The organism is Microbispora siamensis, from assembly GCF_016863095.1.
Classification (GTDB): Bacteria; Actinomycetota; Actinomycetes; order Streptosporangiales; family Streptosporangiaceae; genus Microbispora; species Microbispora siamensis.
The window spans coordinates 1-56411 of record NZ_BOOF01000058.1; the positions used below are offsets into that span (position 1 = coordinate 1).

The 56411-nt window shown below is 70.2% G+C and carries 54 protein-coding genes and 5 tRNA genes (1 of these 59 running past the window's edge); 34 read left to right on the forward strand and 25 right to left on the reverse strand.

The window, feature by feature from the left end:
* Window positions 1-443, reverse strand: a 443-nt coding sequence (locus tag Msi02_RS37205) for a flavoprotein (protein WP_308441850.1), incomplete at its 3' end; no start/stop codon positions are given.
* A gap of 373 nt (window positions 444-816) precedes the next feature.
* Here Msi02_RS37205 and Msi02_RS37210 point away from each other — a divergent pair.
* Window positions 817-1491, forward strand: coding sequence for a hypothetical protein (locus tag Msi02_RS37210; protein WP_239109106.1), 675 nt, complete (start codon window positions 817-819; stop codon window positions 1489-1491).
* On the opposite strand, the gene Msi02_RS37215 is transcribed toward Msi02_RS37210, so the two are convergent.
* Window positions 1479-1730, reverse strand: coding sequence for a GntR family transcriptional regulator (locus Msi02_RS37215; protein WP_204052488.1), 252 nt, complete (start codon window positions 1728-1730; stop codon window positions 1479-1481). The two genes, Msi02_RS37210 and Msi02_RS37215, sit on opposite strands and share 13 nt — an antisense overlap.
* Window positions 1731-1818: 88 nt before the next feature.
* Here Msi02_RS37215 and Msi02_RS37220 point away from each other — a divergent pair, with 88 nt between their 5' ends.
* From Msi02_RS37220 to Msi02_RS37230, 3 genes are all read left to right on the forward strand, one after another.
* Window positions 1819-2121: an HMG-box domain-containing protein gene (locus Msi02_RS37220; protein WP_204052489.1), complete on the forward strand. Its 303-nt coding sequence runs from the start codon at window positions 1819-1821 to the stop codon at window positions 2119-2121.
* Between the two features lie 733 nt (window positions 2122-2854).
* The gene (locus Msi02_RS37225) at window positions 2855-3109 is read left to right on the forward strand and encodes a hypothetical protein (protein WP_204052490.1); all 255 of its coding nucleotides are present in this window, start codon (window positions 2855-2857) and stop codon (window positions 3107-3109) included.
* Between the two features lie 340 nt (window positions 3110-3449).
* Window positions 3450-3869, forward strand: a complete 420-nt coding sequence (locus tag Msi02_RS37230) for a tyrosine-type recombinase/integrase (protein ID WP_239109107.1) — start codon at window positions 3450-3452, stop codon at window positions 3867-3869.
* Window positions 3870-3882: 13 nt separating this feature from the next.
* On the opposite strand, the gene Msi02_RS37235 is transcribed toward Msi02_RS37230, so the two are convergent.
* From Msi02_RS37235 to Msi02_RS37245, 3 genes are all read right to left on the reverse strand, one after another.
* Complete coding sequence (locus Msi02_RS37235) at window positions 3883-4287, reverse strand: DUF4265 domain-containing protein (protein ID WP_204052492.1); 405 nt, start codon at window positions 4285-4287, stop codon at window positions 3883-3885.
* 232 nt (window positions 4288-4519) lie between these two features.
* A tRNA-Lys gene (locus Msi02_RS37240) sits at window positions 4520-4594 on the reverse strand.
* Window positions 4595-4721: 127 nt separating this feature from the next.
* On the reverse strand, window positions 4722-5879 hold the full coding sequence (locus Msi02_RS37245) for an acyl-CoA dehydrogenase family protein (RefSeq protein ID WP_204052493.1): 1158 nt from the start codon (window positions 5877-5879) through the stop codon (window positions 4722-4724).
* 85 nt (window positions 5880-5964) lie between these two features.
* Here Msi02_RS37245 and Msi02_RS37250 point away from each other — a divergent pair, with 85 nt between their 5' ends.
* On the forward strand, window positions 5965-6384 hold the full coding sequence (locus tag Msi02_RS37250) for a PspC domain-containing protein (protein ID WP_193204299.1): 420 nt from the start codon (window positions 5965-5967) through the stop codon (window positions 6382-6384).
* Window position 6385: 1 nt separating this feature from the next.
* Here Msi02_RS37250 and Msi02_RS37255 read toward each other — a convergent pair whose 3' ends face one another.
* The 4 genes from Msi02_RS37255 to Msi02_RS37270 all read right to left on the reverse strand — a co-directional run bounded on the left by Msi02_RS37255 (window position 6386) and on the right by Msi02_RS37270 (window position 9995).
* Window positions 6386-7678 (reverse strand): MFS transporter, encoded by a 1293-nt coding sequence (locus tag Msi02_RS37255; RefSeq protein WP_204052494.1) that lies wholly within the window; start codon window positions 7676-7678, stop codon window positions 6386-6388.
* Between the two features lie 188 nt (window positions 7679-7866).
* Window positions 7867-8208: a metallopeptidase family protein gene (locus Msi02_RS37260; RefSeq protein WP_030512067.1), complete on the reverse strand. Its 342-nt coding sequence runs from the start codon at window positions 8206-8208 to the stop codon at window positions 7867-7869.
* A 12-nt stretch (window positions 8209-8220) separates the two neighbouring features.
* The gene (locus Msi02_RS37265) at window positions 8221-9051 is read right to left on the reverse strand and encodes an ABC transporter permease (RefSeq protein ID WP_239109108.1); all 831 of its coding nucleotides are present in this window, start codon (window positions 9049-9051) and stop codon (window positions 8221-8223) included.
* A complete protein-coding gene (locus tag Msi02_RS37270) occupies window positions 9048-9995 on the reverse strand; it encodes an ATP-binding cassette domain-containing protein (protein ID WP_204052495.1) in 948 nt (315 codons plus the stop codon). The genes Msi02_RS37265 and Msi02_RS37270 overlap by 4 nt, the downstream gene beginning before the upstream one ends.
* Window positions 9996-10063: 68 nt before the next feature.
* On the opposite strand from Msi02_RS37270, the gene Msi02_RS37275 reads away from it, so the two are divergent.
* From Msi02_RS37275 to Msi02_RS37295, 5 genes are all read left to right on the forward strand, one after another.
* Window positions 10064-10699 (forward strand): TetR/AcrR family transcriptional regulator C-terminal domain-containing protein, encoded by a 636-nt coding sequence (locus tag Msi02_RS37275; protein WP_204052496.1) that lies wholly within the window; start codon window positions 10064-10066, stop codon window positions 10697-10699.
* A 57-nt stretch (window positions 10700-10756) separates the two neighbouring features.
* Window positions 10757-12388, forward strand: coding sequence for a metallophosphoesterase family protein (locus Msi02_RS37280; protein WP_079315018.1), 1632 nt, complete (start codon window positions 10757-10759; stop codon window positions 12386-12388).
* Window positions 12389-12461, forward strand: a tRNA-Glu gene (locus tag Msi02_RS37285). It abuts the gene before it with no gap.
* Window positions 12462-12570: 109 nt separating this feature from the next.
* A tRNA-Asp gene (locus tag Msi02_RS37290) sits at window positions 12571-12645 on the forward strand.
* 20 nt (window positions 12646-12665) lie between these two features.
* A tRNA-Phe gene (locus Msi02_RS37295) sits at window positions 12666-12742 on the forward strand.
* Window positions 12743-13085: 343 nt separating this feature from the next.
* On the opposite strand, the gene Msi02_RS37300 is transcribed toward Msi02_RS37295, so the two are convergent.
* Entirely contained in the window at window positions 13086-13757 is a 672-nt protein-coding gene (locus tag Msi02_RS37300; RefSeq protein WP_204052497.1) for a hypothetical protein, read from the reverse strand.
* A gap of 160 nt (window positions 13758-13917) precedes the next feature.
* Here Msi02_RS37300 and Msi02_RS37305 point away from each other — a divergent pair, with 160 nt between their 5' ends.
* The 5 genes from Msi02_RS37305 to Msi02_RS37325 all read left to right on the forward strand — a co-directional run bounded on the left by Msi02_RS37305 (window position 13918) and on the right by Msi02_RS37325 (window position 20095).
* Window positions 13918-15117, forward strand: coding sequence for a sensor histidine kinase (locus Msi02_RS37305; protein ID WP_204052498.1), 1200 nt, complete (start codon window positions 13918-13920; stop codon window positions 15115-15117).
* Entirely contained in the window at window positions 15114-15776 is a 663-nt protein-coding gene (locus Msi02_RS37310; RefSeq protein ID WP_204052499.1) for a response regulator, read from the forward strand. Before Msi02_RS37305 ends, Msi02_RS37310 begins: the two co-directional genes overlap by 4 nt.
* Before the next feature lie 459 nt (window positions 15777-16235).
* The gene (locus Msi02_RS37315) at window positions 16236-17063 is read left to right on the forward strand and encodes a cyanophycinase (protein WP_204052500.1); all 828 of its coding nucleotides are present in this window, start codon (window positions 16236-16238) and stop codon (window positions 17061-17063) included.
* Between the two features lie 44 nt (window positions 17064-17107).
* A complete protein-coding gene (cphA, locus tag Msi02_RS37320; RefSeq protein WP_204052501.1) occupies window positions 17108-19840 on the forward strand; it encodes a cyanophycin synthetase in 2733 nt (910 codons plus the stop codon).
* A gap of 181 nt (window positions 19841-20021) precedes the next feature.
* A tRNA-Leu gene (locus Msi02_RS37325) sits at window positions 20022-20095 on the forward strand.
* 80 nt (window positions 20096-20175) lie between these two features.
* Here Msi02_RS37325 and Msi02_RS37330 read toward each other — a convergent pair.
* On the reverse strand, window positions 20176-20403 hold the full coding sequence (locus Msi02_RS37330; RefSeq protein ID WP_204052502.1) for a hypothetical protein: 228 nt from the start codon (window positions 20401-20403) through the stop codon (window positions 20176-20178).
* 74 nt (window positions 20404-20477) lie between these two features.
* Between Msi02_RS37330 and Msi02_RS37335 the strand changes: the two genes are divergently transcribed.
* Window positions 20478-21899 carry an MFS transporter gene (locus Msi02_RS37335; RefSeq protein WP_204052503.1) on the forward strand — a complete coding sequence of 474 codons (1422 nt, stop codon included), beginning with the start codon at window positions 20478-20480 and terminating at the stop codon, window positions 21897-21899.
* Between the two features lie 105 nt (window positions 21900-22004).
* Here the strand turns inward: Msi02_RS37335 and Msi02_RS37340 are convergent, their stop codons facing one another.
* Window positions 22005-23540: a S8 family peptidase gene (locus Msi02_RS37340; RefSeq protein ID WP_204052504.1), complete on the reverse strand. Its 1536-nt coding sequence runs from the start codon at window positions 23538-23540 to the stop codon at window positions 22005-22007.
* Window positions 23541-23824: 284 nt separating this feature from the next.
* On the opposite strand from Msi02_RS37340, the gene Msi02_RS37345 reads away from it, so the two are divergent.
* The gene (locus Msi02_RS37345) at window positions 23825-24613 is read left to right on the forward strand and encodes a hypothetical protein (protein WP_204052505.1); all 789 of its coding nucleotides are present in this window, start codon (window positions 23825-23827) and stop codon (window positions 24611-24613) included.
* Between the two features lie 58 nt (window positions 24614-24671).
* Here the strand turns inward: Msi02_RS37345 and Msi02_RS37350 are convergent, their stop codons facing one another.
* The 3 genes from Msi02_RS37350 to Msi02_RS37360 are packed head-to-tail and all read right to left on the reverse strand — an operon-like array spanning window position 24672 to window position 27390.
* Window positions 24672-25217, reverse strand: a complete 546-nt coding sequence (locus Msi02_RS37350) for a hypothetical protein (protein ID WP_204052506.1) — start codon at window positions 25215-25217, stop codon at window positions 24672-24674.
* Window positions 25214-26701 (reverse strand): ATP-binding protein, encoded by a 1488-nt coding sequence (locus tag Msi02_RS37355; RefSeq protein WP_204052507.1) that lies wholly within the window; start codon window positions 26699-26701, stop codon window positions 25214-25216. The genes Msi02_RS37350 and Msi02_RS37355 overlap by 4 nt, the downstream gene beginning before the upstream one ends.
* Window positions 26698-27390 (reverse strand): response regulator, encoded by a 693-nt coding sequence (locus tag Msi02_RS37360; protein WP_204052508.1) that lies wholly within the window; start codon window positions 27388-27390, stop codon window positions 26698-26700. The genes Msi02_RS37355 and Msi02_RS37360 overlap by 4 nt, the downstream gene beginning before the upstream one ends.
* Before the next feature lie 183 nt (window positions 27391-27573).
* Between Msi02_RS37360 and Msi02_RS37365 the strand changes: the two genes are divergently transcribed.
* Genes Msi02_RS37365 through Msi02_RS37375 form a run of 3 tightly spaced genes read left to right on the forward strand, consistent with a single transcriptional unit; the run spans window position 27574 to window position 29145 of the window.
* The gene (locus Msi02_RS37365) at window positions 27574-27927 is read left to right on the forward strand and encodes a hypothetical protein (RefSeq protein WP_143737278.1); all 354 of its coding nucleotides are present in this window, start codon (window positions 27574-27576) and stop codon (window positions 27925-27927) included.
* A gap of 1 nt (window position 27928) precedes the next feature.
* Window positions 27929-28573, forward strand: a complete 645-nt coding sequence (locus Msi02_RS37370; protein WP_204052509.1) for a class F sortase — start codon at window positions 27929-27931, stop codon at window positions 28571-28573.
* 38 nt (window positions 28574-28611) lie between these two features.
* A complete protein-coding gene (locus Msi02_RS37375; RefSeq protein ID WP_204052510.1) occupies window positions 28612-29145 on the forward strand; it encodes a GNAT family N-acetyltransferase in 534 nt (177 codons plus the stop codon).
* 45 nt (window positions 29146-29190) lie between these two features.
* Here Msi02_RS37375 and Msi02_RS37380 read toward each other — a convergent pair whose 3' ends face one another.
* The 4 genes from Msi02_RS37380 to Msi02_RS37395 all read right to left on the reverse strand — a co-directional run bounded on the left by Msi02_RS37380 (window position 29191) and on the right by Msi02_RS37395 (window position 33409).
* Window positions 29191-29394: a cold-shock protein gene (locus tag Msi02_RS37380; RefSeq protein WP_079315033.1), complete on the reverse strand. Its 204-nt coding sequence runs from the start codon at window positions 29392-29394 to the stop codon at window positions 29191-29193.
* Window positions 29395-30045: 651 nt separating this feature from the next.
* The gene (locus tag Msi02_RS37385) at window positions 30046-31404 is read right to left on the reverse strand and encodes a glutathionylspermidine synthase family protein (protein WP_204052511.1); all 1359 of its coding nucleotides are present in this window, start codon (window positions 31402-31404) and stop codon (window positions 30046-30048) included.
* Window positions 31401-32687, reverse strand: coding sequence for an ATP-grasp domain-containing protein (locus tag Msi02_RS37390; RefSeq protein ID WP_079315036.1), 1287 nt, complete (start codon window positions 32685-32687; stop codon window positions 31401-31403). The genes Msi02_RS37385 and Msi02_RS37390 overlap by 4 nt, the downstream gene beginning before the upstream one ends.
* Window positions 32684-33409: a class I SAM-dependent methyltransferase gene (locus Msi02_RS37395; protein WP_239109110.1), complete on the reverse strand. Its 726-nt coding sequence runs from the start codon at window positions 33407-33409 to the stop codon at window positions 32684-32686. The genes Msi02_RS37390 and Msi02_RS37395 overlap by 4 nt, the downstream gene beginning before the upstream one ends.
* A 128-nt stretch (window positions 33410-33537) precedes the next feature.
* Between Msi02_RS37395 and Msi02_RS37400 the strand changes: the two genes are divergently transcribed.
* Window positions 33538-34926: an MFS transporter gene (locus Msi02_RS37400; RefSeq protein WP_239109111.1), complete on the forward strand. Its 1389-nt coding sequence runs from the start codon at window positions 33538-33540 to the stop codon at window positions 34924-34926.
* Window positions 34927-34946: 20 nt separating this feature from the next.
* Here the strand turns inward: Msi02_RS37400 and Msi02_RS37405 are convergent, their stop codons facing one another.
* Window positions 34947-35906, reverse strand: coding sequence for a helix-turn-helix transcriptional regulator (locus Msi02_RS37405; protein ID WP_143737279.1), 960 nt, complete (start codon window positions 35904-35906; stop codon window positions 34947-34949).
* 481 nt (window positions 35907-36387) lie between these two features.
* On the opposite strand from Msi02_RS37405, the gene Msi02_RS37410 reads away from it, so the two are divergent.
* The 12 genes from Msi02_RS37410 (at window position 36388) to Msi02_RS37465 (ending at window position 50428) form a co-directional block, all read left to right on the forward strand.
* Entirely contained in the window at window positions 36388-37500 is a 1113-nt protein-coding gene (locus Msi02_RS37410) for an N-acetylneuraminate synthase family protein (RefSeq protein ID WP_204052512.1), read from the forward strand.
* Complete coding sequence (locus Msi02_RS37415) at window positions 37487-38287, forward strand: SDR family oxidoreductase (protein WP_204052513.1); 801 nt, start codon at window positions 37487-37489, stop codon at window positions 38285-38287. The genes Msi02_RS37410 and Msi02_RS37415 overlap by 14 nt, the downstream gene beginning before the upstream one ends.
* A 90-nt stretch (window positions 38288-38377) precedes the next feature.
* Window positions 38378-40339 carry a thiamine pyrophosphate-binding protein gene (locus Msi02_RS37420; protein WP_204052514.1) on the forward strand — a complete coding sequence of 654 codons (1962 nt, stop codon included), beginning with the start codon at window positions 38378-38380 and terminating at the stop codon, window positions 40337-40339.
* A 13-nt stretch (window positions 40340-40352) separates the two neighbouring features.
* On the forward strand, window positions 40353-41027 hold the full coding sequence (locus tag Msi02_RS37425; protein WP_079315041.1) for an RraA family protein: 675 nt from the start codon (window positions 40353-40355) through the stop codon (window positions 41025-41027).
* Window positions 41027-41959 carry a dTDP-4-dehydrorhamnose reductase gene (gene rfbD / locus Msi02_RS37430; protein WP_204052515.1) on the forward strand — a complete coding sequence of 311 codons (933 nt, stop codon included), beginning with the start codon at window positions 41027-41029 and terminating at the stop codon, window positions 41957-41959. Before Msi02_RS37425 ends, rfbD begins: the two co-directional genes overlap by 1 nt.
* On the forward strand, window positions 41956-43356 hold the full coding sequence (locus tag Msi02_RS37435; RefSeq protein WP_079315042.1) for a D-arabinono-1,4-lactone oxidase: 1401 nt from the start codon (window positions 41956-41958) through the stop codon (window positions 43354-43356). Before rfbD ends, Msi02_RS37435 begins: the two co-directional genes overlap by 4 nt.
* Complete coding sequence (locus Msi02_RS37440; RefSeq protein WP_204052516.1) at window positions 43353-44039, forward strand: HAD family hydrolase; 687 nt, start codon at window positions 43353-43355, stop codon at window positions 44037-44039. The genes Msi02_RS37435 and Msi02_RS37440 overlap by 4 nt, the downstream gene beginning before the upstream one ends.
* Entirely contained in the window at window positions 44036-45037 is a 1002-nt protein-coding gene (locus Msi02_RS37445; protein WP_204052517.1) for a branched-chain amino acid transaminase, read from the forward strand. The genes Msi02_RS37440 and Msi02_RS37445 overlap by 4 nt, the downstream gene beginning before the upstream one ends.
* 18 nt (window positions 45038-45055) lie before the next feature.
* Entirely contained in the window at window positions 45056-46039 is a 984-nt protein-coding gene (locus Msi02_RS37450; RefSeq protein ID WP_079315045.1) for a quinone oxidoreductase family protein, read from the forward strand.
* A 2-nt stretch (window positions 46040-46041) separates the two neighbouring features.
* Window positions 46042-46878, forward strand: coding sequence for an aldo/keto reductase (locus Msi02_RS37455; protein WP_275414212.1), 837 nt, complete (start codon window positions 46042-46044; stop codon window positions 46876-46878).
* A gap of 494 nt (window positions 46879-47372) precedes the next feature.
* Window positions 47373-49502, forward strand: a complete 2130-nt coding sequence (locus Msi02_RS37460) for a prolyl oligopeptidase family serine peptidase (RefSeq protein ID WP_204052518.1) — start codon at window positions 47373-47375, stop codon at window positions 49500-49502.
* Between the two features lie 41 nt (window positions 49503-49543).
* Window positions 49544-50428: a hypothetical protein gene (locus Msi02_RS37465; protein ID WP_204052519.1), complete on the forward strand. Its 885-nt coding sequence runs from the start codon at window positions 49544-49546 to the stop codon at window positions 50426-50428.
* Window positions 50429-50449: 21 nt separating this feature from the next.
* Here the strand turns inward: Msi02_RS37465 and Msi02_RS37470 are convergent, their stop codons facing one another.
* From Msi02_RS37470 to Msi02_RS37480, 3 genes are all read right to left on the reverse strand, one after another.
* Window positions 50450-51478, reverse strand: coding sequence for a WxL protein peptidoglycan domain-containing protein (locus Msi02_RS37470; RefSeq protein ID WP_204052520.1), 1029 nt, complete (start codon window positions 51476-51478; stop codon window positions 50450-50452).
* Window positions 51479-51628: 150 nt separating this feature from the next.
* Window positions 51629-53158, reverse strand: coding sequence for a purple acid phosphatase family protein (locus tag Msi02_RS37475; RefSeq protein ID WP_204052521.1), 1530 nt, complete (start codon window positions 53156-53158; stop codon window positions 51629-51631).
* A 131-nt stretch (window positions 53159-53289) separates the two neighbouring features.
* Complete coding sequence (locus Msi02_RS37480) at window positions 53290-54522, reverse strand: HupE/UreJ family protein (RefSeq protein ID WP_204052522.1); 1233 nt, start codon at window positions 54520-54522, stop codon at window positions 53290-53292.
* Window positions 54523-54697: 175 nt separating this feature from the next.
* Between Msi02_RS37480 and Msi02_RS37485 the strand changes: the two genes are divergently transcribed.
* Complete coding sequence (locus tag Msi02_RS37485; RefSeq protein ID WP_204052523.1) at window positions 54698-55369, forward strand: type 1 periplasmic-binding domain-containing protein; 672 nt, start codon at window positions 54698-54700, stop codon at window positions 55367-55369.
* A gap of 44 nt (window positions 55370-55413) precedes the next feature.
* Here Msi02_RS37485 and Msi02_RS37490 read toward each other — a convergent pair whose 3' ends face one another.
* Both Msi02_RS37490 and Msi02_RS37495 read right to left on the reverse strand, forming a co-directional pair.
* Window positions 55414-56040, reverse strand: a complete 627-nt coding sequence (locus Msi02_RS37490) for a class I SAM-dependent methyltransferase (RefSeq protein WP_204052524.1) — start codon at window positions 56038-56040, stop codon at window positions 55414-55416.
* A gap of 66 nt (window positions 56041-56106) precedes the next feature.
* Window positions 56107-56411 carry the final stretch of a hypothetical protein gene (locus tag Msi02_RS37495; protein WP_204052525.1) on the reverse strand. It continues 571 nt past the right edge of the window, so 305 of the gene's 876 nt are visible here — the last part of the coding sequence; the start codon falls outside the window, past its right edge; it ends in the stop codon at window positions 56107-56109.

The following is a 56411-nucleotide window of genomic DNA, read 5'->3' on the forward strand; positions in this document are numbered from 1 at the left end:
CTTTCGAGAGCAAGGGGCCAGGGGTAGCTATCGATGCTGTCGGCTCCAGTGCTTGGGGTGTGGGGTTCGAGATGGCCGGGGCCAAGGAGGACGGTTACGCCTTCGACGCGTAGACCTTCGACGGCCTGCCGAAATGGGGCTCGGGCGGCTAGCGCTGTGTCGACGAAGGGCAGGACGGCGACGGGGATGCCGAGGCCGGGGGGCTTCGGCGAGGAGGCCGAGGGCGTAGGTGTCGGCGATGCCTTGGGCGAACTTGTTGATGGTGTTGTAGGTCGCGGGGCGACGATGATGGCGTCGGCCCGTGGTGGCTTGGGGTCGCCGGGTTTGCGGTACTGGCTGCGGACAGGGCGGCCGGTCTGCTTCTCCAGTGCGGGGACGTCGATGAAGTCAAGCGCGTTCGGGGTGGCGACGATTTGGACGGTCCATCCGTCGTCCTGGGCCATGGTGAAGAGTTTGCCGACGTCGTCGGCGACGCCATGGCGCGGATGGGCCGGGCGCTGTGGGACGACTGAACCGGCGACTGCACGACTGCAACCAGAAATGCAACCGGGCAGGCTTCCGATCGACCATGATTCGGGAGTCTGCCCAGCTCACCGAGGGTGGGGCACCAGGGACTCGAACCCTGAACCGACGGATTAAAAGCTGATCGACGCCCTGGGCACATGGCCTCTGAACTGGGACCACGTGTCCAGGGGAGTCCAGCCGCGTCCGGAGGCGTCTGGCGACGTTGCCGTCAACGGTTGCCGTCAGTTGCCGCCCGGAGAGAGAAGATCGTAAGCGCCGCAAGATGTCAGAGCGATGGGCTTGGATGGGCCTGTGTCCGTCTTTGAGGTGATCCAACGACTGCCCAGTATCTCGATTGTGCGGGATCGCTGCCGCGCCATGGCCATGTTGGATGCGATCATGAGCCCTGAGTGGGCTTCACGGTATTACTCGTTCAACTGCCGTTGGTCGCCGAACGAGGAGATGGCCTCGATGCGCGACGGAAGCGGCAACGAATACTCGATCATTTTCTCCCAGGCCGGCGCGTATGCCCGGGGGTTCGATCACGAATCTCCCATGAGCCCGTATCGCGTCAACCCTCCGATGCCATGGCCGGGCCTGTTCGACACTGTGCCCGAGGTGTTTCATTCCCAGGTCACCGAGCCCGCGTTCTGCGACGAGGCGGGGATACCGCTGGCTACGGTGTGCTTCTGGCGGGAGTACGGCGACGTTGAATGGAGAGCGGGGACGATCAAGAGCATGCCGGAAGCCGCAAAGGACGACGGCAGCGTCGAGTGGCTGTTCGACGTTCTACTCGACGGCAGGCCGGAGGCGTATCAGGAGTTCGCGGAGGAGTACTACGAGGTTGCGGTGAACCTCGAGGCGGTTCGGTCTGTCTATGCGCTGCAGCCGCTGACGCAAAGCATCGTGTCGGTGTTGAATCCAGAGTTCGATCTAGCCAGTCTTGAGGAGGATCTGGCTGAGATCGGTTATGCCTACTCGGGCTGATCTCGTTCTTCGAGGGCGGTTACGAAGCTGCCCATGCCGGGCTCGGTGTGGATCAGGCCGTCTGCCCTGAGCGCTCGCATGACCTTCTGGCCGGTGGCGTTTGCGATGCCGAACTCTTCGATCAGGGCGACGAGTGATGGGATGCGCTCGCCAGGCTTGTACTCGCCCGAGGCGATACGAGTCTTGATGATCTCGTAGACCTGCCGCCACCTGGGCTGATTGGCCTTGAACTCCACCACGCGAGCAACGGTAGGAAGCCATTGCACGCCGTGGCGATGGACAGCACGCTATAGCGTGCCATAGCTTTCTTTGCCTACGATGCAGCTCATGGGCCTGTGGGAGGAGAGCGAAGTGAGCGGCGAGAAGGCGGCGAGTGTCCCTGTCCTGACCGTGAGCAGCTTGCGGGAGGCGTTTCCCGGCTGGAGCATCTGGCGAAGCTCGGCGGGACGGCTGTGGGCTACGCGGAACGGGCGTCTTACGAACGAGGACTACAACCGCGGCCTATGTCAGACCATCGACGGCGATGATGCCGCCCAACTGGCTGAGGAGCTTCGCCGGCAAGCCGCGCTGGCTGGCGCTCTGCTCGACTGGGAAGCGCAGTGCCCTGCCGCTTGGGACACCTCGCACTGAGCGGCGCGAGATGAACGCGAAGCTGCGGGGCCTCGTCCAGGTTCCGGCGGACTGTTGGAGGAGCCGGATTGTCCAGGTCTTTCGCCACACCTCCGCACTGCTGTACCTGAGCCGGAGAAGCTGCTCTGGGTCTCACAGCCTCGCGGGCCGTACCGAGTCGTGGACTACACCTGCGATTGCGAGGCCGTGTTCTATGAGCTGATCTCCTGCGGCGGCATCTACCAGATTCACAAGGTTGTGCAGTCGGAACCGCCCAAGCATTCCTACGCGGGCGGCTGGCGGTCCGGTGAGGCTCGTCTCTGGTGGCATTCGGTCCTGCTAGGGCGAGTTCGCTAACAGATGGAGGCCCTGCCCCTGCTTCTGCCTTTATGGTCGGCTACTTGTTTATAACGATGGTGACGACGATTTAAATCAGGCGATGGAGAAGACACTAGCATGGCTTGAGAAGCGTAGGTTCAGAGCTGAAATGCCGACACTCGGGATAAGCTCAGTGCCACCGAGTCCTTGTGCAGAAGTTCAAGGGCCATCATAGGTGATGATGATGACTAGTAATTACTGGCATAGCGAGGTGTATTCCACGCCTCCGCTGCGGGGCCTGGACCGTAGCGATGAGTCGGCAGTCGTTGGCTGGCTTAACAGGTACTTCCCGTTCTCTGGGGCCAAAATTGATTGGCATCGAGCCCCGGGGAATCATAGGCACTGGCAGGTCAATGATGACGTTCAGCTGACGTCCATGGCATCCAGGGAGGTATGTCAGCACATTCATCCCGGTTCGGTGGTTGAACACGTTGGCGATGGGCTGTCACCTTACGGCGTGCGCTTCACTAGCGATAACGCGCATTCGGTTGTGGCTGCATTGCTTGAGATACCAGAACACCACTATTTTGTCGCCGAGGACCGATCGTGGATCGTAGTGGTCACTATGGAAGGAGACCTGGATGTCGTGGATCAACTACCTTTTGACAGGCGCGACCGTAACGGCAATTGACTGAGAGCGCCCACTTGAGAGTGGGTCATAACCCACATGAGTCGTCCTGCCTGATCACCTCGTACGCCGTCGTCCCACCGCGAAGCGGCAGCGGGCCGGGGACGGAGGAGCAAGCCCAGCCTCGAGTGTACCTGCCTCCCGGTGACCTTCCGTGTCCGCTGGTTGTCCTGCCCGCACCGGCCGGGCTTGTGCCGTAGGAGCCGGTCTGCTGGGCTCTGCCTGGGGCGACGGCGGGCGAGGTGATCAGCCCCCGCCACCTACGGCCCGCGCTCGTGCTCGGCGATCACTGCTCCGCGTCCGGCAGGCACTCCAGCGGCAGAAGGGCGAGGGGCTCAAGCTCGTGCCGCTCAAGACGCAGCGCTCTCGCCGTACGATCCGGCTTCCGGAGAACCTGGTGAAGGTCCTCAAGGAGCACAGGGCCGAGCAAGCCGCGGAGCGTCTGGCGGCCGGATCGGCGTGGAACAACCCCCACGGCCTGGTCTTCACGACGCACATCGGGACCGCCATCGAGCCGGAGAACCTCTACCGGCACTTCCGGGCCGTGTGCGAAGCGGCGGGCATCCGGCGCGTACGACTGCACGACCTCCGGCACACCTGCGCCACGATCCTGCTCGCTCAGGGAGTGGACACCCGGACCATCATGGAGATCCTCGGCCACAGCACGATCGTGCTGACCATGAACACCTACGCTCACGTGCTACCCGAGCACCAAGCGACAGCGCTCGACAAGCTCGAAAAGGCGCTCGGAGGTCTTGCCTAAGACCCCTAAGCCGTCAGGAGTCGATCTCCCAGGAGAGTGCTTCTGTTCCTTCTAGACCTTGGAGAACCTGAACGAGGGAATGCGGGTCAGCGCCGGGAGGTAGGTCGATGGCTAGGTAGGTGCCCTGCAGCCACTCGTGGGCAAGGCCGGTCCCAACGACTTTCTCGTGCAGCAGCTCATGGAGTTGACCGCATTGAGAGTGCTGCTGTTCCAGGGCGACGCGCAAGGTGCGGTGGCCGGACTTCCGAACCACAGCGGATACGAGGTGTTGATCGTCGATCGTCACGATGTCGCGGTAGCAGATGCCATAGGTGAAGAAGGGAAGGCAGGCGATCTCAAAAGTGTCCGGCGACACCTGGTGCGTCCACAACTGTTCGCGCCAGCCGTTCTCCCGCTCGGAGAGGTCGGCGTGGATCATGTAGTTAGTGGAGCTACGACCTATCGGGTTGTCGTGCGTGATGATCGCGATGGCTGGCCTCCTGGGCGACTGGCTTGCCTGTCCGTGCGGGGGATGCCGTGAAGGCAATCGCATCTTCTGCCGCTGCCGTCAACGGCAGCGACGCTCAGTTTGTAACGAGCTCTCCAGGACGTTGCCGTCAACCGTAGCCGTCAACAGCCCCTAACGATCAAGTTTGTAGGGCTGTTTTCGCTGGTGGGGCGCCAGGGACTCGAACCCTGAACCGACGGATTAAAAGTCCGCAGCTCTGCCATTGAGCTAGCACCCCTTGGTCGTGCCCCTCGGATCCCGCCCGCGTCGCGGTGTGATCCGCAGAACACTCCCCAAGATGCAGGGTACAGAGAGTACCGCGTCTTCGGCGACGCGATTGTCCCCGATCGCGGTGAACAGGGGCGTCAGCGGAAGGCGTCGAGGCCCGTGAGCGCCTTGCCCAGCGTCAGCAGGTGCACTTCCTGGGTGCCCTCGTACGTGAGCACGGACTCCAGGTTGGTCATGTGCCTGATGACCGGATACTCCAGCGTGACCCCGTTGGCCCCGAGCACCGTACGCGCCTCGCGGGCGATGTCCAGCGCGGCCCGGACGTTGGCCAGCTTGCCGAAGCTGACCTGGTGGGGCTTCAGCTTCCCGGCGTCCTTGAGCCGGCCCAGGTGAAGGGCGGTGAGCCCGGCCTGGCCGAGCGAGACAGCCATCCAGGCCAGCTTCTCCTGCGTGAGCTGGAAGGCGCCGATCGGCTTGCCGAACTGCACCCGCGTGGTCGCGTAGTCCACGGCCGCCTCCAGGCAGGCCCGGCCCGCTCCGACCACGCCCCACAGGATGCCGTACCTCGCCTCCGTGAGGCACGACAGCGGGCCCTTCAGCCCCGCGACGCCCGGAAGCACCGCCGAGGCGGGCAGCCGTACGTCGTCGAAGTACAGGGAGGCCGTGATCGAGGCCCGCAGCGACAGCTTGCGGTGGATCTCGGCGGACGAGAAGCCGGGGGTCGAGGTGGGGACGACGAAACCGCGGATGCCCTCGTCGGTCCGCGCCCACACGACGGCCACGTCGGCGATCGAGCCGTTGGTGATCCACATCTTGGCGCCGTTCAGGATCCAGTCGCCGGACGGGTCCTGCTTGGCGGTGGTGCGCATGCCGGCGGGGTCGGACCCGTAGTCGGGCTCGGTCAGGCCGAAGCAGCCGATGGCCTCCCCTGACGCGAGCCGGGGCAGCCACTCCTCCTTCTGCTCGTCCGAGCCGTACTTCCAGATCGGGAACATCGCCAGCGACCCCTGCACGGACACGAACGACCGCAGCCCCGAGTCGCCCGCCTCGAGCTCCCGGCAGGCCACGCCGTATGAGACGGCGTCGAGCCCGGCGCAGCCGTATCCCTCCAGGTGCATGCCGAGGAGGCCGAGCGAGCCCAGGGCCGGGGCGAGTTCACGAGCGGGGAACGTGCCCTGCTCGAACCACTCGCCGACGTGGGGGAGGACCTTGCCGGAGACGAGTTCCCTTACGGAATCCCTGATCAAGCGGTGCTCGGGATCGAGCTGGTCGTCGAGTTCGAGGAGGTCGTCCATGGCGTCAGGGTATCCGGGCCCCCTCGGGGTAGGGCCAGGGGGAATCCCGATGTGCGCCCACCCCCCGGAGAGGCACTGTGGAGGTATGAACGAGATGAACACCAACGGTTCGGTCAAGCAGCTCCGCCGCACTCGGAACGGCAGGATCGTCGCCGGGGTGTGCTCGGGTGTCGCCGAGTACACCGGCATCGACGCCAACATCCTGCGCCTCGGGCTCGCCGTCGCGAGCTTCTTCGGCGGCCTCGGCGTCGGCATCTACGCCGTCGCCTGGCTCCTCCTCCCCGAGGAGGACAAGAACACCTCCATCGTCCAGGACCTCATCGACAAGAACAAGGACGGCCGGGTCTGGCAGGACGCCAAGGCCAAGTGGGACAACGTCCAGCAGGGCTGGAACCAGGGCCGCTCCACCGGCACCCCCTACCCCCCGCAGGCCCCGAGCTACGAGCAGCACCCGTACGGCCGGCCCTCCGCCGGCGACTCCCAGAACCAGGGTCCGCAGGCCTGACTCAGGTAGCGGCGGCCCGGACCTTGGCGATGATCTCCCTGCGCGACTCGGTCCAGAGCATGGCGAGCACGGCGGCGGCGCACAGCCCTGCCACGCCCGCCAGCGTCACAACCGGCTCTGGGCCGAGCCGCTGGGCGGCTGCGCCTCCGACGAGGATGCCGACGCCCTGGGCGGCCAGCAGGCCCGACTGCACCAGCCCGAACGCCGCGGCCCGTCCCGACGCCGGGACGCACTGGACGAAGGCCGCGTTGGCCGCGAGCTGGTAGGCCCCGCCGATGCCGGACAACACCCACAGGGCGAGCACGCCCTCCAGCGGCGGCCGCATCACGCACAGCACGAGCGGAGCGCAGGTCAGCATGGCCAGCCAGCCCATGCCCCGCAGCCGCCCGGACGGCGTGACGAACCGCCCGAAGAAGAACGCACCGGCGACCGTGCCCGTCGGCATGGCCGCCATCAGCAGACCCGTGATGACCGGAACGGGCAGCCTCCCGTCGGCGAGCGCCGCGGCGTACGGCACCGCGATGCCCTCGGGGATCACGTAGAACCCGCACAGCCAGGCGAACAGCACGAGCGTGCGCAGCCGCCGTTCGCCGAACACCAGGCGCGCGCCGGACAGCGTCATCCGCCACATGGACGGCCGCTCGCCGTCCTCCCGCGCCGGCGCCGGGCGGTGCCGCACTCCCGCGACGATCACCAGGGCCGATCCGAGGAACGTCGCGCAGTCAAGCGCCAGCGCCCGATAGGGCCCGAGCACCGCGATCGCCGCGCCGCCGGCGGCGAACCCCAGCATCTGCACGGCCTGGTTGGTCACGTTCTGCAGGGCCGACCCCACGACGTACCGGTCGCCCTCCAGGACCTCGGGCAGCAGCGCCGCGCGGGCGGCGGAGAACGGCGCGCCGAGCAGCACCACGCAGAAGACCAGCGCGCACAGCACGGGAAACGGCGTGGCGGGCAGGGCCATCGCGGCGAGCATCAGGGCGCGCAGCGCGTCGCACCAGAGCATGACCCGCCTGCGCGGGTATCGGTCGGCGAGCCCCGCCAGCAGGGGTCCGCCGAGGATGGGCGGCAGGTAGGTGAGCGCGTAGACGGCGGCCGTGGCCAACGGCGAGGCGGTCCGGCTGTAGACCAGCACCGCGAGCGCCACCTGGGCGAGCTGGTCGCCCAGCAGCGACATGCCCTGTCCGAGCCACAGGGCCCGGAACTCGGGGATCGCGGCCACCTCCCGGTAGGTGGTGCGCACCTCCGGGGGACGGCGGTGCCGGCCGGACAGCCTGCCGGGCTTGGTGGCCGCCATCTCACTCCGCAGAGGTCGCTCCGCCGGGCGTGGCCGCCGGTATCCGCTGCGGCGACTTGATCTGACAGACCGTGGTCAACATGTCACTTACAGTGCCCGTCGGATGCGACTTTTGCAACCCGCTGACGTTCCCATTTCGCGCGCCGCGAACGCCGACCGCCGCCCTGACGAGCGGAAACGCCCGGATGTCACCAGCCGAGCTCGTGCAGCCGTTCGTCGTCGATGCCGAAGTGATGGGCGATCTCGTGGACGACGGTGACGCGGACCTCCTCGACCACGTCGTCCTCGGTCTCGCAGATCTCCAGCGTCGGGTTCCGGTAGATCTCGATGCGGTCCGGGAGAACCCCCGAGTACCAGTCGCCCCGCTCGGTCAGCGGAATGCCCGTGTAGAGCCCCAGCAGGCCGGGCTCGGGCGGGTCGTCCACCACCACGACCACGACGTTGTCCATGACCTTGGCCAGATCCGGGGGGATCGTGTCGAGCGCCTCGGCCACGAGCTCCTCGAACCTCTTCAGCGGGACGTCGATCACGTGCTCATCGTGTCACCGCGAGGCGGCCGTGCGGTAGCGGCGTACGGCGAGCGGCGCGAACACCGCGATGATCAGCAGCGACCAGCACAGCGACGCGGTCACCGGGTGCTGGAGCGGCCAGGAGGCGGCGGCCGAGCGGGGGTTGCCGAACAGCTCCCGGGCGGCCGAGACGACGGCGCTCATCGGGTTCCAGTCCGCGATCGCCCGCAGCCACCCGGGTAGTCCCTCCAGCGGCACGAACGCGTTGGCCAGGAACGTCATCGGGAACAGCCAGCCGAACGTCGCGGCGTCCGCCTGCGCGCCGTTCTTCACGAACAGCCCGATGTACGTGCCCAGCCAGATCATCGCGTACCCGAACAGGGCGAGCAGCGCGAAGCCGGCGAGCGTCTCCAGAGGGGTGCCGCGCGGACGCCATCCCGCGATCAGCAGGCCGCAGACGGCCATCATCGCGAGCGACAGCCAGTCCTTGGACAGGTCCGCGAGGCTACGTCCGGCCAGCAGGGCCCCGCGCGCGATGGGCTGGGCGCGGAAGCGGTCGATGATGCCGCGCGCCATGTCCTCGGCGACCGACGTGGCGGCGGCGACCGCGGACAGCGCCATGACCTGCATGAAGATTCCGGGCATCAGGTAGTTCCGGTAGTCGCCCCCGCCGGGCAGGCTGATCGCGCTGCCGAAGACGTACCCGAACAGGACGGTCATGATGACCGGGGCGACCAGCTCGGCGGCGATCTGGCCGGGCTGGGCGCGCAGTTGCGAGTAGCTGCGCCCCGCGATGACGAACGTGTCACTCAGAGCCCAGCGCAGCCGTTCCGCCCTCGTGGCGGGGGGTTCCACGGTGATCACGCCGCCTCCTTCTCCCTGGCGGGCGCGTCCGTGAGCGCCAGGAACACCTCGTCCAGCGTCGGCCTGCGCAGCCCCAGGTCCTCCACGCCGACCCCGGCGGCGTCGAGGGCCGCGGCGACCCTGACCAGGGAGGCGGCGCCGTCCGATACGGGCACGACGAGCCGCCGTTCGGCGGCGTCGATCTCGGGCTCGCCGGCAAGCACGCCGCGCACCGCCTCGACGCCGGGAGCCAGGTCCGCGGCGTCGCGGAAGGCGATGCTCACCCGGTCGCCGCCCACCTTCGCCTTGAGCGCGGACGGCGACCCGGCCGCGACCACCCGCCCGGCGTCCATGACGGCGATCCGGTCGGCCAGGTGGTCGGCCTCGTCGAGGTACTGCGTGGTGAGCAGCAGGGTCGTCCCCTCGGCGACGAGCGCGCGCAGCTCGTCCCACAGCGCGAGACGGCTGCGGGGGTCGAGGCCGGTGGTCGGCTCGTCCATGAACAGCACCGGCGGGGAGACGATCAAGCTGGCGGCCAGGTCGAGCCTGCGCCGCATGCCGCCCGAGTACGTCCGCACCGGACGGTTCGCCGCCTCGGTCAGGCCGAATCGCTCCAGCAGCTCCTCGGCCCTGCGGCGGGCCGTACGGCGGGGCAGGTGGTAGAGCCGGCCGAACAGCTCCAGGTTGCGGCGTCCGGTCAGCAGCTCGTCCACGGCCGCGTGCTGGCCGGCGAGGCCGATGCGGTAGCGGAGTCGTTCGGCGTCCCCGACCACGTCGCAGCCGGCCACCCGGGCCGAGCCGCCGTCGGGGCGCAGCAGCGTCGTGAGGACGCGCACCATCGTCGTCTTGCCGGCGCCGTTGGGCCCGAGCAGGCCGCACACCGAGCCGCGCGGGACGTCGAGGTCGACGCCCCGCAGCGCCTCGGTCGTGCCGAACCGCTTGCGTACTCCTTCCGCATGGATCACGGACGCTCCTTAACAGAGTTAAATTTAACAACGTTAAGGATGCATTGAACGCCGTTAAGCTGTCAACCGTGGCACTCGAACGCGACACGATCGTCAGGACCGCCATCCGGCTTCTCGACGAGGTGGGGCTGGAGAAGCTGACCCTGCGCAGGCTCGCGGCCGAGCTGGGCGTGCAGGCTCCCGCCCTCTACTGGCACTTCAGGAACAAGCAGGAACTCCTGGACGAGATGGCCGAGGCGATCTCCGCGCAGGAGCCGCTGCGGCCGCTCGCCGAGGGAGAGTCGTGGGAGGAGTGGCTGGCGGAGTGGTGCAGGGGTCAGCGCCGCGCGTTCAAGTCGCACCGCGACACCGCGCGCCTCACCGCCGGCACCCACCCCGGCACGGCCACGTTGCAGACGGTCGAGACCATCCTGGAGTCCCTGCAGCGGGCCGGATTCACGCGTACGGACGCGATGTGGGGTCTCGGCACGCTCGCGAGCTTCCTCGGCGGATTCGTGCTCGAGGAGCAGGCCGACCAGGAGCGGGGAACGAAAGACCCGGCCCTGTTCGAGGAGGCGCTGGAGAGCCTCGCGCCGTACCCGAACGTGCGCGCGGTCATGGCAGAGACCGGCGGCCCGCAGACGGACGCCTCCTTCGAGTACGGCATAGCGCTGATTTTGTCCGGTATGCGGGCACGTCTTGAGGCCCAGCCGGACGTTCGGTAACCGGAACACCGTGTTCTGGTAACCAAAAAGGCCGCGTCTTCGGGTAGTCAGGAGGGGATGGAGAACTCGCGGTTGAGGGCGTTCGCCCGGAAGACGGTCGGCAGTCGGCTCGCCCATGCGTCGGCCCGTGTGCTGGTGGTCGTGCTGGCAGCGGTGATCGGTGGATGGCTCGGGATGGCGTTCGGCGCCAAGGTGGACACAGCGGTCGGGCCCGCCGACATCGGGATGTCCCTGACCCCGTCCTGGAGCGGGGAGACCGTCATCGACGTACGGCCCCTCGGGACACTCAGCTTTGACAGCCACAACGGCCCGCTGCGGCTCGACCTGACGATCGAGGCGGTCCACCCGGACGTGGCGGAGGAGATCCTCAAGAACCCCCGGTGGGCCGACCGGCTGCCGACGACCATCGAGGCCGACGTCATCTCCGGGCTCCGGAGCCTCGCCGTGCGCGCGGCGCTGTTCGCCGTCGCCGCCGGGTTCCTCACCGGCCTGGTCGCCTTCCGGCGGCTGTCACGGGCGGCCTGGACCGCGGCGGGCTCGCTGGCGATGGTCGTCGTCCTCGGCGGCGTCTCGGCGCTGACGTTCAACCCCCGCTCGATCTCCGAGCCCCGGTACACCGGCCTGCTGACGGGCGTGCCGTCCCTGGTCGGCAGCGCCCAGTCGATCGTGACCAAGTTCTCCGAATACCGCGGCCAGCTCGCCAAGCTGGTGACCAACGTGTCCCAGCTGTACGAGGCGGGGTCGAACCTGCCGATCTTCGACCCCGATCCGGGCACCATCCGTGTGCTGCACGTCTCCGACCTGCACATCAACCCGCTGGGCTGGAATGTGATCAAGTCGCTGAAGGACCAGTTCAAGGTCGACCTGATCATCGACACCGGCGACATCAGCGACCACGGGACCAAGGCCGAGAACGAGTTCGTCAAGGAGATCGGCTCGCTCGGCGTCCCGTACGTCTACGTGCGCGGCAACCACGACTCGATGACGACCCAGCGGGCGGTCGAGAAGCAGAAGAACGCGATCGTGCTGGACGGCACCGCCGCCACGGTCAAGGGGCTGAGCATCTACGGCATCGGCGACCCGAGGTTCACCCCGGACAAGTCCGTACAGGCGGCGGGGGACGAGAGCAAGAGCCTCCTCGACCTCGGGCGGGCCAACGCGGCCAAGCTGGCGCCGCGCGAGTGGCCCAGGTCCGCCTCCACCTCCGCCCCGGACAAGATCGCCGCCGACATCGTGGCCGTCCACGACCCGACCGTGGGCCGGGGCCTGTCCGGGTATGTGCCGCTCGTGCTGGCCGGGCACGTCCACGCGCGGTCCACCGAACTGCTGCCCTCGGGCACCCGTCTGATGATCCAGGGGTCCACCGGAGGTGCCGGCCTGCGCGGCCTGGAACACGACGAGCCGACCCCGCTGACCGCCTCGGTGCTCTACTTCGGCAAGAAGAGCCACCGCCTGGAGGCCTGGGACGACATCACCGTCGGCGGCCTGGGCGAGCAGTGGATCCAGTGTGAGCGTCATATCGAGCCGGACCCTGGCCGTACAATTTCTCCCGAGTCGCCGCAGGCACCGTCGCCGACGGCAACCCGCAGCGGCTCGACGTCGCCGACCGCTTTGGCATCAGGGGCAAACGTCCCCTATGCTTCAGAGGTCTCCGACGGAAGGCGTCACGGAACAGGGCGAAAGCCTTGAGCCCCCATCGTCTAGCGGCCTAGGACACCGCCCTTTCAAGGCGGCGGCACGGGTTCGAATCCCGTTGGGGGCACGTGGAGCGCGTCGAGCGCACCGGATGACGGAAGGTCGAAGACCTCCCGGAAGCTGGTAAGCTAGGCGAGCCGAACAACACGGGGAAGCGAAAGCCCCCCGGACATAAAGGTCCTGTAGAGCAGTTTGGAGTGCTCGCCACCCTGTCAAGGTGGAGGTCGCGGGTTCAAGTCCCGTCAGGACCGCGTACGGCGGCAGCCGCCGAGGTCAGGTAGCTCAGTTGGTACGAGCGTCCGCCTGAAAAGCGGAAGGTCGGCAGTTCGACCCTGCCCCTGACCACCACCATTGAACAGCCAAAACGCCCCGAGCAAATCGTGCTCGGGGCTTTTTTGATCTCCAGTGACGGCAACGTCGCTTTGCGCTCGGTGCTGAGTTGACCAGGCTGGCGCATGGTGCGGCCAGCGGGCCACTCTGCAGCAACTCTTCGAACGTGACGCTGATCATGGTGGCCGGTGACCAGGACGGGTGCGCCGACTTCATCTGCGCCATGACGCCGGCGACGTGGGGCTCGCCATCGACGTACCGCTCTTGGTGCCGTAGCCGTCGGCCCCCCGTCCGGGTGTTCCACGGCGGACGCTCACGAAAGCCCAGCTCATTCGATGAACTGGGCTTTCACTGGTCACTTCTAAACGGTCGCTGCCGCGCTCGCCACCCGCCGCGGACGGATGCCAAGCGCCAAGCCGATCAGGCCGGCGGTCATCAACGCACTCACCACGAGCTTGGGCGCCACATCGCTGGAGACGAAGTCGAGCACCTGACCGCCGGTGAGAACGAGTGGCACCCACAAGGACACGAGGCCGGCTCGCCACGCAGCGAAGGCCAGTACGAGGAGCCCGACCATCCAACCCAGGATCCAGACCGCAAACGACGCCACCACCAGCGCGTCCTTCTCGAGAGCATCGATGACCGGCCGGACCGCCTCCGTCTTCACGCCCCCTCCGGCGAGGGCCCCAAAAAAGGCGTTGTAGTGCCACAGGTGGATCGTCGAAAAGTAGAGGGCGGGAACGGCAAAAGCTCCGCCGATGGTGGCGACAAGGCGCTTGCGGCGCCCGACCGCCACGATCAGACCTGCCATCGCCGGCAGGAGCAGCAGATGCGTCAGCGCGAAGAGGATCGTCTCGATCCGCCAGGCACCGAGGCCGGAGGCGGCCACGTCGACGTTCGCCGCGGTCTCGGACACTTGATCAGGAAACATCAACCAGTAGAAGGCGTTCGCGACGCCGTAAAGAACGCCGCCACCGGCCATCGCGGCCGCCGCGAAACGCCGGCCGTACGGCCGGGTGGTCTGGTCATTCATCGAGATCTCCCGTCGTGATCTGTTGCAACGCAAGACGTTAGGAGCCTCGTACCGCTCCGGTCGTCGGCCGGGATGTGGACCGGCGGGTGGATGTCATCCGCCGCCCACTCCAACCATGGGTGGACGCCGTGTCGCGGGCGGCTCGAATACGCTCCCAGCCATGGCATGGGTTCGGGACATTGGACGGCGCAGGGGGGACCTCGCCACCGTCGCAGCCGGCCTCGCGCTGTTCGGGTTCGGCTTGGCCGAGCTCTACGTGCCGCTGCCCCCGTACGTCGATGGTGAGGGTCCCGATATCACCGCGCTGTCCGGCGCCTGGACGGCTGTGCTGACCGTGCTGCTCGCGGGTTACGGCCTCGCGGTCGCGGCCTGCAGGTCGTATCCACGGGTTGCGGTGGTCCTGGCCGGCGTCTGCTTCACCGCGCAGAGTTTCACGCCGCTCCTCCCGGAATGGCCGGTCGTGCCGCTCCTGGCATTGGTCGTAGCCTGCTTCGGCTGCGTCGCCGTCGGCGGCCGCCACGGACCGGTCATCGGGGGCGTCTCCTACTTCGTTTCGCTCGGCATCGAGACCACGGTTGCGGACGACCCTGACTGGGCCTTCATTGTCTTCGTCGCGCTCGCGGTCATGGGGCCGGCTTACGCTGTTCGCATGCGGCGAGCGCAGGCGGAACGTCTGGTCGCGTTGGCCATCGAACGGGAGGCCGCCGCGCGCCTCGACGAGCGGCTACGGGTGGCCCGCGAACTACACGACATCGTCTCGCACGGCGTGACCGTGATGGTGCTGCAGGCCGGAGCCGCCCAGGCCGTGCTTGACTCAGACGCGCGGCAGGCCCGCGAGTCGCTGGACGCGGTGCAGGATGTCGGCCGCGATGTCGTCATCGAGCTGCGCCGGTTGCTCGTCGTCCTCCGTGGCGCTGAGGGCGGTACGGAGCGGCTTCCTTCGCTACGGCACCTCGACCCGCTACTGGCCGGAGTGCGGGCCGCCGGTGGACAGGTCGACGTCACGGTCAACGGCGACCTCGGCAGGGTGCCCGCAGCCGTCGACGTCAGCGGCTACCGGGTGCTGCAAGAGGCCCTGACCAATGCGGCCAAACACGCGCCGGGTGCCACGGTCTCGGTCTCGATCGATGTCGGACGCACAGATCTGCGGGTGCGCGTCGTCGACAATGGTCCGCGGGCCGGCCGCCGAAGCGACGGCAGCGGCTACGGGTTGACCGGGATCAGCGAGCGTGTGGAACTCTTCGGGGGAACGGCCAGCAGCGGTCCTCGGGAAGGCGACGGGTTCGAGGTGCGCGTCGAGTTGCCCCTGAGCGCGAAATCCATGGCACCCGCGCTGGCGGAAACGGGGGCACCGGGGTGACGCGCGTTCTCATCGCTGACGACGAGGCGCTCATACGCGGCGGTCTGCGGATGATCCTCGGCACTCAGCCCGACATCGATGTGGTCGCAGAGGCTGCGGACGGCGAGCAGGCGGTGTTGCTCACCGCCCGACACCAACCGGACGTTGTGCTGATGGACATCCACATGCCCCGGCTCGACGGCATGGCCGCGACCGAGCAGATCTTGGCGGACCGCCCCGGCCGCCGAGTCGTCATGCTGACCACGTTCGACCTCGACGAGTACGTCTACCGGTCGTTACGCGCCGGCGCCTGCGGATTCCTGCTGAAGACCACTCCGCCGAAAGAACTGGCGAGCGTGCTGCGCGCTGCCGCACGTGGAGACGCGCTGCTCTCACCGGAGATCACCCGCCGCCTGATCGACCACTACACCGCGATGGCTCCGCCGGTCAGCGCCCCCGGCCTGGCACACCTGACCGGCAGGGAGACCGAGGTGCTGCGGTTGATGGCTCGGGGGCTGTCCAACCGCGAGATCGCCGGGGAACTCTTTCTCGGCGAGGCGACCGTGAAGACGCACGTCAACCGCATCTTGGCCAAGCTCGGTGTGCGGGATCGCGTGCAGGCGGTCGTGCTTGCCTACGAAGCCGGCGTGGTGCGGCCTCGACACGAGGCACGCACATAGTGGATCTTGCCAACGCTGTTGCTGACGACGGCCCGGGACTACCACGGACGGGTCTGGACTCGCCGAGGCCGGACATCCCTTCTGAGCAGGTGCTCGTGTCGACGGTGGACGCCTGTAGACATCTCCGATCTTGCTACGGATCAGAAGGTCGAGGGTCGAGTCTTCCGACCACGCCATGGCAAGACCAATTCCGATCTTCGGGAGTGGCCTTTGGGATGCCTGCTGTACAGCCGCAGTGTCGGGTCTGAGGGCGCCCGAGAGCAACTGACCAGGTTCCGCCGCGGATCCTTAGCCCGCCGAGAAGAGCGTGACAACCGGGGCGCGGCCGGCACGTGCGTGGCGCCCTGCGCTCCGAGTGACGCGAGCACCCGCGCTCCCAAACCGGCCCATACGGGACGAACTAGTTTCTCTCGGGTGATATCCGACGACTAAGGGTAACAACTGGTCGAGGAGGGGAGCATGGACGCGGACGAAGGGCGTAAGCCTGGTGATCCGGGCCGCCTGCTTATCATCGGGGGCGCCGAGTGCCGCGGTTCCGGCCTGCTCGAGCGGTTCGTGGAGCTGTCTGGCGGCGAGGCGGCCCGGATCGTGCTGGTCACTACGGCCACCGGGGCGCCCGAGGAGGTGCACGCCGACTACGAGCGGGTGTTCCGCAAGCTCGGCGTGGACCACACCAGGGAACTGCGGCTGCGCGGGCGCTCCGACGCCGACGGCGACAACGCGGCCAAGCTCCTCGACGACGCCACGGGCGTGTTCTTCTCCGGCGGCGACCAGTCGCGGCTGCGCGCCCTGGTCGGCTCGCGGGCCAACGAGATCCTGCGTGAGCGGCTGCGGGCAGGCGGCGCGGTCATCGCCGGGACCAGCGCCGGCGCCACCGCCATGGGCCACACGATGATCCTCGGCGGCGAGGGCCCCGGCGTGTCCGCCGCTACGGTCCGCACCGGCCCGGGGCTCGGCCTGCTCCCGAGGGCGCTCATCATCGACATGCACTTCAGCGAGCGCGGCCGGCTCCCCCGGCTGCTCAGCGCCATGGCGCTCGACCTGGAGTACCTGGGCGTCGGCATCGGCGAGAACACCGGGATCCTGGTCGACGGCACCCGCTTCGAGGTGCTCGGCGCCGGCGTGGCCACGGTGGCCGACGGGCGGAACGCCACGGTCATCCACGCCGCCGGGGACGAAGACCCGATCACCCTGTTCGGCGTCCGGCTGCACCTGCTGCCCGCCGGGTGCGTCTTCGACATCGCGACCCGCGAGGCCACCATCGGGCCCGCGCACGACCGGTACTGATCACCGCCAGCCCGATCATCCGCCCAACCCTTGGGGAGTGTCACGTGCGTCTCGACGACCTGCGTCACCTGAGCGGACCCAACTCATTCAGCACCCGGCCGGTCACCGTCGCGCGGCTCGAGCTCGAGGAGCTGACCGGCCGGAACACCACCGAGTACCCGGGCTTCGCCGGGCGGCTGACCGCGGCCCTGCCCGGGCTGGCCGAGCACCACTGCGCGGCCGGGCGTCCGGGCGGGTTCCTGGAGGCGATGGCCCGGGGCACCTACTTCGGCCACGTAACCGAGCACGTGACGCTGGAGCTGTCCAGCCTGGTGGGCCGCGACGTGTACCTGGGCCGGACCATGTGGGCCGGCGCCGACGGCCGCTACGACGTTATGACCGAGTGCCCGCAGGACGAGCCCGCGCAGTCCTCGGTGCCGGCCGAGCTGCTGGAACTGGCCATCACCACGGTCGAGCACATTCTCCTTGAGCGCATCCCCGACCTGCCGCTCGAACTGGCCAGGATCGCTCGGGTCGTGGAGCGGGAGCGCCTCGGCGTGAGCACGGCCGCGCTCGCGGGCGCGGCCCGCCGCCGGGGGATACCGGTCCGCCGGGTCGGCCGGCTGAGCATGCTGCGGCTCGGATACGGGCGCTATCGCCGGCTCGTGTGCGCCGCGCTGACCGAGCAGACGTCGGTGATCGGTGTGGACATCGCGGCCGACAAGATGCTGGCCAAGCAGCTGCTGACCGACGCGGGCATCCCGGTGCCCGATGGGGTGGTGGCCTGGAGCGCGGCCGACGCCGCCGGGGCGCTGGGCCGGCTCGGCGGCCCGGTCGTGATCAAACCGCTCCACGGCAACCACGGTGCCAACGTGACCGTCGGCGTGACCACCGCCGCGGCCGCGGCCGCCGCATACGCTCAGGCGGCGGCCGACGGCGAGGGCGCGATCGTGGAGAGGTTCGTGCCCGGCACCGACTACCGGGTGCTGGTGGTCGACTGCCAGGTGGTGGCCGCGGCCGAGCTGCGGCCGGCCTCGGTGACCGGCGATGGTGTCTCTGACATCACCCAACTCGTCGACATGGTGAATGCCGACCCGCGCCGGGGCGAGGGCCACTCCCGAGAGCTGACCAAGATCAAACTGGACGAGCACGCGCTCGCGCACCTGGAGGCCCAGGACCTGGGCCCGGCGTCGGTCCCGGCCCGCGGCCAGTTCGTGACCCTGCGCCGGAACGCGAACCTGTCCACCGGCGGAACCAGCCGCGACGTGACCGACCTGGTGCACGAGGACGTGGCCGACATGTGCCGCCGGGCCGCGGCCGTGGTCGGCCTGGACGTCTGCGGCATCGACGTGCGGCTGGCCGACATCGCGGCACCGATACGGTGCGGCGGGGCCGGTCACGGCGGGGCCGAGCCTGGCGCGGTGATCGAGGTCAACGCGTGCCCGGGGCTGCGGATGCACCTGTCCCCGGCCGAGGGGGCGCCGCGGGACGTGGCCGGCGCGCTGATCGACAGCCTGTACCCGCCCGGCGCCCCATCTCGGGTCCCGGTCGTCGCGGTCACCGGGACCAACGGGAAGACCACGACGGTCCGCATGATCGGCCACATCCTGAGCAAGGCCGGGATGCGGGTGGGGATGTCCACCACGGACGGGGTCTACTCCGGCGGCCGGCTGGTCTACGACGCCGACGCCTCGGGCCCGCAGTCCGCGGACATGGTGCTCGACGACACCAGCATCGAGGCCGCGGTGCTGGAGACGGCGCGCGGCGGGATCATCCGCGGTGGGCTCGGCTACGACCAGGCCGACGTGGCCGTGGTCACCAACATCACCGCCGACCACCTGGGCGCGGACGGCGTGGAGGATCTCGACGAGCTGGTCGAGGTGAAGGCGCTGGTCGCCGAGGAGGTTCGCGAGGGCGGGACCGTGGTGCTGAACGCCGACGACCCATTGGTCGCCGCGCTCGCCGACCGGCCGCGGGTGCGCAGGAACGCGTCCGTGATCAGGTATTTCAGCCTGGTGAACGGCAACCCGCTCATCGAACGGCACCGGCAGGCGGGCGGCCTGGCGTACGAGCTTCGCAACGGCGAGCTGGTCGAGTTCGATGCGGACCGGGATCGGGCGCTGCTCAGCGTGGCCGAGCTGCCCGGCGCGTTCGGCGGGCTCGCCCCGCACGTGATCGCGAACGCGCTGGCCGCGGTGGCGGCCTGCCGCGGGCTCGGGGTCAGCGCCAAGGACATCCGGCGCGCGCTGGGCACGTTCACGCCGGGCGAGTCGAACCCTGGGCGCGGCAACGTCTACCTGGCCGGCGGCGGCCCGGTGATATTGGACTACGGCCACAACGCCGCCGCGCTCGACGCGACCGGCCGCATGATCAGCGACGTCTGGGGCGGCGAGCCCGTGGCCGCGATCACGCTGCCCGGCGACCGCCGCGACGATCTGGTGGCCCGCTCGGCCGAGGCCGTCGCCGCGTGGTTCGGCCGGGTCGTCGTCTACGAGGACGCCGACAAGCGCGGCCGCCGCCCCGGTGAGATGACCGGTCTGATCATGGCGGCCATGCGCCGGGCCCGGCCCGGCATCGGCCTCGCCACCGCCGAAGGACCGCAGGCCGCCCTGCGCATCGCGGTCACGATGGCCGCCGGCCACCCGGTCCTGTTCGTCTACGAGAAGCTGGCCATGGCCCGCCAGGCCCTCGAGGCCCTGAACGCCCGCCCCTGGCCCGCCGGCGCAGTCCCGCCCGCACCCGCCGACGCCGGTCCCGCCTGCTCCTTCCATCGAGACGCCGCGGTCATGGATGACTGAAAGCCCCCTCCGGGGGATGAAGGCGAAGGGGTGAGCTGCCGAGGATTCTCGGAACGCTTCGAGCCTGTGCCGCCGACTACAGGACGTGGGGCTGACGACAACGGTGACGACAACGGTGACGACAACGTCGGCCACCACGAGCACACCGCGGCAGCCGTCCACAGCCTTCTGGCCTCGTGTCGGTCGAGCGGAGCAGGGCGGTCGGTCTGCCTGAGAAGCGGAAGGTCGGCAGTTCGACCCTGCCCCTGACTACCATCTCTGAACAGCCCAAACGCCCCGAATGATCACGCTCCGGGGCGTTTTTGGTGTTCTCTGACGGCAACGGCAGCGGACGCTCAGGTCCTGCCGTCAGGCTCAATGGCCTCGACCAGGTCGAGCACGCCACGCGCCCAGTCGACCCGCAGCGCTCCCTGCATCGGAACGACCGCTCCGCCCAGCGCCTCGTCGCAGAGCCGGCGGCCGCCTCTCCTCGTCGCCGGCGAGGGCCGCCAGATAGGCCAGGACGCCACCCGCGCGCCGCATGCCTCGGGCGGCTCCGTTCGGGCGCATCGCACGGGCTTCATGACCTCACGCGTAATCGCCGTGATGCCGTACCCGCCGCGAAGCTGTGCATGGAACGGCGCGAGCAGGAGGAGAAATGACGACCATAACGTCACCGCGGTCGACACCGGTTGCGGCGACCGGCAGCAGCGCCGGCTGGGGAAGCCTGCTGGTGCTCCTCACCGGTGTCTTCATCACCACCCTCGACTTCTTCATCGTCAACGTCGCGATCCCCGTGACACAGCGCGAGCTGAACGCGAGCCCGTCGGCGATCCAGTTCATCGTCGCCGGATTCGGCATCGCCCTGGCCTCCGGGCTCGTCCTCGGCGGGCGGTTGGGTGACCTGTACGGGCGTCGGCGGCTCTTCTCGATAGGCCTGGCCGTCTTCACCCTGGCCTCGGCCGCCTGCGGCGAGGCCCCGAGCGCCGGGTTCCTCGTCGGCGCCCGGGTCGTCCAGGGCGCCGGGGCGGCTCTGCTGATGCCGCAGGTCCTCGCCATCATCAACACCCTCTACACCGGCGCGCACCGCACCAAAGCGTTCAATGCCTACGGCATGGCCCTCGGCTTCGGCGGCGTGTTCGGGCAGCTCATCGGCGGCGCGCTCATCAGGGCCGACATCGCCGGGCTCGGCTGGCGCAGCATCTTCCTGATCAATGTCCCGGTGGGCGCGGTCACTCTGCTGCTGACCCGGCGGCTGATCCCCGAATCACGGGCCACCGGGGCCCGTCTGGACCTGACCGGCGCCGCGCTGGTCTGCCTGGGCCTGGTGGCCATCGTGTACCCGCTCGTGCAGGGCCAGCAGCAGGGCTGGCCGGCATGGACGTGGCTCTGCCTGGCCGCCGCCGTCGCCCTTCTGGCCGCCTTCGCCCTGCACCAGCGCCGGACGGCCGCGCCCCTGATCGACCCTGCGCTGTTCCGGCACCGCTCGTTTTCCGCCGGTGTGGTCGTCAGCCTGATCTATTCGATGACGACGGGCTCGTTCTTCCTGGTCCTGGCGCTCTACCTGCAGGAGGGCCGCGGCCTGGACGCTCTCGGTTCCGGCCTGATCTTCCTTCCCCTTGGCCTCGGCTACTTCGTCTCCTCGGCCCTGTCCGGACGGATCGCGGCCCGGCTCGGCCGCCAGGTCGTCACCGTGGGAGCCCTGGTCGTCGCACTCGGGTACGCGGCTCTGGCCGAGACGGCCTCGGCTCTGGACACCGGGCGTCCCGTCGCGTGGATCATCCCGGGCCTGCTCGTCGCCGGCGCGGGAATGGGCTTGATCATGGCTCCGCTGCCCGCGATCGTCCTGGCGGGGACCGATCCCCGGCACGCCGCCGCGGCCTCGGGCGTCCTGAGCACGGCCCAGCAGGCGGGCGGCGCGATCGGTGTGGCCCTGGTCGGGATGGTCTTCTACGGCGCCCTTGGCGCTCCCACGCCGGCTCACTACCCGCACGCCTTCGCTCTCGGCCTGGCTCTCCTGGTCGGTCTGGCCGCCGCCGTCGTCGCGCTGGTCCAGGTGCTGCCCCGCACCGCCCGCTGACCCGGAGCCGAGCCCGCGAAGTCGAGAGAAGAGGGGCTGGGCCTGCACCGTCATGACGGTGCAGGCCCAGCGCCGTGGTGTCACTCAGGTGACGCCAGGGTCAGTTCACTTGACGACTGCGAGGGCGTCGACGACACCGGCGCCGAAGAAGCTGTTGTCGTCGACGGTGCCGGTGCAGGCCGCGGTGTTCTGCGGGCACGGCTTGGGTACGGCCCGCGCCTTGAGCTCGCTGATCATCTCGGCTGGCGACCAGGACGGGTGCGCCGACTTCATCTGCGCCATGACGCCGGCGACGTGCGGGCTCGCCATCGACGTGCCGCTCTTGGTGCCGTAGCCGTCGGCTCCCGTCCGGGTGTTCCAGGTCGTCGAGTAGATCGACGAGCCGGGAGCCGCGACGTCGATCTTGCCGAGGCCGTAGTTGGAGAAGGACGACCGGACGCTGTCCAGCGTGGTGCCCACGCGCTGCAGGGATGCGACCGTCACGACACCGTCGAGCTCGGCCGGGATGTCGTTGCAGTGGCTGTTGATCGTACGCACGGTCGGCGCCGGCGCGTCGTTGGGGCTGCCCTTGTCCACGGTCTTGTTGGCCATGTCGTAGTTGGAGTTGCCCGCCGCGGCGACGTTGACGACGCCCTGCGCGGTGGCCCACTGCACGGCACGCCGGACGGCCTCCTTGCTGGCGGCCTGGTCGGGCTGGTCGTCACACCAGAACTCGAACGGGTCGACGTAGTAGGAGTTGTTCGTGACGTCCATGTGCTTCAGGCCCGCCCACATGAAGCCGCAGACGGCGTACTCCGGGTAGATGAAGCCGTCGTCGTTGACGACCTTGACGGAGGCCATGCGCACGTTCGGCGCGACACCGACGATGCCGATGTTGTTGCGGGCGGCGGCGATGGTGCCGGCGACGTGCGTACCGTGGTCGCTCGTCGTCGGGCGCCAAGCCAACGGCGTCTGGTCCGGACGGCCGGCGTTGCTGCAGTTGACCGAGTTCGCGACGTCGATGTTGGCCTTGAGGTCCGGGTGCGTCGGCGAGATGCCGCTGTCGAGCACCCCGACGAGGACGTTGCGGTTGCCGTCGGAGATCGCCTGCGCCTGCGGGGCCTTGATCATTTGCATGTCCCACTGGACGCCCTCGTTGGGGTCGAGGCTCTCGCCCGGCTGCGGGTCGGACGGGATGTCGCCGTTGTCCGGCTTCTTGGCGCCCTTCTTGTACCCGTTGGCACCGGGACCCCACGGCGGGGCCAGGTCGGCCGGCGTCCCCTCGGAGACCCCGGCCGTGCGGGTGGCGCCGACGGAGGCGACCGCGTTGCCACCCTTGGCGGTGACGTTCGCGCGGAAGGCCGCGCGGTCGGAGTGGGCGACGACCACGCCGATCGCGGGCCAGGACTGGACGACGACACCTCCGGCGGCCTCGACCGCGCGCTCGACGAGACGAGTTTGGCCGGGGTTGGCGATTCGGGCGTTGACGACGTAGCTCATGAGCATCCCGTCGGGGATGTCCACGTTGACCGGTGTCGACGTCGGCTCATCGGTGGTGGCCGCACTGGCCGAGTCGGTCGCGCCTCCAAGGAAGGCGGCACCCACCATGGCGAACGCCGCGGCGGTGGCCGCGAGGCGTCGCTTGGGCAGGGCGTGCTGCATGCGTTGCTCCTTGAACGGTGAGGCCGCGGCATCATTGCCGCGGTCTGGCTGGCTCCGATTCCGAGAGTCCGAAATCGCCCCGAATCCAGCCTTTAGAGTTGGTTGGTGACCGTAACAGCTTGATCGTGAATTGTTCAAGAGTTCACCGCAGTCGGTAAGGCCGGCCGAGTCGACCTGCCGACCGGCGATTCAGCGCACAAGATGGTCATCTTCCGAATGGCGCTTCCATCCGAACGGGGCGGCGCGAGCATGAACCGGGGCGAGGGTGCTTACGTGGTGGAGGCATGAGACTGCGAATGATCCTGCTCATGGGGGTGACGGCGCTGACCGCGGCCTGTGGCGGAGTGGAACCGGACACGTCGGCGGCCGCGGCCGACGACGGGCCGGCGAAGCCGGTCGCCTTGTGGGGCGCGGAAGGCGGGTACGTGACCGCGACCATGAACGTGCTGCGTCCGCCCAGGGTGGTGCTGTACGACGACGGCTTGGTGATCGTCGACGCGAGCACGCAGATGACGCTCACCGATGCCGAGGCGGGCGAGGTGGTCGCGCGGATGGAGGAGTACCTGGGCGGGCAACCGCCGACCGCGAAGCCGAAGCCAGGCGCACCGTCGGTGACGGACGTGCCGGACACCGTCCTCGGCGTACGGGGGAAGGACGGAAAGATGCTGGAGGTTCGGGTCCCGGCCCTGGAACAGCTCGCGGCCTTCTACCCGAAGCAGTTGGTGGACGCGAAGAAGCTGATGGAGGGCCTGGCGACCCGGGCCGCCGCGGAGGGCGCCGACTATGTCGCCACCCGCGTCCGGGTGGTCGCCGAAGGGGCCGAGTCGGCGGAGGGCAGGCCGTCGCCCTGGCCCAAGGGCGTTCCGGAGCCTTCGGGCATGGTGGATCCGGTATGGCAGAAGGACGTCGAGGGGGCGGCGGTGAGCGCGATCACCAAGGCGGTTCCCGCCGGGCAGAGATACGACCGGTCGCTCTTCAGGACCGGCTCGGGGGCGGTCTTCACGCTTTCCTGGCGCTACCTGCTGCCCCACGAGCAGTCGCCGGCCTCCCCGGCGCCGGATCGCAAGGGCTAGACGGTCTCCCGCGCGCGCCTGCCGTACCGGGAGGGTGGGCCGGCGGGGGACGCACCCCCTAGCCTCGGGGGAACTCCGAGCAGTGGAACGATTCCGTCCGGCTGATCCCGGGCCTCCGGAAGACGACGGTGACCGCGTCGGGATCGATGTTCTCCCGCGCCGCGACGGCACCGGCGGCGGTGCAGGTGAGCTGGCCCAGCGACAGCTCGGGGCGGGGGACGTCGGTGGGGGGTTGCGGCGCTTCCGCCGGGGTCGGCCTGGGTGGGGGGAGCGTGATGAGGACCCTCGCCCGGCCCGCGCTGACCTTCAGCGGCCCGTGCACGTCGGGGAGCAGGTCGGTACGCAGCCCTCGTTTGCGCTCGTCGGCGCTCGGCCCATCCATCAACAGGTCGAGAGTCTCCTTCAGTGTGAGCGGCGGGATGGGACGGGTCACGGCCCGGAGTCGCGCGCCCGACACGAAGTAGAGCCGGGTGCTCGGGCGGAACCCCACCGCGGGCTCGCCTCCGTCCCTGACGCCGGTCGGGGCGATGCCGCAACCTGCCGCCGTCGTGGACGTGACGACCACCGCGAGGGCGGCGGCCGTACGGCGGGTACGGAAGCTCACGGCTCGCGCCTCCCGATCGGCGAGGCGTCGCCGGGGCCGGTCTGGGGCGGCCGCGGGTGGCGGGGCAGCGTGAGGGTGAACACCGCCCCGCCTTCCGGCGGATTCGCCACCTCGATCGTGCCGCCGTGGAGCCGGGCGTTCTCGCGGGCGATGGCGAGCCCGAGGCCGCTTCCGTCCGACCTGGTCCGTGCCTCGTCGGCCTTCGAGAAACGATCGAAGACATGCGGAAGGATCCGTGGGTCCACCCCGGCGCCCGCGTCCCGCACCTCGATGACGACGGTCTCGGGCCCGGCGCGGAGCCGTACGGTGACCGGGGGCGCACCATGGCGGAGGGCGTTCCCCACGAGGTTCGCCATGATCACATCGAACCGGCGCGGGTCCAGCCGGATCCGCATGTCCGCGGGCAGATCGAGGCCCACCCGCCCGGCCCAGCCGCGGGTCCGCAGACAGGCGCGGATCGCGTCCGCCGCGTCGACGTCGTCCAGGACCAGCCTCGCCGCACCGGCGTCGAAGCGGGAGATCTCCATGAGGTCCTCGACGAGCCGCACCAGCCTGCCGACTTCGAGGTTCATCAGGCGGGCCGCCTTCTCGAGGTCGCCTTCCAGGTGGCCGGCCTCCTCCTCGAACACGTCGGCCATCGCGAGGATGGACGCCAGCGGGGTGCGCAGTTCGTGCGACACGTCGGCGACGAATCGGCGGGCCTGGACCTCCATGCTCCGCAGTTCCGAGACGTTCGCCTCCAGGGCCGCGGCCGTGGCGTTGAAAGTCTCGACCAGCCGCGCCAGCTCGTCACCGCCGGTCACCTTCAGGCGCGTGTCCAGCTCGCCCGCGCCGAGCCTGCGCGCGGCGCGGTCGAGGTCCCGGACCGGGCGCAGGACGCCGCGCGCCGCCACGAGGGCGAGCGCCACGGCGAGCAGCACGACGGGGATCGCCCCGTTCCGTGCGGCCGTGACCAGGAGCTCCTCCTCTCGCTGCTCCTTGGCGAGGGAGGCCACGAGGTACACCTCGACGCCCGAGGATTTGGCCTGCTTGCCGAGCATCACCGGCGTGCCGACCACGAGGTACGGCGTGCCGGACCTGACGACGCGCTGGGAGAAGAGGCGGTTGCGGTCGAGGACGGTACGGCGCAGCTCGGAAGTGATCGCTCCTGCGTCGTCGCCGGAGGCGACCAGGCCCCCGCCCCGGTAGGCGGCGGCCCCGGTCGCATCGAGGAACGAGGGCGCGACGCCGTTGGCGAGCCGTTGCAGCGCCGGCCGGTCCGGCGGGTGCTGCATGTTCTCGGTGAGCGTCGCGACGCGCAGCCGGAACTCGTTGACGAGCGACCACTCCGTACGGGCCAGCATGAGGTCGCGTGCCTGGCGGTACACCAGCCCGGCGGCCGTCACGGCGCTGAGCACCGCGAGCAGCACACAGACGATCATCAGCCGTGGGCGCAGCCCGCGAACCCAGCCGGCGAGCCGGCCGTCCCCGGGACCTCGCCTCATAGAGGGCCGAACCGGTAACCGAACCCGCGCACCGTCTGGATGTACCGGGGCCTGGCGGGGACGTCCTCGATCTTCGCGCGCAGCCGCTGCACGCACGCGTCCACCAGCCGGGAGTCACCCAGGAAGTCGAGCTCCCAGACCGACTCCAGGAGCTGCTGACGGCTGAACACCTGGTTGTAGGCCGCCGACAGTTCCAGCAGCAGCCGCAGCTCCGTCGGCGGCAGGGTGATCGGGACTCCGGCCTTGACCACGGTGAGGGCGCCCCGGTCGATGGTCAGGTCGCCGTGGGTCTCCGGCCCGGCCGACGCGGGGGCCGCCGCCGCGGCGGGTCCTCCGCGCCGCAGCACCGCGCGGATCCGCGCCTCCAGCACGCGTGGCCGGACCGGCTTGACCACGTAGTCGTCGGCACCCGCCTCCAGGCCGCTGACCACGTCGAGGTCGTCGCCGCGGGCGGTGAGCATGACGATCGGCGTGGGCCCTCCCGCGCGGATGCGGCGGCACACCTCGAATCCGTCGAGCCCGGGAAGCATCAGATCGAGCACGACGATGTCGGCGGGGGCGGCGGACATCCGTCGAAGGCCTTCCTCGCCGGTCCGCGCGACCTCGACGTCGTGCCCGCTCCGGCCCAATGACAGACGCAGGCTCTCCCGTACGGAGTGGTCGTCCTCGATCAGCATCACCCGGGCCACTGTTCAAGTATCCGGCATGTCCGTTTTCCTTCCTGCGAATGCCGACATCCATTACATGCTCATGACATTCCGATCATGGCCGGCGGACATTCCCCTGCCAGCATCGAGGCCATTCCCAGATCGGTGACCTGCGGCGCGCCTGGTGGGAAACCCGCCCGCCATGCCGCCGCGCAAGGAGGAAGCATGCGACTGATCCGTACCGCGCTGGCCGCCTCGGCGCTCGGCATCGCCGTACTGACCGTGCCCGTGAGCCCCGCCATGGCCGACGCCCGGCCGGTGGCCGCCGCGCCCTCGCCTGTCGCGAAGTCCCCGTCGGAGGCGCCGAAGCCCGTGCCGTCGGCCGCGCCGGCGCCGCCGAGCGAGGAGGGTCAGGCCCCGGCCGAGCGCCCGCGGACCGTGCCGCGAGGCGCCCCGGAGACCGGTGGCGGCCCCTCGGACACCGCGACCGTGCTGGTCCCGGCGGGTGCCGCCCTTCTCGCCGCGGGGGCCGGGATGGGTGTGCTGGCACTGCGCCGGAGGTCGCGCGCGGGTGCCTGACATGCCGGGTGCGAGGACGGACCGCGGCCGTCGCGTCCTGGGCGTGGCGGCCGCCGCCGTCGCCCTGACCGGCGCCGTGTTCGTGGGCCGCGGAGTCCTGCCGGCGGACGGGCCTCCGGTCCCGCCACCCGCGGCCGCCCGGACAGCGGCGGCCGCCGTGGCGGAGCAGGTTTCCTCTTCGGACGGCCGTGTGCTCGGGCCGTCCGAGCCGCGCAGCCTGGACATCCCGAAGATCGGCGTACACGTGACGCTGGGCCGGCTCGGGCTCAATCCTGACGGCACGGTGCAGGTCCCGCCGGCAGACCACCCCGAGGAGGCCGGCTGGTACGCGCACGGAGCGACCCCCGGCGAGCGCGGGGCGGCGGTCATCCTCGGTCACGTCGACGGCGCGGGCCGCAAGGGAGTCTTCTACGACCTCGGGCGCATGAGACCCGGAGACATCGTCAAGGTCGGCCGTGCGGACGGCTCGGTGGCCAGGTTCGAGGTCGAATCGGTGGAGAGGGTGCCGAAGAAGCGGTTCCCCACCCGTCGCGTGTACGGCCCACTGGACCACGCGGGCCTTCGCCTGGTGACGTGCGGCGGTGTGTTCGACCGCCGGAGCGGCCACTACACCGACAACGTCATCCTCTACGCCCGTCTCACCTAGGCCGGGCCGGCAGGAACCGGGGCGATACGATCCCGATCGTGGCAGTCTGGGGGCTTCGGCCGGCTTCGGCGGCGGACGTCGAGGCGGTGGCCGAGTTGCGGGCCGTGGTGCTGAGGCCGGATCTGGAGCGGCTCGGGCGGTACGACGAGCAGCGCGTACGGCAGCGGCTGCGGGACGGGTTCACGCCGGCGCACACCTGGGTGATCGAGGTGGCGGGTGCCCTGGCCGGCTGCGTGGCGCTGCGGCCGGTGAAGGACGCCTACTGGCTGGAGCACTTCTACCTGGACCCGGGCCTGCAGGGCAGGGGCATCGGTTCAGGCGTGCTGACCGGGCTGCTGGACCGGTGCGACCGCGAAGACGCCGTGGTCCGGCTGAACGTGCTGCAGGGCAGTTCGGCCCGGCGACTGTACGAGCGGTATGGCTTCACGGTCGAGAGCGAGGACGAGGTGGACGTGTTCATGGTGCGCGACCCGGTCTTCGCCGCGAGCCCCTCGCTCACCTCAGATCGGCGGCGGCCGCATGACGAGGCCCCGGACTCCGCGAGGAGCCCGGGGCCGGATGCCGTCGGATGACGGGCCACATCTCAGTGCCCCGTCATCGGCGGTGTGAAGCGTTGCTTAGAGCGGGCGGACCTGCTCGGCCTGCGGGCCCTTGGCGCCCCGGCCCGCGGTGTACTCGACCCGCTGGTTCTCCTCCAGCGAACGGTAGCCGCCGGCGTCGATGGCCGAGTAGTGGACGAAGACGTCCGGAGTGCCGTCGTCGGGGGCGATGAAGCCGAAGCCCTTCTCGGCGTTGAACCACTTGACGGTTCCCTGAGCCATGATGCTTTTCCTTCGATGAGACGATCTCGAGAGCCACGGATGTGATCCTCGGGCTGCTGCGACCGACCGCCTTGGGAAAGCCTCGGCTCCGTACGGTAACGCCCGCTGTCATAAACTCAGCAAGCGCTTCAACGCATACTGGGACTTCGACACAACCTGTCTTCGACACTACACGCCGCGACGCCGTTCCCGCGCCACTCTCTCGCGAAACCCCCGTGCACGTCCTCTCGGGCTTGGCGCAAGACGATCCGCGTGTCTTGATCAAATGGTTTCTCGTACTGGTGAACGAGTTCGGGAGGAACCATGCTGTCGGCGCGACGCCCTGACCGCGCTCCGTCGCCGCCTGGACCCAAGCTCCTCCGATCAGCCCGGCGGCTGCTCATCCTTGGCGTCGTACCGATCATGGCGGCGGGCCTGATCGTGACCCCGGTGCCCGCCGCTGCCGCGGCCGACCTCAGGACAGACCTCGGCGTGTCCCTCCAACCCTGGGAAGAAGGGGGTGATGTGGCGGCCGGCGGCCCCGGCGGTCCGGGTGACCGTCACCCCGTGACGCACCGGCCGCGGAGGCCCCGGCCTCCGCGGTGACCACGAACCCCATGGCGCCCGCGGCCCCGGCCGCGGGCGCCATGCTCATCGCCGGGTCATGGCCGATCAGGGAGCGGGGGTGAGGAAGATCCCCGTGGTCCTGGCCGCCCCGCCGGCTCCCATGTTGATGACCGCGCCGCCGCCCGTGCGGCGTGCCCGGATGTGGGAACCGGCGTAGCCGTCGGGAGTGATGAACGCGTCCCAGGCCGCCACCCAGTCCTCGACGGCGCGGGTCTCGGGGTCGACGACCGGTTCGTGGCGGGGGACCACCCTCCGCTGGACGGTGTAGTCGCGCCGGACGCCCTCGGCGAGCGCCTCCCGCCATTCACGGTCGGACACTTCCCATCCGGCGATGATGCCGTCTCCTCCGTAGCCGGTGTGCGGCTTGAGGATGAGCTCCTCGCGGTGGGCGCGGCAGTAGTCGAGCAGGTCGACCGTCTCGCCGCCGGCCTCGGTCCGCCCGGTGGAGACGATCCGCGTCCAGGGCAGGATGCGATCGAGCAGCGCCTTCTCCTCCGGCGACAGCGCCTCCCGCGTACGGGCATCGGAGAGCAGGGCGAGACAGCCCTTGTTGAAGACCTGGCCGCTGCGCATGTTCGTCCACAGGACGGCCGTGCCGTCCTCGTGCGCCCGGAAGATCGGCTCGACCCTCTTCTCCCCGTCGGGGACGGCCACGATGTCCTCGTCGGTGAAGTAGCGGAGGACGACGTCGATCTTCCTGCCGTCGACGAAGAGCCGCCCGCCGTCGCTGCGGACCTGGCTCACCTCCGTCAGCAGGACCTCCAGCCCGAGCCGTCCGAGCATCTCCTGGAAGGAGCGGGCCAGGTGCAGATACTTGGGCAGTCCACCGTCCTCCTCGACGAAGGCCACGACCGGGTCGGCGCCGCCGGTGACCGGCTCCGCGGCTCTGCGCAGCGCCTGTGCCACGCGCTCTCCGGTGTGGACGTAGCCGAGCCGGTGCTCCTCGGCGAACGCGCGGAACGCGTCGGTCTCGAGGAGGAGCCGGGAGATCTCGGCGCGGTCGGTGCCGCCGAGCGCGCTGTCGATGTTGAACTCGAGGAGCTTGAAGGAGTCGCCGTCGTGGTAGAGATCGGCGCGGCCGTACAGGTCGGGAGGGCCGGGGAAGCGCTGGATCAGGGCGGCCCTGCGCCTGCTGATCCCCAGCGCCTCGCAGTAGCGGCCCAGGTCGCCGTCGAAGAGCCGGGCGGGAAGACCGACCAGCAGGTCGAACAGGCCGATCAGGTCGGCGGCGCAGTCCCTCATGCGCGCCTCGTCGATGAAGAAGGGCCGCGGCAGGAGCCGGTCGCCGCACGACAGGTCGAACATCCGGGGGAAGCGGCCGCGTGCCTCGGCCATGACGTGCAGGAGCTTGTCGTCTCCCGACAGGCACCGGTCGTTGTAGTCGCGGGTCACCGGATCGGTCATGGGGCACCGTCCCGGCCGGCGGGTGCGGTGTCCAGCCGGACCGTCTTGGTGAGCTCGGCGAAGACGCCGTCGAGCTGGTCGACCTCGTCGACGGTGAAGATGAGGTGGCCGTGCCCCTGGAAGGTCTGGGGAGGGACCTTCAGATACTCGCCGATCTCCCGGTAGATCTCGAACTCGTCGATCCGGGGGTCGGCCGCCGCCTCCTCGACCCCGTGGACGGCGGTCAGCACGCCCGGCTGCTCGGGGAAGATGTTCCAGAAGCCGACCGGCCGCGGCGCCGTGGCGGGTTCGAGACGCGGCTCGCCTCCCAGGGCCTGCTCCAGCGCCGCTTCGACCAGGTCGATGCCGAGGCTGAGCTGCACCGAGCGGTAGATGGGGCCGCCGCCCATCCGGGCCGCCGCCTCGAGGAGCACCGGCTCCCTCTCGTCCCGCAACCGGAACTCGACGTGGGTGGGGCCGATCTCGATGCCCATCGCCCGGTGGACGGCGGCGGTGGCGTCGGTGATCGTACGGACGAGGTCCGCCGGCAGCCGCGTCGGCGTGCAGGCGTAGACCTCCTCGAACGTCGGCCCGGTCGGGAGCGGCTTGTCGTGGATCGCCACCACCCGCGTCTCCCCACGGTGGACGAGGGACTCGATGCAGATCTCCGTGCCCGGGACGAACTCCTCCACCAGCAGCGCGCCGCCGTACTCCTCGTGCGCGGCCCTGTAGAGGGGGTCCTGGTCGGAGGCGTCCCACGACTCGGCCCGCAGGAACTCGAAGTGCTCGGCGAGCTCCGCGTCGTCGGCGACGCACCTGACGTACATGCTGCCGGTGCCGATGACGGGTTTGAGGATGAGGGGATAGCCGAACCGCCCGGCCAGCTCCCGGGCCTCCGGCAGCGAGCGGGCCAGGCCGTAGCGGGGCTGGAGGACGCCGCCGGCCGCGGCCACGGCCTCCCGCATCGCGTACTTGTCACGCGCGATGTGCGCGGTGTGCTCGCTCACGTAGGGCAGGCCGAGCTCGGCGGCGATCCTCGCGGCGGCGGGCACCAGCCGCTCCGAGAACGTCACCACCGCACGGATCGGCTCGGACTCCTCGTCCCGGAGCCGCACCGCGGCGGCCAGCGTGTCCCCGAGGACCGATGTGTCCACCGTGACGACCCGGTCGGCGTGCTCCGACTCCCACGACGGGTTCTTCATCAGCAGCAGCACACGCTGGCCGTGCTCGCGGCCGAAGGCGTGCACCCGCGCCAGATGCCGGCGCCGGCTCAGGTTCTTCCCGTGTACGACGAGGATGCTCATGCTCCCTGCCCTCCGGGGACGGGCCGGGCACGCACCCAGCTCCGGTCGGGATCGAGGAACCGGTCGATCCGGAAACCGGCCGTCGCCAGCTCGGCGCTCAGCCGTTCGTCGCTCATGGGCCGGGTGAGGAACGAATGGGTCCAGGAGGCGTCCCCCCACAGGTAGTCCACGGTGAGGGCGACCGTTCCCGGCTCCGGCCGTTCCACCGTTCGGATGCGTGAGGTGAACCCGGCGGGGTCGGTCCGCTCGGTGGGCCGCACCGTCTCGTGCCACCCCGGCTTGTGGCGTTCGAGGATGAGGCAGCCGTCGTCGCGCACGTGGGACCGGCAGGTCCGCAGGAAGGCGCGCATCAGGTCGTCGTCGGGGATGTCGATGAGGAACGAGATCATCACCACGGCGTCGAACCGGCGGCCGAGGTTCAGGTCCTGGATCGGGGCGCAGACCGTCTCGGCTCCCCTGATGCGCGCGAGCATGTCGGGCGACTCGTCGACGGCCACGATCTCGTGCCCGAGGTCCCTCAGGGGATGGGTCACGCGGCCGGCCCCGGCGCCGAGTTCGAGCACGCTCGCCTTCTCGCCGATGGCCTCGTGGATCAGCTCGGGCTCACCGCGAGCCCGCAGCCGCGCGTAGAACTCCACGGCGCATCCGTCGGGCGTGATCGCGCCGGGACCCTCCCCTCGCATGAACGACAGTTTCGGCATGGCTCCCAGCGAAACCAGCACCGCGACCAGGGTCAAGGTCCATCCCGGGTGCCGCAACCGGTCATGCCGGTAGTGGACACCGCGCACCCCGTCACATCGCCCGGCTTCCGTGCGATGCTCGATCCCACCCACCGTTGAGGAGAGCGGACGTGTCGAGCGCATCTTCATCCTCCGGCCAGGATGGCGTCGCACCTCTCGCCGACGGCCCCGCGCCGCAGCCGCCGTCGAACCCCGCAGGAGGTTCCGGCCGCGCGGACGGCTCCCGGCGAGGCGGGCAGGCGCCCGCGGCGCCGGATGTCACCGCGGGATCCGGCGCGGCCGGCGGGCTGTTCGGCCACCGCGACTTCCGGCTCGCCTTCGCCGCGGCGGCCGTGAGCAAGCTCGGCACCCAGATCAGCTACCTGGCCGTGCCGTTGCTCGCGGTGACGACGCTGCACGCCTCCCCGGGCGAACTGGGCGTGCTGAACGCGCTGAGCACGATCGCGTTCCTGCTGATCGGCCTGCCCGCCGGTGCATGGGTGGACCGCACCCGGCAGCGCCGGCTGCAGATAGTCACCGACCTCGTCCGCGCTGCGCTGTTGCTGTCGGTGCCGCTGGCCTGGTGGGCCGGCGCGCTGACCCTGTGGCAGTTGTACGTCGTCGTGCTGTTCACCGGCGTCGCGACCGTGTTCTTCGACGTCGCCAACCAGAGTTTCCTGCCGCACCTGGTGGGCCGCGACCGGCTGGCCGAGGCCAACGCGCGGCTGGTGAGCCTCGACGCGGCCAACCAGGTCGCCGGCCGTAGCCTGGGCGGCTATCTGGTGCAACTGCTCACCGCCCCGCTGGCCATCGCGCTGGACGCGATCACATACGTGTGGTCGGCGGTGTGCCTGATCCTCATCCGCACCAGCGATCCCGTCCCGGCACGTCGTCCCGGCCGAAGGCTCTACCAGGAGATCGGCGAGGGGCTGCGCTTCGTGTTCGGCGACCGGCTGCTGAACCCCCTCGTGCTGGAGGCGGGGCTCACGAACTTCGCGATCCAGGTGTACGTGACCATGCTGCCGGTGCTGTTCGTCCGCGAGCTGGGGCTCTCCGAGGGTGCACTCGGGTTCTTCCTTGCCCTGGGCGGAGTCGGGGTCTTCCTCGGGTCGATGCTGGCCCGTCCGCTGAGCGCTCGCCTCGGCGACGCGCGGGTGATGTGGGTGATGGGCCCGCTGATCGCGCCGGCCGGGTTCCTGGTCCCCCTGGCCGACCACGGGCCCGGTGTGTGGCTCGCGGGCGCGGCCTGGCTGGTCATCACAGCCAAGGCGGGCGTCGACAACGTGCTGAAGGTCAGCTTCCGCCAGCGCATCACGCCGGACCACCTGCTGGGACGGATGAACGCGACATTCCGCTTCCTCATGTTCGGCGCCCTGGCCCTCGGCGCGCTGCTGGCCGGCGCCCTGGGCGAGCTGGCAGGCGTACGGGCGGCGATGTGGGCGGGGTCGGCCGTGCTCGCCGCGGGCTGGCTGCGCCTGTTCTTCTCACCGCTGCGTTCCATGCGCGAACTGCCGGCCTGACCGGGGCGCCGTCCGTCACCTCAGATGTCGCCGGTCTCCGAGGCGGGCACGGGACCTCCGTTCAGGCCCTGCTGCGCCACGAGATATCCGGCCTGGAAGCGGCTGGTGGCGCCGAGCTCGTCGGTGATCTCCTTGATGTAGCGGCGGCAGGTCCGGGTGGACATGCCCATCCGCTTGGCGATGGCCTCGTCCTTGAGCCCGTCGGCCATCAGCTGCAGGATCCGCCGGCGCAGCTCCTCGGTCGTCGTCTGCGTCTCCACCATGGAGGCCTCGAACGGCCGGGCCGACTGCCAGAGGTTCTCGAAGATCCGGTAGAGGAAGTCCACCATCACCGGATCCGTGATGAACGCGGCGCCGGGAACCTCGTCGGCCACCCGGCGTTTGGCCACCACGGCCGTCTCCCTGTCGAAGATCATCATCCGCTCGAACGTCTCGACCGTGGTGCGGATCTCGGCGCCCTTCTCCGTGACCTGGTGCACGTAGGAACGCGTGGCCAGGCTGCTGCGCGCGGTGTGCTGGTAGATGCCGCGCAGCCGTATCCCGCGGGAGAGCATCTCCAGGCTCTCCTCGGTCACCCCTCGCAGCGTCTGGGGATCCCGGCCGCCGCCCGGCTGCATGCTGACGAACTCCGTGGAGCACTCCCGCATCAGCAGGGCGAGCTCGTTCCGTACCTCGACGGGGTCGTCGAGGCAGGTCAACGGCGGGCTGCCGTGACTGCGTCTGCGGTGCTCCCGATACAGCGGCATCAGGCTGCGCAACTGGGTCTGCAGCTCGGACAGCTCCTGCTGCCGCCGTCGGATCTCGCGTTCCAGCGGGACCGAGGAGAGTGCCTCCGCCACCTCGGGATCCGTGGGGATCAGCGCGTCGCCCGCCCAGTTGAGGGTGAGCAGGCGGAGGGACAGGAGGCGGTCGAGCACCTGGTCGTGCTCGGTGCTCGCCAGGGCCCTGGCCTCCGCCAGAGGCAGCGCGCCACGATGCACCGCCGCCGTGTACACCTTTATGGCAATGTCCCCAAGGCCTGTTTCCTGCCGACCTGAATGGGGCTCCTCGATTAACTCGTGCGCGGCCGTCAACTCGCCGAACCTCCCCCGTGATGCGCAACCCCGATCGCGGGCCACTTCCGGTTAACTCGGACTGGTCAAGCTTGGGCAGACATCTTGTTGCCATACAAGTTTAGGACACAGGGGGCATCTCGCTCTCGGGCGATTCGAATGGCAGTCTGTTGTCGTCCGCAGAACGACGGTCCGCTGTTATCGAAGGCACCATCGCAATGTCCTCATCGCATGAGCTGCGAATAGTGCATCGTCTGCCGGAAACCGCCAATCGTTGCGAAGGAGCTCCCCGCTCCGGGGACGCCGGTTGGGACTGAACGGAACCCGGAAGCCAACACCCATCGCAGCCTTCACCGTCCGCTCCCCATAAGGGACGACCCTGCCCAAAACCCGGTTGGAAGGTACACCCATGCGCGAACTGCACATCGCAGGCCGCCGGATCGCCGACGACACCGAGGCCTACGTGATCGCTGAGATCGGGCACAACCACGGCGGCAGTCTGGAACGCGCCCGAGATCTGTTTCGCCGCGCGGCGGAAAACGGAGCACACGCCGCCAAGCTGCAGAAACGAGAGAACAAGACGCTCTTCACACGCGCCATGTATGACCAGCCCTACACCGGCCGCAACAGTTATGGGCCGACCTACGGCGCGCACCGGGAGGCGTTGGAGTTCGGCCGCGACGATTACGCGGCACTGACCGAACTCGCGGCGGAGGTCGGCATCGACTTCTTTTCCACCGCCTTCGACATGCCCAGTGTCGACTTCCTCATGGATTTCGACCCGCCGGCGATAAAGATCGCCTCCGCGGATCTGACCAACACGCCATTGCTCGCCTACGCCGCGAAGACCGGGAAGCCGCTGATCGTCAGCACCGGCGGGGGCACGATGGACGACGTCCGCCGGGCCTGCGACACGGTGCTGCCGCTCAACCCGAACCTGGCGTTGCTGCAGTGCACGGCCGTCTATCCGGCCGCTCCCGCCGACCTGAACCTCGCCGTCATCGGCACGTTCCGCGCCGAATACCCCGACGTGGTCGTGGGCTTCTCCGGCCACGACCTCGGCCCGGACGCCAGCTTCATCGCCTATGCGCTCGGGGCGCGGGTCATCGAGAAGCACTTCACGCTGGACCAGAGCCTGCCGGGCACCGACCACGCGTTCTCCCTCGACCCCGACCAGCTCGTCCAGCTGACCCGGGGCCTGAAGCGCACCGCCGAGTCGATCGGCTCGCCGATCAAGACCCGTAGCGACGCCGAGGCGTCGGCGGTGATCAAGATGGGCAAGAAGCTCGTGGCGAGGCACGACCTGCGCCCGGGGCACGTCCTCACGGAGAACGACATCGCCATCAAGTCTCCCGGCGACGGCCTCAAGCCGTACGAGCTGGAACGCGTGCTGGGGACGACCCTCACCGTCGCGCTGTCGGCCGACGACGCCATCCGGTGGGAGCACCTGGTGGGACCCGGGCTGCGCGTCGACGAGCGCCGACCCGTGACGACGGGAGCCGTGGCGGATGCCCGGCGCTGACCTGGCGGGCTCGGTCGCGGTCGTCACCGGCGCGAGCGGCCGTCTGGGCACGCTGTGGTGCGCCACGCTGCTGGACGCCGGAGCCGACGTGATGGCGCTGGACCTGGTCGAGCCGGGCGAGGACGGGCTCGGGCCGCGCACCGCCGGGGCCGGCCGCTACCTGCCCTTCACCGCCGACGTCACCGACCGCCGCTCGCTGGAGCACGCACTGGACGCGTGCCTGGACCGGCTCGGGCCGCCGACGATCCTGGTGAACAACGCCGGCATCGACAGCCCGCCGACGAGAGACCAGGGAAGCTGGCTGTTCGGCGACATCCCGGAGGAACTGTCGGCGATAGTCCTGGATGTCAACGCCCTCGGCGTGCTGCGGGTCTGCCAGGTCTTCGGCAGCCACATGGCGCAGCGCAGGACCGGGACGATCGTCAACATCGGCTCACTGTACGGCGGCCTCGCGCCCTATCCCCCGCTCTACGACCACCTGGACCTGGACCCGCCGTTCCTGAAGCCGCCGGCCTACGGCATGTCGAAGGCGGGCGTGGCCGCGCTGACCCGGTATCTCGCCGCGCTGTGGGGGCCCAAGGGCGTCCGGGTCAACACGCTCTCGCCGGGCGGCGTACTCGGCGACCAGGACCCGCAGTTCAAGAAGAAGTTCAGCGGCCGGGTACCACTCGGGCGGATGGCCTACCCGGAGGACCTCACCGGCCCCCTGCTGTTCCTCGTCTCCGACATGAGCAGGTACGTGACCGGCCAGGAGATGCTGGTCGACGGCGGCTACAGCTGCTGGTGACCCCGTAACCCTCGCTTCCCGGTCTGCCGCGGCCGGATCAGGACGGCCGCCGGACCGCCGACTCCCGCACGACGCTTCCGCGGAGGGCGCATGTCCATGCAACTGTGCAGGGTCGATGTCGCGGATTTCGATCGCGTCCTCACCCAGATCAACGATCCGTACGAACGGTGCCGGGCCTTCTCGGCGCTCACCCGCGTCAACGTGCTCTACATGATCATGCGGGCCGGTTCCGGCCACCTCGGCTCCAGCTTCAGCGCCGCCGACATCGTCAGCCACCTGCTGCTGTCGGAGCTCGACGAGCCTTTCACCCCGGACGGGGACGTCTACTTCTCCTCGAAGGGACACGACGCACCCGGCCTGTACGCGGCCCTCATCGGCCTGCGACGCCTCCCCGAGGATCTGCTGCACCGGTTGCGCCGGCTCGGCGGGCTCCCCGGGCACCCCGACGTCCACACCCCCCACATGGCGTTCAACACCGGTTCCCTCGGCATGGGCATCTCCAAGGCCAAGGGGCTGATCCTGGCGGACCGGCTGCTCGGCCGCAGCCGGCGGGTCTTCGTCCTGACCGGGGACGGCGAACTGCAGGAAGGGCAGAACTGGGAGGCCCTCGCGAGCGCCGCACACCGGGGGATGGGCGAGCTCACCGTGATCGTCGATCACAACAAGCTGCAGTCCGACACCTGGGTCTCCGAGGTCAACGACCTCGGCGACCTGGAAGCGAAGTTCAGTGCGTTCGGCTGGGGCGCGCTGCGCTGCGACGGCCACGACTTCCGGGACCTGGAGGCGGCTCTGCGCAAACGCGCCGAGAGCTTCCCGGGGCAGCCGGCCGTCGTCATCGCGGACACGGTGAAGGGCGCCGGCTGCGCCACCTTCGCGGCCACGTCCATGCGGCCGGGCGAGTGGCGCTACCGCTTCCACAGCGGGGCGCCCTCCCCCGAGGACTACCGTACGGCCCACGAGGAACTGATCGCGGAGGCCGACGCGGTGCTCCGCCGCAACGGCCTCGGCCCGCTGCGGGTCGTGGCGGAGGGCCCGCTGCCGGAGCGGCGGGCAGGCGACCGCCCGAGGCTGTTCCAGGTGTACGGCGAGGCCCTCGCCGGCAGGGCCCGCACGGACCGGCGGATCGTCGCGCTCGACGCGGACCTCGTGCTCGACACCGGACTGATCCCCTTCTCCCGGGAGCACGCCGACCGGTTCTTCGAGTTCGGCATCGCCGAGCAGGACATGGTGTCGGCCGCGGGCGGGCTCGCGGCGGGCGGGCTGGTGCCGTTCGTCAACTCCTTCTCCTGCTTCCTGCACGCCCGGCCGAACGAGCAGATCTACAACAACGCCACCGAGGGCCGGAAGGTGATCTACGTGGGGGCGCTCGCCGGTCTGCTGCCGGCCGGGCCGGGCCACTCGCACCAGGCCGTGCGGGACGTGGCGGCGCTGTCCGCGGTGCCCGGGCTGCGCGTGCTGCAACCGGCCAACGCGGCGGAGGTGGAGGCCGCCCTCGACCACTGTCTCGCCACCGATCGGAGCGTCTACCTGCGCCTGGAGAGCGTCCCGGTGCCCGACGAGGTCGCCGCCCTGCCCGCCGGGCCTCTCGTGCCCGGCCGTGGACGGGTCGTCCGGCAGGGGGGACGGGTCGTCGTCATCGGCGCCGGGCCCACGGTGCTCGGCCAGGTGCTGGGCGCCTGCGAACTCCTGGCCCCCGAGGGGCTGGATCCGACCGTGGTGAACCTGCCGTGGCTCAACGAGGTGGACCCGGAGTGGCTGACCGGGCTGCTCCGCGAGGCCGATCACGTGATCGTGGTGGAGAACCACTACGGCCGGGGCGGTCAGGCCGACACCGTCGCCCGCGCGCTTCTCGCGGCGCCGCCGCCCCACCGGCCGTCGTTCCACGGCATCGGCCTGACGGAGATCCCCCGGTGCGGCGCCGACGACGAGGCGCTCGGCGCCCACGGCCTGGACGCGGCGTCTCTGGCCGCGGCCATCCGGGACGTGACCACCAGCGACCTCACCATCCGGGACGTGACGACCCGGGACCTGACCATCCCCACCCGCGACTGATGGGAGACCGCGCATGAAGACCGTCTACAACGACGTCCGGCGTCCGCCCGCGGAACTCGTGCAGGGGTTCCGCCAGGTGCTCGCCGAATACAGCCCGAGTTGCCTGGTGACGGACGCCCGCAAGCGCATGGGGGCGATCGGCGGGCTGCTGCCGGTCAAGCCGCACCACAAGATCGCGGGACCGGCGCTGACCGTGAACCTGTCCATCGACGATCTCGTGGACTGCATGCCGCTGCTGACCCGGGCGCAGCCCGGCGACGTCATCGTGGTCGCCTGTCACGAAACGAGGCGGACCGCCATGTGGGGCGGGTTGATGTCGACGTTGTCGCAGAAGGCGGGCATCGAGGCGGGCATCGTCGACGGCGCCATCCGCGACGTGGACGAGATCCGCGACCTGGACTTCCCCGTCTGGTACCGCAGCACCGTGCCCCGGCCCTCGCCGAGCGCGGCGCACGATCGGACCGAGCCGGTGCAGTTCAACGTGCCGGTCGTGATCGACGGGCAGATCATCCATCCGGGGGACATCGTCGTGGCCGACGAGAACGGGATCGCCGTGGTCCCGGCCGCCGAGGCCGCCGACGTCCTGGAAGGGACCCGGATGGCGATCGGCAAGGAGAAGCTGATCCGCGAGAAGATCAACTCCGGCGCCTCCCTGCAGGAACTCCTCGCCGAGTTCGGACACCTGTGATGCGCGTGGACGGAGAACGGCAGGCCCGGCGGGTGACGCCGGGCCGCGGGATGAGGATCTACCTGACCGGCGCCGACGGGATGCTCGGGCGGGCGCTCACCGCCGTGCTCCGCGACGACCCCCGCACCTCCGGCTGGACGGTGCGGGGAGTCTCGCTGCCCGACTTCGACATCGCCGACGCCGAGGCTCTGAACAAGTCGGTCGACGACTTCCGGCCGGACGTGGTCGTGCACACGGCGGCCAACGCCGTCGTCGACAACTGCGAGAGCGACCCCGCGGCCGCGCTCCGCGTGAACACGCGCGGGACGCGCAACGTCGCGGAGGCGTGCCGCCGGACCGGCAGCCGGCTCGTCTACATCTCCAGCGACTACGTCTTCGACGGCGAGGACCCGCCGCGCGGCGGGTACCGGGAGCCCGACCTGCCCAACCCGCTCAGCGTGTACGGCATCACCAAACTGGCGGGGGAGCGGATCAGCCTGCTCGTCCCCGGCTCGCTGAGCGTCCGCACCTCCTGGCTGTTCGGCGGGACGGACCCCCGCCTGGACAACGTGCTGGCGATGGGCCGCTCCGCCGCGCGAGGCGACCGGCCGCGGCTCATCGACGACCAGTTCAGCGCCCCCACCTACACGGCCGACCTGGCCGAGGCGCTGGTGTTCCTGCTCACCCGTGAGCGGCCCGTCGAGGGCGTCGTCCACGTCGCCAACCGGGGATCGGCCAGCTGGTACGAGGTCGGCAGGGAGCTTGCGGCCATCGCGCGGGACAGCGGCAGGACCTGGCCGGAGCCCGAACGGGTCTCCATGGACGCGTGCGGTTTCCGGGGCGGCCGTCCCCGTGATTCGACGTTGAACACCGACCTGCTGGCCGGCCTCGGTCACACGATGCCGACCTGGCAGGACGCGCTGCGGAGGTTCTTCGAGGAGGCGCTCACATGACACGCGGGCGACTGCGTCTTTCGTCGGGGGCCGGCTGGCGTTCGTGGTCGGGCACGGTCCGCTGCGCTCCCCGCCACCACACGGCGCCGACGAGCGAGGAACAGATCGCCGACCTGGTGCGGGCGGCGGTCGGACACGGGCTGGGCATCCGGCCGGTCGGCACCGGGCACTCGTTCAACTCCCTGGCGACGACCGACGGGCTGCTGCTCGACCTGCGCCGGTATGCGGGCATCGTCGAGATCGACCCCGAGGCGATGTGCGTCACCGTGCGGGCGGGCACGCGAATCGGCGACCTGGCCGCGAGCCTGCATCGCGCCGGGCTGGCCCTGCCCAACATCGGCACGCTGGCCGACCAGACCGTGGCCGGGGCCATCTCCACCGGCAACCACGGCACCGGCCTGCTCCACCCACCGCTCTCGGGAGAGGTGCTGCGGCTGCGGTTGGTCACGGCGGACGGGCGCACGCTCGCTCTCGACCGCGACAGCGACCCTGAACTCTTCCGCTGCGCGCGCACCGGTCTCGGCGCCCTGGGCGTGGTGTCGACGGTGACCCTGCGCTGCGTGCCGGCCTTCAACCTGCGCGTGCGGGAGCGCGCCATGGCGTTCGAGGAACTGGTGGAGGACTTCGGGCGGCTCGTCGCCGACGCCGACCGCCCCTCGTTCACCTGGCGTCCCTGGCAGGACACCGTGACGGCGCGCGAACTCAGCGTCACCCACGAGCCGCCGACCCCTGGGGCGTACGGCAACCGGTACGCCGCCACCATGCAGGAGATCCGATGCGGCCTCGTCGGCCAGGCGGGCCGGGTCTTCCCCTCCGCCGTTCCCGGGCTGACCCGGTGGCTCGACGGCAGGCCGGGGGCGCCCAGGCCGTTCGTCGACGCCGCGCATCGGGTGCTCACCTTTCCCCAGCCGGTGCGGTTCATCGCCCTCGAACACGCCCTGCCGCTGGAGCACGTGCCGGCCGCGCTGCGGGAGCTGCGCGGGGTCCTGCGCCGGGGCGGGTTCTACTCGCCCTATTCGCTGCTGGTGCGGGTCGGCGCCGGCGACGACGCCCCGCTCAGCCCCGCGTACGGCCGCAGGACGGGGTACGTCAATCTCACCGTCCCCCGTACGGCCGGGCAGCTGGAACTCCTGCGTACCACCGAGTATGTGCTGCGCGAGCTGGACGCCCGCCCGCACTGGGGCAAGGCCCACACCGCCACCGCCGAACTGCTCGCGCCCCGCTATCCGGAGTGGGACCTGTTCCAGCGGATCCGGCAGCAGGTCGACCCGGCCGGGGTGTTCACCAACGACCACGTCGCCCGGGTGCTCGGCCCCGTCCGCGCCACGGCGGCCTCGTCCGCCCGGCTTCCCGGGGAGCAGGCGGGCTCGCGGACCAGGGGAGAGGCCTCGTGGTGACGGGACCGCGTGCCGTCCTGTTCGACTTCGACGGTCTCATCTGCGACACCGAGCACGCCGCGTTCACCTCCTGGCGGGATCTGTACGCCTCCTTCGGGCTGGAGTTCCCGCCGGAGGTGTGGAGCCGGTTGATGGGCAGGCCCGACGGCGAGAGGACCGGCCTGGCGGATCTGGCCCGCCGCCTGGGCCGTCCGGTGAGCCGCGCCGTCCGCGAGGACCGGCGCCGGCGCAAACGGGAACTGTGCGACCGGGAGCCGCTGCGGCCGGGGGTCGCGGCCGTGCTCGACGAGGCGGCCCGCCTGGGCCTGGCCACCGCCGTGGTGTCGAGTTCGGCGCGCACCTGGGTCGAGCACCACCTCGGCCGGCTCGGGATCGAGACCCGGTTCACCGAACTGGTCACGGGGGAGCAGGTCGACCGGCACAAGCCGGCTCCGGACCTCTACGTGCTGGCCCTGCGGCGGCTCGGGCTGTCCGCGGCGGAGGCCCTCGCCTTCGAGGACTCCGCCACCGGGGTCCGGGCGGCCCGGGCCGCCGGCGTGCGCTGCGTCGGCGTGCCGAACGCGGCCGGCTGCGCCGGCGACCTGACCCTGGCCGGCGCGGACACGGTGGTCCCCGACCTCACCAAGCTCGACCTGGGCCTGCTCGGAACCGGAGCGGGCCTCGAGAGGAAGGCGGCGTCATGAGCGTCGAGGCGGCACGGCAGCATCGCGATCCCCGCTCCTCCGCTCCCCTGGGCGATCCGGAGTTCGGCAATCCCGAGTGGATCTGGCGGAACGGCTCGCTGATCCCGTGGGCCGACGCCCGCGTACACGTGAACGCGGTCGGCCACGCCTCCGTCTCGGCCGTGTTCGAGGGCGTCAAGGCATACCTGTCGGCCGACGGCACCCGGCTCCTGGCCTTCCGGCTGGACGACCATCTCGACCGCCTCGCGCGGTCGGCGAGGATCTGCCGGCTCGACCTGCCGTACACGCGGGAGCGGCTCCGGGCGGCCGTGCTCGATCTGTTGCGCATCAACGGCTATGCGGAGGACGTCTACATCCGGCCGTGGGTCTTCCCGTCCGGGGTGATCCGCGAGCAGATGGTCCCGGCGGGCACCAGGTGCGACGTGGTGGTCGACACCTGGCCGTTCCGCAGCGGGCTGTCCGGCGGCGACTCCTGCCGGGCCACGGTGAGCTCGTGGATCCGGGTCGGGGACGCCTCCGCGCCGCCCAGGGCCAAGGCGTTCTCGAACTACCACAACGGCCGGCTGGCCCTCATCGAGGCGCGGGAGAACGGATACGACTGGCCGATCATGCTGAACGAGCGGTTCAAGGTGAGTGAGGGTCCGGCGGCCTGCGTCGCGATCGTCCGCGACGGCACGATCATCACCCCGTCGCTCACCAGCGGGCTGCTGGAGAGCATCACCAGGGACACCGTGCTGGCCCTCGCCGCGGGCATGGGCATCCCGGTGCAGGAGCGCGAGGTGGACCGGAGCGAGCTGTATCTCGCCGACGAGATCTTCTTCATGGGCACGGCCTGGGAGATCCTCCCGGTCACCAGCGTCGACCGCCTGAGCGTCGGCGCCGGCCGGGTCGGCCCGATCGCCTCCCTGCTGCGGACGGAGTACGACCGGCTGGTCAGAGGACGGGCGGATCACCACGGGGAATGGCTCACCGAACTGCCGCTGCCGGGTGGAGAGTGACGAGGAGACGGCACAGCGATGCGGGCGATCGTCATGCGGGCCGCCGGAGGCCCGGAGGTCCTGCGCCTGGAGACGGTACGCGATCCCGATCCCGGTCCCGGCGAGGCGCTCGTCGAGGTGACCGCGGCCGGCGTGAACTTCATCGACGTCTACCAGCGGTCGGGCCGGTATGCGACGCCGCTGCCGCACACGCCCGGCATGGAGGGCGCCGGCGTGGTGAGGCGGGTCGGCGCCGGGGTCACCGGGGTCCGCGCGGGCGACCGCGTCGCCTGGGTGAACGTCCCGGGCGCCTACGCCGAACTGGCCGTGATCCCGGCCGACCGGCTGGTCCCGGTCCCGCCCGGCGTCCCGGCGCGGACCGCGGCCGCCGTACTGCTCCAGGGCATGACCGCGCACTACCTCCTCCACGACACCTATCGGGTGCGGCCGGGCGACACGGTGCTGGTTCACGCGGCCGCGGGCGGCATGGGCCTGCTGCTCGTCCGGTGGGCCACGCTGCTCGGCGCCCGGGTGATCGGCACGGTCTCCACGCAGCGGAAGGAGGAGATCGCGCGTTCGGCCGGCGCGGCGGAGATCATTCGCTACGATCGCTGCGAGGTAGCCGCCCGTGTGCGCGACCTGACCCGCGGCCGGGGGGTCGCGGCCGTGTACGACGGGGTGGGCGCACCGACGTTCGAGGCGAGCCTTGCCGCGTTGCGTCCCCGGGGGGTGCTGGCCCTGTTCGGCCAGTCGGGCGGTCCGGTCCCTCCGGTGGATCCGCAGCGGCTCAACGCCGCGGGCTCGGTGTTCCTCACGCGGCCCAACCTGGAACATCACATCGCCCATCGAAGCGAACTGCTCGCCCGCGCGGCCGCCGTCTTCGACAGAGTGGTCGCAGGAGATCTGGAGGTGCGCGTCACTTCCGTCCGGCCATTGGCCGAGGCGGCGCAGGCCCACGCCGACCTGGAGGAGCGTCGCTCGACGGGCAAGCTCCTGCTGACCACGGAGGAAGGAAGGTACTGACAGTGGAGACCACGATCACCATCGGGGGCGATCTTCGCGTCGGCCGTCTCGGCTTCGGGGCGATGCGCATCACCGGGCCCGACGTGTGGGGCCCGCCCGACGACGTCCCCGCCGCGCTCGCGCTCGTGCGGCGCGCGGTGGAGCTCGGCATCACCTTCATCGACACGGCCGACTCGTACGGCCCGGGGACCAGCGAGGAGCTCCTCGCGGAGGCGCTGCACCCCTATCCGGAGGGCCTCGTCATCGCGACGAAGTCGGGCCAGAGCCGCCCGTCGCGGAAGGAGTGGCTGCCGCTGGGCCGCCCGGAGTACCTCCGCCAGCAGGTCGAGCTGAGCCTTCGCCGGCTCCGCATGGACTGCCTGGAGCTGTTCCAGCTGCACCGCATCGACCCCAAGGTGCCCTTCGACGACCAGATCGGCGCCATGAAGCAGCTTCAGGACGAGGGGAAGATCCGGCACTTCGGGCTCTCCCAGGTGTCGGTGGCGGAGATCGAGGCCGCGCGCAAGCAAATCGAGGTCGTCAGCGTGCAGAACCTCTACAACCTCACCGAGCGCGGCGACGACCCGGTCATCGACTACTGCGAGCGGGAGGGCATCGCCTTCATTCCGTGGCTGCCCATCGCCAGAGGCGCGCACGCCTCCGCCGCCGGTCCGCTCGCCGAGGTCGCCGCGGAGCTGGGCGCCACCCCGGCGCAGGTGTCCCTGGCGTGGCTGCTGCACCGGTCCCCGGTCGTGCTGCCGATCCCCGGGACCAGCTCGATCGAGCATCTGGAGGAGAACACGGCGGCCGCCGGGCTCAGGCTGACCGACGAGCAGTTCAAGCGGCTCTCGGGCCTGTGACCACGGGTTCCCGGGCGGCGCGGGAAACGGGCCCGGACACCGGGTTCCCGGCCTCGCGCCGCCGCCGGGCGGGCAGGAATCTATCTCGCGCAGGCGTCGAATTACCTGTGCGCCAATAAATCTTCACGCTTGTTCCGGTGGGCCTTCTTTTCTTGCGCCGATTTTCGGCCGGAAGCGTAGCCGATATGCCCGGACAGTCCTCCGGGTCCGCGGGTGTCCCGTGGCGGGAGCGACCGGTGTTTATCGATCGCAGGCGCGGGGACGGTCGTCGTCGTAATTGCCCATTCCGGGCAAATCGACGGATCCAGGAGGCTGACATGACTGGATACCTGCCGTATCGCGATTCCACTCCCGCCGCCCGTATCGGGGGCGTACGCGGCTGGCAGGCGGACATTCTCCGCGGCGAGTCGTAGCTGAGTGAATCGAGGTACTGCGGCGCGTAAGGCCGCAGTGCCTCGACCTTTCACCGGCGGGCGACGTATCGGGGGACGTCCATGGCGCGATTGTTCTACCCCGCCGCACGGCGCGGCGACGTGGTGGAGGTCCTGTTCGGAAATCCCGTGCCCGATCCCTATCGCTGGCTGGAAGACGGCGACGACCCGCGTGTGCGGGACTGGGCCGCGGCCCAGGATCGTCTCTTCCGGGCGTGCCGCGACCAATGGCGGGAGAGGGAGGCCTGGGCGTCTCTGATCGACCAGATGTCGTCCTTCGGCGTGTCGGAGCCTCCGATGGTGCGCGGCCCGGTCATGTTCCTCACCGAGCAGCACCGCGGGGACGAACAGCGGCGCCTGCTCGTCGTCGACGCCGAGGGCGACAGGCGGGTGCTGGTCGATCCGATGAAGATCGATCCGTCCGGCCACACCGGGCTGTACGCCTGGTGGCCGTCGCGCGAGGGCGAACGCGTGGCCGTCCAGATGGAGGTCGCCGAGCAGCCCGGCAGCGACATCGTGGTGCTGGACGTGCGCACCGGCGAGGTGGTGGACGGGCCGTTGCCGCGCACCCGCAACACCTCGCTCGCCTGGCTGCCGGGAGGGGACGCGTTCTACTACGTCAGCCGAGTTCCTGACGAGGAACTGGCGCCGGACGACATGCGCCTGCACCGGCGGGTGCGGCTGCACCGGATCGGTACGCCCTGGCAGGCCGACACGGTGGTGTTCGGCGGCGAGGAGACCCCCGACCACTATTACGGGCTCACGGTCAGCGCCGACGGCCGTCATCTGGCGATCACCGCGACGGCCGGCCCCGCCCCGCGAAACGACGTGTACGTGGCCGAACTCGTCGATCCACAAGCCCCGCGTTTCGTCAGGATCGTGGACGCGGACGCCGTCCGCGCGCGGGTCCTCCCACGCTTCCTCGCCGACGGCCGCCTGCTGCTGGTCACCGACCACCAGGCGCCGTGCGGTCGCATCTGTGTGGCGGACCGGCACGACACCGACCCGGCGGCCTGGCGCACGCTGGTGGCCGAGGATCCGCGGGCTCCCCTGGACGAGTGCGTGGTCCTGGACGGCCCGGCGCTCGCGCGGCCCCTCCTGCTGGTGGCGCGTGCCCGCCACGGCACCTCCGTCCTGACGCTGCACGACCTGGCCAGTGGCCGGCCGCTCGCCGATGTGCCCCTTCCCGGCGCGGGCGTCGTGTCGTCCCTGCGCGCGAGCGTCCCTCACGGGCATCAGGTGTGGTTCGGCTACTGCGACGCGGCCACGCCCCCGGCCGTCTATCGGTACGACGTCGTACGGGGGAGGACGGAACGGGAAACCGGCGCCGTGACAGCCGGGCACACCCCGAAGATCCGCAGCCGCCGCGTTCGCTACCGCGCCGGTGACGGCACCGAGATAGCGCTGTTCCTGTTCACCGCAGAAGAGGCGGACCATCGGGGCCCGCGCCCCACCCTGCTGTACGGCTACGGCAGCTTCGGCATGCCGATGCGCCCGTGGTTCTTCCCCCTGGCGGCCGCATGGGTCGGCGCCGGAGGCACCTACGCGGTCGCCTGCGTACGCGGAGGCGGCGAAGAGGGTCAGCACTGGCACGACGCCGGCCGCGGGCCGCACAAACACCGCGCGGTCGGCGACTTCAACGACGCCGCGGCCTGGCTCATCGCCACCGGCCGGACCACCCGCGACCAGCTGGCGATATACGGCCAATCGGCCGGTGGCCTACTGGTCACCGCCGCCGCCATGCGGCGACCGGACCTGTACGCCGCGGTCATCGCCGAAGGTCCGCTGTGTGACATGGTGCGGTACGAGCAGTTCGGCCTGGGGTGCACGTGGACCGACGAATTCGGCAGCGCGTCCCGGCCCGAGCAACTCCAGTGGCTCCTGGCGTACTCCCCCTACCACAACGTCACGCCCGGGACCCCCTACCCGGCCTTCCTCTTCACCGGCGCGGTGACCGACCTGCAGACCGGAGAGGCCCATGTCACCAAGATGTGCGCGGCCCTTCAGCACGCGACCGGCAGCGACCGGCCGATCCTCATGCGCAGGGAACCCGACACCGCCCACGCCGCCTCGCCCGCGAGCAAGGAACGCACCCTGACCGCTGACATCCTGGCCTTCGCCGGCGAACACACCGGCCTGTCACCGAGGAAGACGGCCACGCCTCTTCCCGAGACCGCCCCGGAACCGCTCTGAATGCCGGCGTGCCACAGGCGGGATCCTGACAAGATCACAACATGCTGCGATTGGTCATGACATTGCTGGCCGCGGTGCCGCTCCTCGGCGGCGGTCGCCTTCTGACCGGACCGCGCACATTCGAAGAGCACGCCGCACAGGCCGTGGAGACCTGGCGGACCAGCGGTGCCGCGGAGATCTGGCGCGACGGCTTCGTCCCTGTCGGCGACCTGACCGTGATGCCGCCGGAGGTGCGCGAGCAGATCGAGCATGACGAGGAATACGGCTGGGTCGTGGCCGGCCCGCTCCCCGCCTCGCCGGGCGCTGGGCAGGTCCGCTGGGACGACGGGTCCGCGATGCGGGTCCCCGTGATCGGGCCGGCAGAGGCGCTGCAGGCGGTGTCTCCCTGGCCAGAAGAGTGGATCTGGCCTGACCGGCACACGTACCCCGACGGGGAGGCGTACAAGCTGACCGGTGCGGAGTTCACCACGATACGGCTGGAGACCGTTCGCGGCATGGCGACCGTGCCCGCGTGGCGGCTGCACTTCTCCAACCTGCCCGGCCCGATCGACCGCGTCGCGGCCGATCAGGAGGCGCTCGACACCGTGAAACGCGCCGTCGGCAGGCACGACCCAGGCGACGAGCAGATCATGGACGTCGAGGCGCGCGGCGAACGCCGGCTGCTGGTGAGGTACGAGTACGGGACCTGCAACGGTGAGCTGCTCGATGTCGTCCTACGGGTCAGCGAGCAGCCGGACGTGGTGGTCCTGGGGCTCGACGTCCCCTTCCAGGGCGACGGCCCGTGCGCGGGCACCGGCATGGGCGGCCAGGGCGTCGTCGGGCTCGACAGGCCGCTGGGCGATCGTGTGGTGCTGGACGCGATGAGCGGGCTTCCCGTCCTGTGTCTTCGCCGTGCGCCGGACGCGTGCGGTTCCAGGAACACGTGACATCACCCGCGACCCGCCGGTTCATCCCTGCGCGAGCGGTGTGCCGAGTCCCTCGTGGAGCGTGGTCTTCCGGCGGCGCCAGACGACCAGAGCCGCGACGACGAGCCCGCAGAGGATGGCGAGGACGAGCAGCAGCGCCCAGGGGATGGTCCACGCGTGCGCGGTGCTCTCGACTGCGGCGAGCGGGGCGACCGAGCCCGCCGCGTCGGTGAGCAGCGGGACGAGCGTGACGGTCCCCGTCAATCGCAGCGCGGGCGTCACTCCGTGCACCGGTACGGAGACCTTCCAGGTGTCGCCCGGGAGCAGTTGGGGCGAGTCGTCGATGTGTCCCGCGCGGGCGTCCCAGCGTCCGAAGGGGCCGGACAGGGACACCGCCTGACGAGCGGTGAGAATGCTGTTGCCGTCGTTGCGGATCGTGTAGGTGACGGTGGCGTCGCCGGTGCCGAGCGGATTGGGCGTGCCGGAGTAGCGCACCTCCAGGTCCCGCACGGAAAGGCTCGGTTTGAGCTCTCCGCCCACGCGCAGGCGGATCCGGATGCCGAGACGCCGTCCGTCCGGCCCGCCGGGCACGGCCGGCGAGGTGACGATGCCGCCCATGTACTCGCCGGGCGCGGCGTCGTCGGGAAGCGCCACCGTGAACGGCACCTCGGCCGACTCTCCGGGCCGGACCGTCACGCCGGGCCGGTCCGGGTGGACCCACGCACCCACCCCGGTCGACTTCGCGTCCTGGCCGAGCAGGTCGAGCCGGCCCTGCCCGGTGGTGAACGCGTCCGCGGCGTACACGCTCAGGCGGAGCGGCGTCGTGCCGTGGTTGGCGACCACGAGACCGTCCTCGATCCGCCCGCCCGGGTCCAGCGTGTAGCTGTAGTTCCGCCGGTCGGACCCGAAGTCGCCGGAGGCCGTCGCGACCGTCCAGGTGACCTCGCCGTCCGCCGCCGCGGCGGGGCCCGTCCCCGCTCCGATCAGGCCGAACGCGGCGAGAAGCGCCACGACGACGGCCCGGGCGAGGGAGCCTGCTGCGGTTGTCGTACGCGGTCTTGGCGGGTGCATCTGCATGGTCCTCGGGTGGTCGTGGAAGCGGCGGCGTGGACGACGTGCCGTGGGGTGGGCGCCCGACGGGTGCCCACCCCACGCGCCCACGTCATCGGGGAGCGGGGCCGGATCGGCTCGTCGTGAGGAACCCCGCTTCCCTGCGGTCGTCTACTGGAGCCAGTCGGACTCGGACGCGGCCTGCTTGTCCTCGCCGGCCTTGCCCTCGTTCGTGTGGATCACGACCTTGTCGACGGTGGAACCGACCGGCTGGGCCGCGCCGGCGCCGCTGTCCGGGCCGCACCAGGACTCCTGGCCCAGCTCCACCGCGGAGTTGGGGGCGGCGCAGGTGCCGCTGCGGAGGTTCTCGACGACGAGCTTGTTCCCGCGTACCTGGACCCGCACGTACGTACGGACGTGCTCCTGGTTCTCGACCGAGTTGGCCCAGTGGCTCTTGGGGTTCAGCGGGTCGGGACCGTAGTTCGGGTCCTTGGTCGTGTCCGGAGCGGTGAGGTCGTAGTACTTCGAACCCGAGGCCGAGTTCGCCGTCACGTAGATGACGCCGCCCGGGCCCTTGGACACCTCGGTGGCGCCGGGCTGCTCGTCCTTGTTCGCCTTCTGGCCGTTCTTGATCACGTAGCTGCGGGAGTAGCTGTGGTCGTGACCCTGCAGGACCAGGTCGACGCCGAGCTTCGAGAAGGCCGTCGGGAAGTCCTGACGGCGCACCTTGTTGTCGCTGTCGTTCGCGTGGCTGGCCGGCGAGTAGATCGCGTGGTGGTAGATGAGCACCGTGTGCTTGGCGCCGGCGCCGTGCTTGTTGACGACATCGGTGATGTAGGCGATGTGCGCGGCGTCGGAGCCACTGGCGTACGCGTTGCTGTTGATGTCGATGAACAGGATGTTCTTGTACCTGAACCAGTAGTCGCCGCCCGACCGGGTCGTCGCGCTGCCGTTGTAGTACGGCGCGGAACGGTCGGTGTTCGGCGTCCAGAAGTGCTGCTCGTACGCCTTGCCGCCGACGTCGTGGTTGCCGATGGTGGCGGCCCAGGGATACTGGCGCAGCTTGTCGGACGCGAGGAACGCGTTCCACTGCGTCTCGGTGTTGGCCGACTCGACCTGGTCGCCGCCGGAGACCAGCAACTCGGCCTTCGGGTTGGCGGCGAGGGCGACGTTCAGGGTGTCCTCCCACCCGGCGCCGTCCTTCGCCACGTTGCCGGACGAGCCGATCTGCGGGTCGCCGAAGAACAGGAAGTCGAGGTTGTTGCCGTTGAAGTCCTGGGTCGTGAACGAGTACGTCGGGGACCAGTTGCCCTCGGCGCCGACCCGGTAGGAGTACGCGGTGTTCTGCTTCAGACTGTCGATCGTGGCGTGCGCGTTGTAGCCGCCGTTGACGACGTTCGCGGTGACCGTGGCCGGGAAGGTGACGGCGTTCGCGGGGAACCGGCCGTCGACGACCTTGGACGTCGGCGCGACCTGGACCACCTGCGCGGTGCCGGTCGAGGAGTACCAGGACACGACGCGCTGCGTCTCGTCGGCGCCCACGCCGAGGACGATGCCGGTGAGCGTCGCGCTGTCGGCGTGGGCCGCGGTCGCCAGACCGCCGCCGAACACGGCGCCGGCGCTGAGGGCCACCGCGGTGGCGCTCATGGCCACCCGGCGCAGGACGAGCCCGGGGCCCTGAGTCCCCTTGTCGAGCTTCATTGCTTTCCATCCATTTGGGGGTATTGGAGTGGTTTGCACGATTTCGGCATCCGGTGTCGCGGAGATGAACGCGGAGCAGGCGGACCGTTGCGCTTGCCGGAAGTTGTGGCGTGATCTCGGATTCCGTGATCTCAGATTCCGAGAACGCGTTGCACGAACCACACCAGGCCCATCGCGGACACGCCCGCCGCGATCGCCCCGGTCGTCCACAGCCCCGCGATCGGCCGGCGGTGACGCAGCAGGGCGAGCAGCGGGAAGACGGCGACGATGATCGTCAGCTGGACGACCTCGATGCCCACGTTGAAGACGAGCAGCGACCACAGCAGCGTCCACGACCAGGCCTGGTCGATGCCCAGTGCCGCGGCGAAGCCGAGGCCGTGCACGAGGCCGAAGCAGAAGACCACCGCGAGCCGCGTCCAGCCCGCGCGGTCCAGGCCGAGGCGGCCGTGACCGGCCGTCTCCAGATCTGTGGCGTGCGACCGCCGTCGCCAGATCCGCCACAGATGCCAGCCCGCGACGACCGCGATCGAGAGGGCGATGACGGGCTCGACGAACGACGCGGGCGCCTCCACGAGGCCGAGGGCGGCGAGGACGAAGGTTACCGAGTGGGCCAGTGTGAAGGTCGTCGCCGCCAGCACGATCTCGCGTAGACGGCGCGATCCCGCGATGAGCGCCAGCAGGAACAGGATGTGGTCGAGCCCGCCGAGCAGGTGCTCGGCTCCGAGCCGGAAGAACTCCCAGAACCGCTCGAACCAGGACTGCTGCGTGGAGAACGACCGATGCTGAGCGTCGAGGGCGGTGCTTCCGGACTTCACGTCGAGGTCGTAGGTGACGATCGTCTTGCTGTCGCGCACGTACCCCTCGGAGCCGGAGAACAGCGCGCTGCGCACCTCGTGCGCTTCGGCGGACTCCGGGCACCGGTAGTCGAGGGTCAGCCGCGCGTACGGGACGCCCTCGCGTCGCCCGATCGTGAAGCCGCCGTCCCTGACCGGGGTGCACGCCTTGCCCCCTGTGCTGACGCCGAAGCGTTCGGTGACGTACGAGACGACCGAGCCGGCGTGTGCGTCGAGCGCGGCGGCCTGCTGTGCCGCGTCACCGGCCTCGAACGCCGCGGTGCCTGTTCGGAAGAGCGGGTCGTCCTTCTCGTAGTCGGCGGCGGAGACGACGAGCAGGTCGTACTCCAGCTGGAGCTCGGTGCGGACGTGACCGGGCTGGGGCGAGACGAGGTTGACGTAAACCGTCGAGGTGAACCCGTGAGCGAGGGCGGGCAGGGCACCCAGCGGAGCGGAGAGGGCACTGAACAGGACGGCCACGGCTGCGGCGGCGATGACAGCACAGACACGACGCCGAGCGGCGGGGGACATATGACTCCTTTTCGGCTTTGGCGTACGAAATCTGCTCGATTGAGATGAACGAGCGGTATCTCGTACGAGAACCGTCGAGGAACCACGCCCGGCGGAGACGGCCTCGGCGCCGAAAGCCGCAGATCATGCGGTAGGAAATAGGCGCACTTCCCAGCGCCCCCGAAGGACGATCCCCATGCGCTCTCGGCTTCTGCCTGCCTGCACACTGGCCGCGGCAGTCGCGACCGCCCTGCTGGCCGGCGGATGCGGCTCCGGTGACGACTGGTCCCGGCCGCACGCGAAGCCCACCGCCGTCGGCACCCCCGGCCCGGGCTTCGTCCCGGCCGCCTCCCCCGCCCCTGAGTCGACGATCACGCCCAGGCCCGGCTCCTGGAACGGGGTCCGCCCGCCGGAGGGCTACCGCGTGGTGCTGCTCACCGCGGGGGAGGACCGCCAGACCACGACGCTGGTGAGCGCGGTGACGGCGTGGGCCGAGGAGGAGCGGGTCAGCCTCAGGACCCTCAGGGCCACGCGGCCGGACCAGTTCGTTCCGACGATCGGCAAAGCGATCGACATGAAGCCCGACCTCATCGTCAGCGCCGGCGACGACCTCGTCGACCCCCTGGCCCTGGTCACTCCCAACCACCTCGACCAGCAGTTCCTCGTTGTCGGCGCAGAGCTGGCCGAGCCCACGGAGAACGTCACCGCCGCCGACTGGACCGGTGCGTCGTTCCGCGGCGAGGGGCTCGGCATGTCCTCGGCGTACGATCCGGCCAGCTTCACCCCGGAGCGCGCCGGGCGCGCCGTCCGGGCGGGTGCCGCCGCCGTGCTCAGCGGCATGACCGGCATCGTGCTCTGGCTCGACTAGCGCGCATCCTCAGCAGCCGTGGCCGCCGGCGGCCGTACGTCGGGTCATGGCCGGACGGCCAGCACCCGGAAGCCGATCCCGCGTGTCGTCCGCGTCACCGACTCGATCGCGAAACCGGCCTGCTCCAGATAGGGCCGGGGATCGCGGGTGAGGTAGTCGGCTTCGAACCGCACGAACAGCGGTTCCAGCAGCCGCATCCCGGCCCGGATGACCGGGTTGCTCGACGGCCCGTGCTCGGCCAGCACGAACCGCCCGCCCGGTTTGAGCACGCGGTAGGCCTCGCGCGCCGCGGCCAGTGGATCCGGGATGGTGCACATCGCGAACGTGGACAGCACCGTGTCGGCGACGCCGTCGGGCAGGTCCAGGCGCTGCACGTCGCCCTGCCGCAGCTCCACCCGCTCGCCGAGGCCGGCCCCTGCCACCCGCCGTCGCGCCAGTTCCAGCATGGGCCCGGACAGCTCGATCCCGACGACCGTGGTGCCGGCGTCGTACAGGGGGAGGTTGAGCCCCGTGCCGACCGCGATCTCCACGACGTGACCGCGCGCCTGCCCGACGGCCCACTCCCGGCTGCCCGGGAACAGGCGGCGCTCCCAGGCCAGCATCTGGCTGTCGTACCGATCCGCCATCCGGTCGAACACCCGGCGTACGTCGGCGTCCGTGGTAGCCCGCATCCCACGACCTTTCACGATGGGGGTCTCCGCGAATCGTTCCACGGCATGGGCCCCATTCGGGAGGGCCTATTCGGCGACGGCTCTGTCATCCGGGTGAATCACCAGTGGGATTCCGAAGTTCGGCTGCCGGTTCGCCGGCAGGTCGTTGAATTCCACGATGGCGGACGCCGGCGGGGCCGTGATCTTCACGTTCGCGTGCCACCGGTATCGGGTGTCCACCACGTTCCGGTGAATCCTGCTGACCCACTCGCCGTCGCGGGTGTAGTCCTCCTGCTTCGAGGAGTACCGCGTGATCAGGCGGACGGGCAACCCGGCCTCGTCGACGAACAACCTGAACGAAACCGTGTGATTTTCCGGATTGAAAGAACCCG

Coding starts and splice junctions, on each gene's coding strand:
- Msi02_RS37220 (WP_204052489.1), top strand. CDS start 1,819: ATGGGCCTGTGGGAGGAGAGCGAAGTGAGCGGCGAGAAGGCGGCGAGT.
- Msi02_RS37225 (WP_204052490.1), top strand. CDS start 2,855: ATGGCATCCAGGGAGGTATGTCAGCACATTCATCCCGGTTCGGTGGTT.
- Msi02_RS37235 (WP_204052492.1), bottom strand. CDS start 4,287: ATGATCCACGCCGACCTCTCCGAGCGGGAGAACGGCTGGCGCGAACAG.
- Msi02_RS37245 (WP_204052493.1), bottom strand. CDS start 5,879: ATGGACGACCTCCTCGAACTCGACGACCAGCTCGATCCCGAGCACCGC.
- Msi02_RS37250 (WP_193204299.1), top strand. CDS start 5,965: ATGAACGAGATGAACACCAACGGTTCGGTCAAGCAGCTCCGCCGCACT.
- Msi02_RS37255 (WP_204052494.1), bottom strand. CDS start 7,678: ATGGCGGCCACCAAGCCCGGCAGGCTGTCCGGCCGGCACCGCCGTCCC.
- Msi02_RS37280 (WP_079315018.1), top strand. CDS start 10,757: ATGGAGAACTCGCGGTTGAGGGCGTTCGCCCGGAAGACGGTCGGCAGT.
- Msi02_RS37300 (WP_204052497.1), bottom strand. CDS start 13,757: ATGAATGACCAGACCACCCGGCCGTACGGCCGGCGTTTCGCGGCGGCC.
- Msi02_RS37305 (WP_204052498.1), top strand. CDS start 13,918: ATGGCATGGGTTCGGGACATTGGACGGCGCAGGGGGGACCTCGCCACC.
- Msi02_RS37315 (WP_204052500.1), top strand. CDS start 16,236: ATGGACGCGGACGAAGGGCGTAAGCCTGGTGATCCGGGCCGCCTGCTT.
- Msi02_RS37330 (WP_204052502.1), bottom strand. CDS start 20,403: ATGAAGCCCGTGCGATGCGCCCGAACGGAGCCGCCCGAGGCATGCGGC.
- Msi02_RS37335 (WP_204052503.1), top strand. CDS start 20,478: ATGACGACCATAACGTCACCGCGGTCGACACCGGTTGCGGCGACCGGC.
- Msi02_RS37340 (WP_204052504.1), bottom strand. CDS start 23,540: ATGCAGCACGCCCTGCCCAAGCGACGCCTCGCGGCCACCGCCGCGGCG.
- Msi02_RS37345 (WP_204052505.1), top strand. CDS start 23,825: ATGAGACTGCGAATGATCCTGCTCATGGGGGTGACGGCGCTGACCGCG.
- Msi02_RS37355 (WP_204052507.1), bottom strand. CDS start 26,701: ATGAGGCGAGGTCCCGGGGACGGCCGGCTCGCCGGCTGGGTTCGCGGG.
- Msi02_RS37365 (WP_143737278.1), top strand. CDS start 27,574: ATGCGACTGATCCGTACCGCGCTGGCCGCCTCGGCGCTCGGCATCGCC.
- Msi02_RS37370 (WP_204052509.1), top strand. CDS start 27,929: ATGCCGGGTGCGAGGACGGACCGCGGCCGTCGCGTCCTGGGCGTGGCG.
- Msi02_RS37380 (WP_079315033.1), bottom strand. CDS start 29,394: ATGGCTCAGGGAACCGTCAAGTGGTTCAACGCCGAGAAGGGCTTCGGC.
- Msi02_RS37385 (WP_204052511.1), bottom strand. CDS start 31,404: ATGACCGATCCGGTGACCCGCGACTACAACGACCGGTGCCTGTCGGGA.
- Msi02_RS37390 (WP_079315036.1), bottom strand. CDS start 32,687: ATGAGCATCCTCGTCGTACACGGGAAGAACCTGAGCCGGCGCCGGCAT.
- Msi02_RS37410 (WP_204052512.1), top strand. CDS start 36,388: ATGCGCGAACTGCACATCGCAGGCCGCCGGATCGCCGACGACACCGAG.
- Msi02_RS37415 (WP_204052513.1), top strand. CDS start 37,487: ATGCCCGGCGCTGACCTGGCGGGCTCGGTCGCGGTCGTCACCGGCGCG.
- Msi02_RS37420 (WP_204052514.1), top strand. CDS start 38,378: ATGTCCATGCAACTGTGCAGGGTCGATGTCGCGGATTTCGATCGCGTC.
- Msi02_RS37425 (WP_079315041.1), top strand. CDS start 40,353: ATGAAGACCGTCTACAACGACGTCCGGCGTCCGCCCGCGGAACTCGTG.
- rfbD (WP_204052515.1), top strand. CDS start 41,027: ATGCGCGTGGACGGAGAACGGCAGGCCCGGCGGGTGACGCCGGGCCGC.
- Msi02_RS37435 (WP_079315042.1), top strand. CDS start 41,956: ATGACACGCGGGCGACTGCGTCTTTCGTCGGGGGCCGGCTGGCGTTCG.
- Msi02_RS37445 (WP_204052517.1), top strand. CDS start 44,036: ATGAGCGTCGAGGCGGCACGGCAGCATCGCGATCCCCGCTCCTCCGCT.
- Msi02_RS37450 (WP_079315045.1), top strand. CDS start 45,056: ATGCGGGCGATCGTCATGCGGGCCGCCGGAGGCCCGGAGGTCCTGCGC.
- Msi02_RS37460 (WP_204052518.1), top strand. CDS start 47,373: ATGGCGCGATTGTTCTACCCCGCCGCACGGCGCGGCGACGTGGTGGAG.
- Msi02_RS37465 (WP_204052519.1), top strand. CDS start 49,544: ATGCTGCGATTGGTCATGACATTGCTGGCCGCGGTGCCGCTCCTCGGC.
- Msi02_RS37470 (WP_204052520.1), bottom strand. CDS start 51,478: ATGCACCCGCCAAGACCGCGTACGACAACCGCAGCAGGCTCCCTCGCC.
- Msi02_RS37475 (WP_204052521.1), bottom strand. CDS start 53,158: ATGAAGCTCGACAAGGGGACTCAGGGCCCCGGGCTCGTCCTGCGCCGG.
- Msi02_RS37480 (WP_204052522.1), bottom strand. CDS start 54,522: ATGTCCCCCGCCGCTCGGCGTCGTGTCTGTGCTGTCATCGCCGCCGCA.
- Msi02_RS37485 (WP_204052523.1), top strand. CDS start 54,698: ATGCGCTCTCGGCTTCTGCCTGCCTGCACACTGGCCGCGGCAGTCGCG.
- Msi02_RS37490 (WP_204052524.1), bottom strand. CDS start 56,040: ATGCGGGCTACCACGGACGCCGACGTACGCCGGGTGTTCGACCGGATG.